Below are 57,671 nucleotides of genomic sequence, written 5' to 3'. Positions count from 1 at the left end.
AGGATTTCCACAAAAAGACTTTGCATATTGTAGAGTCTTTTACCATCATAAATTAAAACGCTGTTCTACTTTATTCCACACTGGAACTCTCTTGCAAAACGTCATTGTCTCTTTGCGCAAAGCCATCGAGCGCACGCCCTGGTATCCGAAACGGCGTTCTTACCGTACGTTGTTCTGGCGCGAAATAACGCCTCTCGCCGTCCCTATCTTCTTCGAAAATGCCTGCGTCCTGCTGATGGGCGTATTGAGCACTTTTCTGGTCAGCTGGCTGGGTAAGGAAGCGATGGCGGGCGTTGGCCTGGCCGACAGCTTTAACATGGTGGTGATTTCTTTCTTCGCGGCGGTCGATCTGGGGACTACTGTCGTCGTTGCCTTCAGTCTGGGTAAACTCGACCACGAACGTGCCCGCGCGGCTGCACGTCAGTCGCTGGCGATCATGACCGTTTTTGCAGTGCTTCTCGCCATACTTCTGCAATTTTCCGGGCATGTGATTATCGACATGATCGCCGGAAATGCAGAGCCGGAAGTCAAAGAGCTGGCGCTTTCTTATCTGCAAATGAGTAGCTGGAGTTATCCGGCAGCGGCCATCGCGCTGATAGGTTCCGGTGCGCTGCGGGGTGCGGGTAACACCAAAATCCCGATGTTGCTGAATGGCGGGATGAACATCCTCAATCTGGTGATCAGCAGCGTACTGATTTACGGCTGTTTCGGCTGGCACGGTCTGGGCTTTATCGGCGCTGGTCTGGGGCTGACTATCGCCCGTTATATCGGTGCAATTGCGGTCATTTTTGTGCTGATGGTGGGTTTCAATCCTTCGCTGAAAATCTCCCTGAAGAGCTATTTCCTGCCACTGAATACCAACATTTTGCGTGAAGTGCTGGGCATCGGTATTCCGGCCAGTATCGAATCGGTGCTGTTTAACGGCGGTAAATTACTGACGCAGGTTTTTGTCGCGGGTATGGGCACCAATGTCATTGCCGGTAACTTTATTGCCTTCTCGATTGCCGCACTGATCAACCTGCCGGGGAATGCGCTGGGATCAGCTTCAACCATCATTGTCGGTACGCGCCTGGGTAAAGGGCAAATTGCTCAATCCGAGCGCCAGCTGCGCCACATTTTCTGGTTATCCACGTTCGGCCTGTGCGTGCTGGCGTTCCTTTCCGTGCCGTTTGCCGGTTTGCTGGCGCGGTTTTACACCAATGAACAAGATGTTATCGACGTCGTAAAAATCCTCATCTGGCTGAACGCCGCCTTTATGCCTTTCTGGGCCGCTTCATGGGTATTACCTGCCGGCTTAAAAGGCGCTCGCGACGCGCGTTTCACGATGTACGTGTCAATGCTCGGCATGTGGGGTTGTCGTATTGTGGTCGGCTATTTCCTCGGTATTGTTCTTGGCTTTGGCGTGGTCGGCATCTGGCTGGGGATGTTCCTCGACTGGATCGTGCGCGGTATATTCTTTTACTGGCGCATGGCGAGCGGTCGCTGGCTGTGGAAATACCCGAAATCTAAAAGAACCGAATAGTTTTAGCTGCTATGCCCGCCGGTACATCCGGCGGGGATGGCCTATTTTTCCGTACAACATTTCGACTTTCAAATCTCCTTTCTGCACACAATGTTCGAGATAGCGCCGGGTGGTGGTTTTACTCAAACCGGTTTCACTGACCACTTCATCCACTGAATAGCAGCGCCCGGCATCCTGGATAAAGATGCCTTCCACCAGATTCAGCGTATTTTCCTCGATGCCTTTATTGCCCGCTTTCAGCGTAAAATCCTTCGCCTGTAGCTGGTAAAGGCTGTCTACGTTTTGCTGATCCACCACTTTCCAGGCACGCTGCGTCTGGCTGAACTGAATAAAACGCTCCAGGGATTGTTGCAGCCGGTTCCACGACACCGGCTTCAAAATATAATCAAAAGCCCCACAGCGGATCGCCTGACTGCACGTATTCATGTCGCTGGCCGCGGTAATAAAGATCACCGAACAGTTGGTCTTTTTGAGCAGATCATTTTCAATTAACGAAATTCCCTGACCGTCAGGTAAATAATTATCTAGCAGCAGGAGCTGCGGTCGTTTTGCTTCTATAAGCTCTTTGGCTTCACTTAACGTAGAGGCTACGCCCGCCAGCCTTAACCAGGGATGATTATCTATAAGCTCGGCATAAAGTTGTGCCAGCCGGTTTTCATCTTCCACAATCATTACGTCAATCATTTCCGCTTGCATCATCTACTCACTTTCGTTTTTTCCGGTTGAAGGTACGCTGCTGTATTACCTGGAACCCCGGTACCGTTGGGGATAAAAACAGAGAAAACAGCGCCGGTTGGCGAATTGTCAGAAACCTCAACATTGCCGCCAGCATGGCTGACATAGCTGGCGACCAGATGCAGACCCAGGCCGTGATCACCGTCCGGCTTTGAAGTCACACCCATTGAGAATATTTCTTCCCGCCGTTCCTGCGTAATACCCACTCCCTGATCTGCCACTTCAATCACCAGTTCATTTTTGCTGCAAACGATATACACCTCGACGGGTCCTGCCTCGCTACCGCGCAGCAGCGTAGCTTCAATGGCGTTATCCAGCAGATTTCCGATAACTGACATCAGCTCAGTTTCACTCAGTGCTGCCGGCAACAGGCTAATCTCACAGGCCGGATCAAACTCCAGCACGACACCTTTCTCACGCGCACGGGCATATTTTCCCAGCAGCAATCCGCACAGTCTGGGTGAGCAAAAACGCGCCGAGACAAAATCCAGTATTTCCTGGGCATTTTCTGATTGTGCCTCAATGTAGCGGATAGCCTCGTCATATCGTCCCATATGCAATAAACCCGCGAGCGTCGCCGTCCAGTTAAGCTGCTCATGGCGCATGATGCGCAGGTTATCGGCATAACGTTGCACCTGACTGAGCTGGATGCTGAGCCGGTCGATATCGCTGCAATCGCGAAAGGTAATCACCCACCCCTGCAGTTGTTCCTCAAGCATGATCCTTACCCGGCTGGCGATGACCGTCAGGTTATTGAACAGACAGATCTCATCGTGAATATCTTTTTCCAGCATCACCTGCGGGTTGAAAAAACTGACTGGCGCGATGACCTGCGAAAGCGGACGACCGCGCAATTCACGCGACGGCGTATTCAGATTGAGTAATTTTTTCGCTGCCTGGTTGATCACAGCCACGCGGAACTGGTCATCAATGGCGATCACGCCTTCGTAAATTGATTCCATCAGGGCTTTTTGCTGACGCACCAGCAGGCCGATTTCTCGCGGCTCCAGCGAGAACATCTGCTTTTTGATTGAGCGGGAGAAAAACCAGGAGAAGGTAAACAGCGCCAGCAGCAAAGTGGCTGCCCCCAGTAAAATGCTGATCACTTTCTCAAGCGTCAGGCTGTTAATGTGGCTGGTCAGATAGCCGACCGAGACGATGCCGATCACCTGATTTTCAGCATTACGGATGGGGGCTTTGCTGCGCAATGATAATCCGGCACCTCCCAGCCTGATGGTGGTGGTACTTTTACCGGTCAGCACCTCCTCGTTATCTCCACCCACCAGCGTTGTGCCAAGCCTGTCGGCATAGATAGAGTGAAACAGATGCATCGCTTTCCCGTCGCCGATCACCATATAACTGGCATCACTGTGCGCAGAGATATTCTTCATTAAACGGTTAATTGCTGAAATATCCTTATTTTCAACTGCGTTAATTAATGAGGGAATAAGTGCAATTTCGTCTGCCTGAACTTTGGCACGAATACCCATATCTTCATACAACTGCCTCTGAATATCCTGATAGTAATAAATACCCACTATCGAAAATAGCGCCATAAATAACACCACAAGATAAGTAAAAAGCTTTATCTGAAAGGAGGGTCTAAACCGCATCAGGTAACCTGTAAACAGACAGTGATATTAATAACAGTGCGGCGATATTATCACCGTGCGGTATTCCAGTCAGAATGGAGAATAAAAGTTGCGATGCATGCCGCATAACACAACCCGCCACAGCAAGCCACCGGTGGCGCAACACATGATTCACAACAGCCATCTCACCATTTATTAACAGTAATATTATAATTACAAATAACACCATAAAAACCACGAGCAAATAAAAAATCGCGAGGCATTAAATTAATTAAAACCATAAAAACCTTTCACTCCTTTAAAATACTGTTTCTAATTTGCGGCACCTCACATATTAGCGAGCAATATCTCTCTTACACTCCCTGCACAAATTGACACAGGGGATTCATCATGAGTACAACCGACGACACCTATTCTGTTCCCGCGGGTTCTTCACCTGCAAAACAGCTCTCATTAAAAGAAAAATGGTGGCACATTCTCGACACCTGGAAAATCGGCATTATTCCACTGCCTTTATTTGTCATGGCTGGCGTACTGATCGCCATTGATTGCCTTGATGGAAAACTGCCCAGCGATATTGTGGTGATGGTCGCCACTTTAGCGTTCTTTGGTTTCGCCTGCGGTGAGTTCGGCAAGCGCCTGCCTTTCATCGGCAAGATGGGCGCGGCGGCGATTTGCGCCACCTTTATTCCTTCCGCACTGGTCTATTACGGCCTGCTGCCAGATGTGGTAGTGGAATCCACCACCAAGTTCTATAAAAGCACCAACATTCTGTACCTCTATATCTGCTGCATTATCGTGGGCAGCATCATGAGTATGGATCGCAAAGTGCTGATCCAGGGTTTCATGCGCATCTTCTTCCCGATGCTGTGCGGTGAAATCATCGGCATGTTAACCGGCATGGGCGTCGGTCTGGCACTGGGCATGGAACCTTTCCAGATTTTCTTCTTCCTGATCCTGCCAATTATGGCTGGTGGCGTGGGTGAAGGTGCGATCCCGCTGTCCATCGGTTACGCCGCAATCCTGCATATGGATCAGGGTGTGGCGCTGGGTCGCATTCTGCCTATCGTCATGCTGGGTGGCCTGACGGCTATCGTTATTTCCGGTTCACTCAATCAGTTAGGTAAACGTTACCCGCATCTGACCGGCGAAGGCCAACTGATGCCGACGTCCAAAAATGCCACCGCTGACAGCAGCAAACTGAGCAGCACCGGCGGTAAAGTCGATGTCACCACCATTGCCGCAGGCGCGTTACTGGCCGTTCTGCTTTATATGGTGGGCATGCTGTTACACAAAGTGATTGGTCTTCCTGCACCTGTCGGCATGCTGTTTGCGGCGGTTGCGCTGAAACTGGCGCACGGCGTTTCACCACGCCTGCTGGAAGGTTCTCAGGTGGTTTACAAATTCTTCCAGACATCCGTCACCTATCCGATTCTGTTCGCCGTGGGTGTGGCAATCACACCGTGGAATGAACTGGTCGCCGCATTCACCCTTTCGAATCTTTTGGTCATTGTCAGCACCGTTGCGGCGCTGGTCGCTACCGGCTTCTTCGTCGGTAAGAAAATTGGTATGCACCCGATAGATGTTGCCATCGTCTCCTGCTGCCAGAGCGGTCAGGGCGGAACCGGTGATGTCGCGATCCTGACCGCCGGTAACCGCATGCAACTGATGCCATTTGCCCAAATCGCCACCCGCATCGGCGGCGCGATCAATGTCTCCGTATCCCTGCTGGTGCTCGGCAACTTCCTCGTCTGAGGCTATGTAAATCTCTTTAAATCAGGATCTAATATGAAACTGGCAAGCTATCTCTATCAGGGGCGTAAGTCCTACGGCATCGCCACCGACAACGGCATGATCGACCTTGGCCGTCATCTCGGTAAGCGTTATCCGGACCTCAAAGCCCTGCTGGCAGGCAATGCGCTGTCGCAGGCTCAGGAACTGGCCGCCCTGCCCGCGGATCTGAATTTCGCCGACATCACGTTTTTGCCGGTGATTCAGAATCCGGAGAAAATTCTCTGCGTAGGCATGAATTACGCCGAAAAGCGCAAAGAGTTTGATCAGCATAATCCGGCACCGACACTGTTTGTTCGGTTTGCCGACTCTCAAACCGGTCATGCCTCCCCCATCATCAAACCGAACCGTTCCGTTGAGTTTGACTATGAAGGTGAACTGGCGGTTGTCATCGGTTCTGCGGGCGAGAATATCGCACGCGAAGATGCCTTATCACATGTTGCCGGATACAGCTGTTACATGGACGGTTCCGCCCGTGACTGGCAGCACACGTGGTTTACCGCCGGTAAAAACTGGCGTCAGACCGGGGCATTTGGTCCGTGGATGACCACCGCCGATGAGATCCCTGATCCGCACACGCTGGCAATCCGTACCTGGCTCAATGGCAACATGGTGCAGGAGGACAACACCCGCAGCATGATCCACAAAGTGGCCGAACTGATTGAATACATCAGCACCTTTACCTCGCTTCATGCCGGTGACGTGATCATCACAGGTTCACCCGGCGGTGTCGGCAAAAAACGTGTGCCACCACTGTTTATGAAACCTGGTGATCGCATCGAAGTCGAGATCGAAAAGATTGGTCATCTGAGCAATATCATCGTTGCACAAGAGCGCCGGGAGATCCCCGCGCCGGCAGTGCACTGACCTGATAAACGACAACATTAAGCCGGGCATTTTGCCCGGCAGGTGACGCATCGTTTTTTACAACACCGACTATCAGGAAAGCATTATGTTCAGCCGTGACGAACCGGACTTTAACGTCATTTCTGTCAGAAACTCTGCGCCAGGTATGCTGGAAAATATCCGCACCTTGTTGCAGCAAAACAACTTAGGCATGGATGACGATATCGAGCAGTTCGTGGTGGCCTGTTCCGGCCGCAGGGTAATCGGCTGCGCAGGTCTGGTCAGCAACACCATTAAATGCGTCGCCGTCGCTTGCGACTGGCGCGGTGAAAATCTCAGCGCACGATTACTCGGCGAAGTTGAAAACCTGGCGGTCCAGCGCGGCAATTTCCATCTGTTTCTCTATACCCGCCCAGGCAATGCTGAACGTTTTCGCGGTTGTGGCTTCTATCCGATAGTGCAGTGGGATGATGTGGCCGTACTGATGGAAAACACGCCGGTGGGCATCAGTCATTACTGCCGTTCGTTGCAACGCCATCTTCACCCAGGTCGTCGTATCGGTGCGGTCGTGATGAATGCCAACCCGTTTACCCTCGGTCATCGTTATCTGACAGAACAGGCGGCCGCCACTTGCGACTGGCTGCATGTGTTTGTGGTAAGCGAAGACGTGTCGTATTTCCCGTTTCAGGAACGTCTGGAAATGGTGCGTAAAGGCGTCGCGGATTTGCCTAATGTGACCGTGCATGCTGGTTCTGAATACCTGATTTCCCGCGCAACCTTTCCCGGTTATTTCCTCAAGGAAGCCGGGCTGGTGAATCAGGCATGGAGCGTGATGGATTTGCTGATTTTTCGTCAGTACATCGCTCCGGCATTAGGCATTACCCACCGCTTTGTCGGCAGTGAACCTTTCTGTCCGGTCACCCATCAGTACAACTGCGACATGCATGACTGGCTGGAAACGCCCGCCCGCTCGGCCTCACCGCCACTCAGCGTTATCGAATTACCACGGAAACGCCATGCCAGTGGCAGAGCCATTTCCGCATCCGAAGTGCGCGCATTGCTCAAAACGCACCAGTTTGCACGAATACGCGACATCGTTCCGCCCGGCACTTATGCGCATCTCGAGCAGCATTATTGTGTCACTGCGCCGGCTGAAACGACGCACGACGACGCACTCACTATTTCACCCTTACTTTGTTAACTGCAGGAAAAACGAATGAAAATTGTGAAGGAGGCGCTGGCAGGCACGGTTGAATCCAGCGATTTGCTGGTAAAGATCGCCCCGGCCAGTGAGCTGACTGTGATCATCAACAGTGAAGTCATCAAACAGTTTGGCGACCAAATCCGAAGCGTAGTGAATGAAACACTCAGCGCGCTCTCGGTCACTGAAGGTTTACTGATTATCGAAGATAAGGGCGCGCTTGATTGCGTGATCCGCGCCCGCGTACAAAGCGCGGTAATGCGTGCTGCACAGGCCGAAGAGATTAACTGGGAGACATTACGATGAAGAAACTGCGCCGCAGCATGCTGTTCCTGCCCGGAGCCAGCGCCGCCATGCTCTCTACCGCGTTTATCTATCGCCCGGACTCCATCATGTTTGATCTCGAAGATGCTGTTTCCCTGCGCGAAAAAGATACCGCACGCATTCTGGTATTTCATGCCCTGCAACACCCGATGTATCGCGATATTGAAACCGTGGTGCGCATCAATCAGCTCAGCACACCCTTTGGCCTTAATGATTTAGAGGCCGTAGTGCGGGCGGGCGTGGATGTCGTACGTTTACCGAAAACCGACTCGCCGGAAGATATCTTTGAGCTGGAAGCACATATCGGGCGCATCGAAAAAGAGTGCGGTCGCGAGGTGGGTTCCACCAAAATTATGGCCGCCATTGAATCTGCCATTGGCGTGATTAACGCCGTGGCCATCGCCCGCTGTTCACCGCGCCTGATCGGCATCGCGCTGGCCGCTTTCGATTATGTGATGGATATGCAAACGGAGCGCGGCGACGGTACAGAGCTGTTTTATGCCCGTTGCGCCGTGCTGCACGCAGCCCGTGCGGCGGGTATTGATGCCTTCGATGTAGTGTATTCCGACATCAATGATGAAGCCGGTTTCCTGCGTGAAGTGGAACTGATCCGCAAAATGGGCTTCAACGGGAAATCCCTGATCAACCCTCGTCAGATTGAGTTGCTGCATAACGCTTACGCGCCGACCCGTGAAGATGTGGATTATGCCAAACGGGTGATTGCCGCCGCCGAAGAAGGTGAACGCAAAGGGCTGGGCGTGATCTCACTCAACGGCAAGATGATTGATGGGCCGATCATTAATCACGCGCAGGTAGTGCTGGAACGCGCCAGCGCGTCTGGCATCCGCCGCTAGCCCTCAAATTTGCACAGGAATATCAATATAATGAGTCATTTAACTGAAACTTTGCACAGCGAACATCCGCAGTTAAAGCACCTGGTTGCCTTTGACGGTGCGCACCGGACGACACCTTATCTTTCTGATCCCGATGCCCGTTTGCACCGTAAACTTTGCTCGTCGCTGGAACAGGCGATTGCCCGCTGCGGCCTGAAGGACGGGATGACCATTTCCTTCCACCACGCGTTTCGTGAAGGCGATCAGGTCATTAATAACGTTGTCGCGATGCTTTCAAAACTCGGCTTTAAAAATCTTACGCTGGCGTCCAGCTCGCTGATGTCCTGCAACGATGCGCTGATTGAACATATCCGCAGCGGCGTCATCAGCCGTATTTATACCTCAGGAATGCGCGGCAAACTGGCCGATGCCATTTCTCACGGGCTGATGGAAGAACCGGTGCAAATTCACTCCCACGGCGGGCGGGTAAAATTACTACAGGATGGCGAACTGAACATCGATGTCGCATTTCTCGGCGTGCCGTGCAGCGACGCATTCGGTAACGCCAACGGCACGCACGGAAAATCCTGTTGTGGTTCGCTGGGTTACGCGATGGTCGATGCGCATTTCGCGAAAACGGTCGTGCTGCTGACCGAAGAACTGGTGCCCTTCCCTAACATGCCAGCCAGCCTGATGCAGGATCAGGTGGATTACATCGTCAAAGTCGATCAGGTCGGTGATCCTGCCAAAATCAGCGTCGGGGCCGCCCGCGTGACCAGCAATCCGCGAGAGCTGATGATTGCCCGCACGGCCGCTGAAGTCATCGAATATTCCGGCTATTTCAAACCCGGATTTTCAATGCAAACCGGATCCGGTGCAGCGGCCACGGCCTGCACCCGTTTCATGGAAGAAAAAATGGAACGCAACCAGATAACAGCCCGTTTTGCCCTCGGCGGCATCACCGGCAGTCTGGTGGATTTACATGAAAAAGGCCTGATTGAAACGTTGCTCGATACGCAATGTTTTGACGGTCAGGCCGCGGCGTCTCTCAGCCGGAATCCGCAGCACATCGAAATTTCCACCAACGTCTATGCCAATCCGGGAGCCAAAGCGGCCAGTTGCGATCAGCTGGATATCGTTATTCTGAGCGCTCTGGAAATCGACACAGATTTCAATGTCAACGTGATCACCGGTTCCGACGGCGTGATGCGCGGTGCATCCGGCGGGCATTGCGATGTCGCCAGTGCCGCCAATCTGACCATTGTGGTCGCGCCTTTACTGCGCAGCCGCATTCCGACGGTGGTACGTCGGGTCACGACCCGTGTGACACCGGGGGAAAGCATTGATGTACTGGTGACCGATCACGGTATCGCAGTCAATCCTGCGCGTCCGGAGATCCGCCAGCGGCTGGAAGACGCCGGGATGAAAGTGATGGATATCGAAGCGTTATACCAGCGCGCCATTTCTCTCAGTGGTGAGCCGAAACCGATAGAATTCACCCACCGCATCGTCGGCGTGATCCGCTATCGCGACGGCAGCGTGATCGACGTCGTTCATCAGGTCAGAGAGGACGCATAATGACTATCGTGACGCCTGCACAAGCAGGCGTCAGTCTGGAGGATTTGCTGGCAGCAAAGGAACTGCGCGCCAGACGGCAAACCGACTGGCTGACTCAATTCTCACAACCGCTGATTTCACTCACGCTGGTGACACCGGGACCGGTGAAAGATTCTGTTGCCTGGCGCGGGGTAATGCGCGAGGCGCTGCAACAGGCCGAAGTCATGCTGCGTCAACATGGCTGGCCGGTGCTGAAACAGGAGGTTTTCTGGCTACCGACGGGTGCGGAAGCGTTCTGGGGTGTGAAGCATTCTGCCCCTGAAGTGAAAGCGGCTACAGTTGCGCTGGAGCAATCGCACGCCCTCGGGCGTTTATGGGATTTCGATGTTATCTGTCCGCAAGCGGGCGTGGTGGGCCGCCGTTCGCTGGATAACGCCAGCCGACGCTGTCTGGTTTGCGACGGCCCGGCCCATGCCTGCGCCCGCTCGCGTAAACATCCGCTACCTGAAGTGATGACAAAAGTGGAGGCGCTGATTGATAGCTGGCATCGCACACTCTGAGCCTCTTTCTGCGACCTGTATCGCCACGCTGGCGGCCGACGCGCTGCGAAGTGAAGTCTGGCTGACTCCGAAGCCAGGGCTGGTGGACAGCATCAATAACGGCTCGCACAGTGACATGGATTTACCGCTGTTTTTACGCAGCATCGACGCTATTACGCCGTGGCTGCATCAGTTTTACGCCCTCGGTCAGCAGGATTTTCTGCAACCCCGGCAGGCAATGCTGATGCGCATCCGCCCGACCGGGATTGCCTGCGAACAGGCTATGTTCTGCGCAACACAGGGTGTGAATACGCACAAAGGCGGTATTTTTTCGCTGGGACTGTTATGTACGGCGGCTGGCAGGATACACGCACGCCGCCAGCCACTGACCCGTCGCGGGATGTGTCACGAAGTGGCTGCCATGACGCAAGGCCTGATTGAGCGTGAACTGCAAAGCTGTCGCCAGCCGGTGACCGCGGGCGAAAGACTGTTTGTGACTTACGGTATGACAGGAGCCCGCGGCGAAGCACAGAGCGGATTCCTGACCCTGCGCCGTCATGTTTTGCCTTACTGGTATGACGAAAATAATACTGAGCGCCGCAGCCTGAATGCCCTGCTGCGTCTGATGGCGTATAACCCTGACACCAATCTGGTATCGCGCGGTGGCCTGAACGGGCTGTATTTCGTGCAGAATTATGCGCGCAGGTTGCTCAAGAAAGGCTGGCAGAAAGAGGATTTGCAGGAGATGGACAGGCAACTGATTGCCCGCCATCTCAGCCCCGGCGGCAGTGCTGATTTGCTGGCGATTGCCACCGTACTGATGGCCTTTCCTCCATGAGCCTGATGCCTGAAATAAACCTGATACTGGTACCGGGCTTGCGTGACAGCGAAGCCGGACACTGGCAAAGCCTGTGGCATCAGTTAAATCCGCACTGGTTACGCATCCGTCAGCGAAACTGGGAACAGGTTGATCTCGAGGCCTGGATCGACGCTATCAGCCGCGAGCAGAAAAAGGTAAATGCCCCGCTGTTGCTGGTGGGTCATAGTTTTGGCGCACTGGCCAGTGTGGTATGGGCGAACCGGCATCCGCAACTTACGGCTGGCGTGGTGCTGGTCGCGCCTGCGGAACCGATGCGTTTCGGGCTCGACGACGAGATATTACCGCGGCCGCTGGCGGTGCCGGGGCTGATGATTGCCAGTCACACCGATCCGCTGCTCTCATTTGCCCGTGCGCAGTTTTGGGCGCAGGCATGGGGCTGTGAACTGGCCGATATCGGCGAGGCCGGACATATCAATGTGGAATCGGGATTTGGTGACTGGCCCTGGGGGCGGGCAAAACTGGAGACGTTTGCCGCACAACTGGCGGCAAACAGTTCTCGTTGAGTGCGGATTAGCGCACTCAGGGTGGCGCTACTCAACAATGCGGGTTTGTGTTGCCGGCGCAGGCTGAGATTGTTGGCAACACAGGAAAACCATCACCAGCAGCGGGATCCAGCCCAACGCGATGCCCAGCGTGATTTTCATCCAGACATAGGTTTCCGGTGAGGCGTATTCCATCAGGATGGTATTCAGCAGACGCGAGACAATGCCTGCCAGATAAACACCGCCAAACCACCAGCCGGAACGGTTAATGTCATGCATGCGCCTGACTCCAACCGCCAGCAGCGGTAAAGCCGTCGCCAGCGCAAACAGGGTATAAGCGACGCCCGCGTAGAAAACGCTGTAGGGATTTCCCACCAGCGTGAACCCGAATGACACACCCATTGTCAGTAAAATAATTATCAGCAAATTGCCCAGCGCAAAGGTCCAGAACTCCTTGCGGCTTGCACGTCCCCGGAAATCTACATACTTTTTCCAGCCCTGCACATAACACTGCCATAACGTCATTGCTTCACTTCCTTTTGCTGTTCAGTCGTTTGCCTAAATAGTCCGGGGATTTAACCGGTTTATCACTGGCCGCGCAACTGCCTGGCCAGACTATCGAGCTGGTCGGCTATCTGATTAAGATCTTTATCCTGCACACCCGGCGCACTGGCGGAGTTTCTTACCACCAGTCTGGCAGGCAGCACTTTGGAAGGCATCGCATCATTGTCTTCAGCCAGCAGATGCTCAACCGCCTCTTTACTTTGCAAATCGAGATCCAGCGATACCGTGGTCAGCGCCGGATGGAAGAATGCACTGTCGTACGTATCGTCGTAACCTACGATAGAAACCTGCTGCGGAATAGCCACATTATGCTGATGTAACGCGCTGATCACACCCAGCGCCATCTGGTCGTTCCCGACAAGTATGGCGGTAAATTGCGGTGTTTCGCGCAGCATCTGTAATGCACTGTAGTAACCACTTTTTGCGCTCCAGTCACCGTGGATAACTGTCACCGGCGCAATGCCCTTTTCTGCCAGCGTTTCCTGCCAGCTTTGCAGCCGCAAACGTGAGGAAACCGAATCGACCGGCCCCGCCAGTAAGGCAAATTCCCGGTGCCCCAGATTCAGTAAATATTCTACGCTGGCACGTGAGCCGTCCGCCGGATTGAAGCAGACATTGAATACCGGACTGGTTGGGTCGACATCCAGAAACAGACAAAGAACGTCGCGGTTATTTTCATAAATTCGCTCCGCTTCGGCGCTTTCCAGCGGGATATTGATGATGACCTTTTCGACGCGCTGTGATTTCAGCTCATTAATAGAGTCCTGAATGCTCTGATTTACGTCTTCATCAATCATTGAAATCAGCACCTGATACCCCGCCTGATGGGCATATTTCTTCACCGAAGCGGCAATCTGTGACGGCGCGTGCAAGGCCAGTGATGTCGTCACCAGTCCGATGGTAAAGCTCTGTTTTCCCACCAGTTGCTGCGCCAGGCGGTTTGGCACATAGCGTAATACTTCAATGGCTTGTTCGACCTTAAGACGCGTGGCGTCTGAGACATTGGCCGACTTATTTAAAACCCGCGAAACCGTCTGATACGAAACACCGGCGTAGCGGGCAACATCCTCTAATGTCGAACTTTTTGATTTCATTCTTTCCCCAGACCGCAACCCGTGATTTTGCATAATTCTATGATAATCGAGCCAAAGTACGGGATCTCATTTAAAAGTTCAATCTGCACACCTGCAGACTGCATAAGTTATACGTTAACATTGCATATAATCGTGATTTACATCACTCACAGTTTATAATTAACGCATAAGTTGTAGACATATATCACATTTCACAATATGTAAAATTGATCATTATTGTTTCTGGGTATCTTATACATTTCGTAAATGTGAACGTCATACAATCATAAGGAAAAAAAATGAAACACAACTTACGCACTCTGGCTGTGGCGGTTTCGCTCGCCATCACAGCAGGTCCTGCAATGGCAAATGATATTGATTTTCATGGATATCTGCGTTCGGGGCTGGGTGTTTCTGGCGGTGGCGGTCTGGAGCAATTCCAGAAAAATAAAGTCGGGCGTCTTGGCAACGAAGACGACACCTACGGCGAAGTTGAGCTGGGCAGCGAAGTCTACAAAAAAGATGACGTGAGTTTTTATGTCGATTCGATGGTCAGCATGGTGTCTGACGGTTCGAATGATGATGAAAGCACCCTCAATGACGATGCGCAGTTTGGTCTTCGTCAGCTTAATCTGCAAATCAAAGGGCTGGTGCCGTGGGATAAAGATGCGGTGATCTGGGGCGGGAAACGTTATTACCAGCGCCACGATTTGCACATCATCGATACCAAATACTGGAATATTTCCGGTGCCGGTGCGGGTATTGAAAACCTGAAACTGGGCGAAGGTGCGCTTTCTCTGGCGTGGATCCGCGGCGATGCCAATGACGTGGATTACCGCGTGGATGGCAACAACGACGTGAACATCAACTACATCGACGTGCGTTATGCCGGCATCAAACCGTGGAGCGGCGCGTGGATGGAAGTCGGTGCCGACTACGCCATGCCAAACCTTTCCCACGATCAGAAAGAATATGGCGGCCTGTATGATGCGGACAACGGCGTGATGTTGACCGGCGAAATCAGTCAGGACATGTGGGGCGGCTACAACAAACTGGTTTTGCAGTACGCTAACAAAGGTCTGGCACAGAACATGATTTCACAAGGTGGCGGCTGGTACGATATGTGGAACTACACCAATGACGCCACCGGTTATCGCGGCATCATCACCGGCCTTATCCCCATCACCAGCAAGTTCAGCCTCAACCATGTGCTGACTTACGGCCACGCAGAAAACATCACCGATTACACCGACACCACGGAGCTGGTTTCTCTGGTGGGTCGTGCGCAATACCAGTGGACCGATTATGTGCGGACCATCGGCGAAGTCGGTACCTTCTACCAGAAAGATGATTACAAGAACGGTTCGAACTATAAGCAAGGCGGTCAGAAATATACGCTGGCAATGGGTCTGGCGGCAGGTCCTGAGTTTATGTCACGCCCTGAATTGCGCGTATTTGCATCCTATCTGAATGATTCAGAGCATGGCGATACGTTTGACGATCATACTAAAGCGGATACCTGGAACTTTGGTGTTCAGGTGGAAGCCTGGTGGTAAATTTCCTTCATTCTTGAAGCTGTTGCTGCGTTGGCTGCGTTTACTCACCCGAATCACTGACATGAGTCAGCTCATCGGGATTCGTTCACTTGCCGCCTGGCTACAACTCCAATAATTTTGGAAATGTGAAGTAATATTGTATAAATAAATATCCTCATTGTGATAAAGCGACAGATAAAAACTTAATTTCTCTTGTAGGGGATCGTTACGTTTTTTCTCCGCACAGCAGCATCATTATTCTTATTGATAAAAAGCAGAAATAATAAAGGCAGCCTTGTGTCGGGCTGCCTTTATTTACCCTTCGTATGCACTTCATTCTAAACATTATTTCATTCTTTATAAGATTTTCATGAAGATAATTTCATCATTCATCTGACCTGCACGCAGCCTCAGTATTCTTACTGCTGAGGCTGACAAAAAACAGCACCTGGAGAGGTGAAATTAAAAAATTGCCCCCCCTTTTTAATACGCTAATGACTCCTTACTAAATCCGCGCCATCCCTCTAAAGGATATCCAACATTACATAATAAGAATGACTTATTTTTAGCCATATTAGCAATTACAAACAGCCATTCTCTCAAGAGCGGAAGTATATTCTTACGGTGTTGAAGTCCGAAACGTTCCCGGATGAACAAAATAATATACTTTAACTTTATAAGGAAATAAATTATGTGGTCCAACGATCCTTCAGTCAATATCGAAATCACTGAAAATATATCAGGTTGGTTTGTGCAAAAATCTCTTCCCTCAAATGACGGCGGATTTTTCATTAGTTGGTTAGATAACGATAATGGATTTTCTCTGAGAATGCAGAAACTGGATGTACTAGGTAATCTTCAATGGCCAGTGGGCAACCCCAGTACGGAGGGTATTTTGGTTTACCAACGATATATTGAGGATTATACCGTCGATTACGGTCTGACTCTGGATAATTCAGGGAATGCGGTTGTCGGCATTGATTCAGGCTGGGATGAGCAAGGCGCTATTCGCCCTGGCGGGAAAGCCATTGCCTGTAAAGTCTCGCCATCAGGGGAATTGCTCCTGGGCGCAGAGGGTCTTGTTATATCTCCACAAAATGATCTCGTTAATATTGTCAGTTGTAAAGCGACTACAGATGGTGGCGTGGCCTTTGGCTGGACGTTTGATGCTAGCAGGATCCTTCGCGTTGTCAAAATGGATGAAACGGGTCAACTGGTTTGGGGAGATGGGCAGATTTATGCCGCCGAAAGCATTACTTTAAATCTGGGTTCCCTGGAGCCAACAGAAGATGGTGGGGTTATTTTCTCCCTGTCGTATAACACTCCTCAGGAGCCATTTACAAATAAAGTAGGCGTCCCTCAGACGCATGATATTGTTGCGGGCAAACTCAATGCAAGAGGCGAGTATGCATGGAATCAGCAGCCTAAGATTATTTATCTGCACAGCACGCAGGATTTAGGCATTTCCTATGATGATGGCAATTCATTCGTCACACAATCGGACGGAAAAGGAGGCGTAATCTATTCATATGGATTACAAGACAACGACAATCAATGGCAAGTAAAACTTCAACATATTGATTTTCAGGGTAATAACCTTTACGAAGATATCCGTGTTGGGGTCACAGACGATACGACGCGGGATCATCAGGAACCTTATCTCGGATATAACACAACGACCGGCAATGCTTATGTTATGTGGACATCCACAACTCAGGACATTGAGGCACTGACAGGTTTACACGCTCAGTGCATAGACATTTCCGGTACTAAAAAATGGGGTAATTTGGGTCTTGAGTTGTCCGGACAAATATCAAATTCTTTAAGTGCGCAATCAGTCGGCATGCTTCCATTTGAAAATAGTGTTCTGGCATCCTGGATCCCACCGATTGATCCGACGATATTCCAATATATACGAACAGCCATGATCAGCGATGACGGGGCTTACCTGTGGGCTGATAGAACCGTGGATGTTAAAACTGAGGCCACGGAGACTATCCGGGCATCTGGCTCAGTCAGTATAGAAAATTACGCGGCCTTCGTCTGGGAGGACAATGAAACAAAAGTAAAAGCTCAAAATATTAATCCTGACGGGACTTTGGGAGTTGAGGAAATTTAACCCCGGCTAAATAAGCGTCCTGACAAAGGCAGCCATTTTCAGGCTGCCTTTATTTTATGAGCCTATTTTCACTGGCTTTTCAAACCAAACTTCTCAGTCATTAATTTCTTCAGGCTGTCGGACTGCTTACCAAATATCGCATGCACTTCCTGGCCGATGATCACCACACCAATCGCACCGGTCTGCTGGATAGCGCCGGAATTTACGCGCTTGAGTTCTTTTACCGTCACGCGCAGACGGGTAATACAGGCATCAACATTAACAATATTATCGCGCCCGCCGAGTGCCTCAATCAATGTTGTTACGTCTGTGGAGGGCGGCACCTCATTTTCAGGGGTTTTATTCTTCGCAGAGAATACATGCATAAAGTCTTTAATATTTACCATAATCAACACTCTCTTTCAGGAATGGAAAAAACGTGCAACCGGATAATCCTGATTGCACGTCGGTATTAAAGAAGTGAATTAATAAATAACGGGAATACGACGCGTCAGGATTTGATAACCAAATGCAGGGAGCGTCAGTTTGCGCGGCAATGTGCCGCCGTGGATCATGTCGCTGTAGTCCCCCGTCAAAGTGATTGTCTGGCTCTGCGCCGCGTAGTTTTGCAGAAAGATAAATTCACTTTCACCGTCAGTGCGCCGCGCCGCCGTCATCCCTTCCGGCAATGTCGCCTCCAGCGCCCGTGGCAGCTTCATTTCTTTGGCCAGCGCGGTATAGAAATCGGCATGGAATTGCGGGTCATTTCGTGAAGCCAGGTAATATGCCTGCCCTTTGCCAAACAAATTCACCGTCACGGCTGGCGTTCCGGCATAGAAATCATCGCCGTAGGTCGCCAGCGCGGCCGCGCCTTCCAGGTGGATCACCTCGCATAATTCGCTGGCGCGGTACGGACCGTTCAACCCGAGCGCATTGCCTTCGACGCCGCTGACGCTGTTGTGCTGGTCGTCGGTCAGGCTGTCGATTTCTTCCGACCAGATACCGAGCACCGGACGCAATGGTCCCGGGAATCCGCTGAGGAAACACAAATCGCTTTCGTTAACGATGCCGCTCCAGTAGGTCGCGACGAAGCGGCCACCGGCCTGCACAAACGCGGTGATCCGCTCGCCGACGCCTGCACGCACCATATACAGCATTGGCGCAATCACCAGCTCGTAGCCGCTTAATTCGCAGTCGGCGTTGATCACATCTACCGCAATGCCCTGCGCCCACAACGCACGATAATGTCCGGCGACGGTGTTTTCATATTCCAGCCCCTGATTGCGCGGGCCGAGGGAATCGTCCATCGCCCAGCGGCTTTCCCAGTCAAAGATAATCGCCACTTTTGCTTCCACACGGCTGCCCGCTACCGGTGCCAGCGCGGATAAGATCCCGCCCAGTTCCGACACTTCGCGACCGACGCGGGTATCTATATGCCCGACGTGATCGACGACCGCGCCGTGGAATTTCTCTGAAGAACCGCGGCTTTTACGCCACTGGAAATACTGCACCGAATCCGAACCGTGAGCGACCGCCTGCAAAGAAGACAGAATATGCATGCCGGGCTTTTTCAGTTTGCTGACCGGCTGCCAGTTGGTGAAACTTGGCGTCGATTCCATCAGAACAAACGGCTGGCCCTGTTTCAGCGTACGCATCAGGTCGTGATACATCGCGGTATACGCCGCCAGACCGATATCATCTTTACGGGTGTGCCACATCGGGTAGCTGTCCCACGAGATGAAATCCAGTACGCTGGCAAGTTTCCAGTAATCGTAATCGTAGAAATATTCCATGAAATTGGTGGTTGCCGGTAACGCCGGATTCTCCGCTTTCAGCGGGCGGATTTCTTCACGGCAAAAACGCGTGACCTGATCGGTGTTAAAACGACGCCAGTCGAGATTCAGGCCGTGAACGCCGCTTTCGCCTTGCGGTGATGGCGATTCTATCTGCGCCCAGTCGCTATACGTGTGGCTCCAGAAGGTGCTCCACCAGGCTTTATTCAACGCATCAAGCGTCACGTAACGGGCTTTCAGCCAGTCGCGGAAACGGGTCTGACAGTGGTTGCAATGACACTCGCCGCCGTACTCGTTGGAAATATGCCAGCCGATCACCGCCGGATGATGAGCGTAACGCTTCGCCAGCGCGCTGTTCATCAGCTGTACTTTTTCGGCATACACCGGTGAACTCATGCAGTGATTGTGACGCCCGCCGTGCAGGGCTTTCACGCGGTCGCGCCCGACACGCAACACTTCAGGGTATTTTTGCGACATCCACGCAGGCCGCGCGCCGCTTGGCGTGGCGAGAAATACCGAGATGCCGTTTTCATGCAACCTGTCCAGCACCTGATCCATCCAGCCAAAGGTGAAATGGCCTTCTTCGGGTTCCAGCGCCGACCAGCTGAAAATCCCGACAGACATGACATTACAGCGAGCCTCTTTCATCATTTCGACATCGCGGATCAGGACATCAGGGCTTTCCAGCCACTGTTCTGGGTTGTAATCCGCGCCATGCAACAACCCGGAAATCTTACTGCTCAGAAGAGGAAATTTCGTCATGCTTGGGTCCTTAGGAACTTTAAGAAATATAAACTCCCCGGCCAATGAAGCCGGGGAAAAAGGCATTAATTGAAGACGTTGATGGAAGGAAGAACCTGACCGTCACAGCTGAACAACGCCTGATTTTCGCGGGCGTTGCCCTCTTTCCAGTGATCGTTGATGTAGGTCATGCCGGCAGGTGTCGCCCAGCCTGCGCCGTCAACGGCGATCCAGGTCGGTTCCCAGTAGAACAACCCTTTGCCACGATGATCCGGCACGGCGACGAGACTTTTTATCATGTCGCTGAGAAAGTCAGCCTGCCCCTGCACCGTGGCAGGATAGCCGCCGTCTTTGGCTTCTTTTTCAGTGAAGCTGTTTTCCGCGGCGTCACAGTTTTTGGTGGTGTAGCCATAAGCCACTTCGACCACGATGACGTCTTTGTTGTAGCGTTTGCTGATGTCATCCATATTGGCCTGCAGCGCAGAAATCGGGCCGTTCCAGTAGGTATAAAACGACAGGCCAATCACATCGTAAGGCACCTTGCGCTGAGTAATTTCATCGAACCACCAGCGGAAGGTATCGTTCTTGGTGCCTTCGGCCAGATGCAGCATGATTTTGATATCAGAAGGATTTTTTTCATCCGCACGGACACCGGCAATCGCGGCATTCAGCAGCCCGGCCAGGCGATCAAACTCGCCACCGCCCGCGCCCCAGCTTTTGCCCTCCGGCCATAAAATCCCGCCGTTCATTTCATTGCCGACCTGCACCATATCCGGCACGGTGCCCTGCTCGCGGAATCTGGCGATCACCTCGCGGCTGTAATCGTGAATGGCGGTTTTAAGCTGCGGATAATCCATTTTCTCCCAGCGTTTCGGTTTGAACTGTTTACCGGGATCGGTCCAGAAATCGCTGTAATGGAAATCAAGCAGGATTTTAAAGCCCTGCGCTTTGGCACGTTTCGCCAGCTCCAGTGTGGTGGCCAGATCGTTATTACCGCCGCCGTACGGATGCCCCTGCGCGTCTTTCGGATCCACCCACAAACGCAGGCGCACGTAGTTGAAACCGTTCTGTCTGAGGATGACCATCGCATCGGTCTGCTTGTGGTTCTGATCAAAGAACTTGCCGCCGTGCTTTTCCACATCAATCAGCGTTGAGATATCCGCGCCTTTGATGAAATCCGCCGGGACGTTGGCAACTTTTTTAATCACCACATCCTGCGCCACCGCGGAAAATGACATCGCCAGCAGCACGCAGGCCATTGCGCTTTTGTTGAAAATCTTCTCAGAAAAGAAAGTCATCGGATTATCCTTTTGTACTGCCAGCCGTCAGGCCGGAAACGAAGTATTTTTGTAAGGCGAGATAGAAAATGGCGACCGGCACGGCGATCAGCACCGCACCCGCGGCGTACATGGTGTAGTTCGCGCCCATTTTCTGCGCCACCAGGTTGTACAGGCCAATCGGCAAGGTGTACTTATCGGGCGTGCGCAAAATGGTGCTGGAGAGAATGAAATCGCCCAGCGGGCCGGTGAAGGAAAACAGCGCAATCACCGCCAGAATCGGCTTCGATAACGGCATGATGATTTCGATGAAAATGCGGAAATTACCCGCACCGTCCATCCGCGCCGATTCATCCAGATCTTTCGGAATCGCGTCGAGATAGCCTTTCATCAGATAGGTGTTCATCGGGATCATGCCGCCGACGTAAATCAGCACCAGCGCCAGATGGCTGTTAATCAGGCCGAGTAACTGCGCCAGCACAAAGATGGCGATCAGCGCCGAAAACTGCGGGATCATCTGCAATAACAGAAATAACATCAGCCCGTCTTTGCGGCCTTTAAAGCGAAAACGCGAGAACGAATAGGCGGTGAAACTGACACAAATCAGGGTCAGGATCATGGTCAGGAAACTGATTTTCATCGAGTTCCAGTACCAGCCCACGTAATTCACTTCACCGTTAAACAGGTCTTTGTAATGCTGGAACGAAACGTTCTCCGGAATAATCGACGTGCTGAGCAGGCTGTTACCGGCATTCAGCGACGCCCCCACCGTCCAGATCAACGGATAAATAATAATCACCGCCACAATCAGCAACAGGAAATAACTCAGCCCCAGGCGAATAAACCGGTTTCTTTTAATACTGCTGTTCTTACTCATATTCCTTCTCCCGGTTACGCCATATCATCTTGTTTAAAGGAATTGGTTGAACGGAATTGCCACAGCGCAATACCGACCACAAATATTGACAGCAAAATCGTTATGGTCGCGGCGATGGCATATTGCGAAGATGACATGGTGAGTTTATAAATCCACGACACCAGAATATCCGTTCCGCCCGCATTCGAGCCAGCCACCGCCGGCCCACCGTTATTAAACAGATAGATAATATTGAAGTTATTAAAATTGAAGGTGTATTGCGTAATAATAATCGGCGCAATGGAATATAAGACCAGCGGCAGCGTAATGGTTTTCAGTTTCTTCCAGGTGCTTGCCCCGTCCATTGTCGCGGCTTCATATAAATCGTGCGGAATGGCCTGCAATACGCCAGTGGTCATCGCAAACACAAACGGGAAACCCAGCCAGGTTTGCATCATAATCAGCGCGGTTTTGGTCCAGAACGGATCGGTCAGCCAGGCTTTAGGTTCAATGCCTAATGCGGCCAGAATGCCATTGTTAATCACGCCAAAGGAGTCATTGAACATGCCGGCAAACACCAGAATAGTGACGAATCCCGGCACCGCCCACGGCAAAATCAGCACGGTGCGGATCAGCGCCTTAAAGCGTACATCTTTCTGGTTCACCAGAATCGCGAGCATCACGCCTACCGTACATTGCAGCGTGGTCGCCAGCACCGTCCAGACCACCGTCCATTGCAATACGTCCAGCAACGTCGAGCGCCAGATATTGAGCGTGAAGATATTAATAAAGTTTTTGAACCCCACCCAGTCGACTAATTTAGCCGGTGGCGTGTGATATAAATTGTAATTGGTAAACGCAATCGAGAAACCGAATATAATCGGGAAGACCACCACAAACACCAGCAAAATAAAGCCCGGTGTAATCATTAAATAAGGGAAACCTTCACGCAGCAGTAAATGATATTGCTTGCGCACGCTGGGTAATTCCATGCCCTGATCGCGACGTTTGCCGTTTGCCCAGGCATCACGCAGGCTCCAGTAATAAAAGCCTGCACCGAACGCACCAATTAATACGCTGATAATGCCTTTGGCTAACAGGAATATCGAGTTATCACGCGGCACTTCTTCGCCCAGCGTATATAAGCCCCATAATCCCTGACGCAGGAAATCATAGAACACGCCGGCGAAACAAATAAGAATGATAAAAAACAGTATTCCCTTGGCCCATTGCCGGTTATAGAACTGCCCAAAACCGGGGATCAGCGCCACAGCCAGCGCCACCGGTGCATGGCGGCTGGCGGAAAGTGGTGCCTGGTTTTCCTCATGAAGACGCATAGACACAAAGATGTTCCTTTCACTGGTGAGGGCGTGAATTCACGCCCTCTTGTCAGACGTACAAAGTGTTTAACCGGATTAAGGTATTTAACGGATTACTCGTTGCTGGCTTTCGCCGCCTCGATTTGCATCTGGATATTTTTCACCGCATCGTTCAGCGCAGCATCAACCGGCTGTTTGCCGGTCACACCCAGCTGGATACCGTTATTCGCCGGGCCCCAGATTTCCTGCATTTCCGGTACACCCGGCATCGCCGTGGCGCGGGTTGACTGTTCGGCTACCGCGTTGGCTTTCTCATCGTTTTTAATCATCGGATCGTTAACCAGCGCCGTCAGTGCCGGGATTTCTTTGGTCACTTCGTAACGCACCTTGGCGTATTTCGGCTGATTGATGAAGGTAATGAATTTCTCTGCCAGCGGTTTTTGCTTGCTGTAGGTCGATACCGCATAGCCTTTCACGCCGAGGAATGAACTCATCGGCTTGCCGTTTGGCAACAGCGGCAGCGCTTTCACACCATAGTTAATGCCCGCGGCTTCATAGGGCTGGAACGCCCACGGGCCGGTGATCACTGCAGCGGCTTTCTTTTCGGTAAACAGCGAGTCGATGGCGTTCAGCCCGTTATCGCCCACAATCCCTGCCGGGAATAATCCGTCGGCATAGAATTTTTTCAGGTAAGTAATAGCTTCGACGCTGCCCGGTTTGTTCAGGCCGATATCTTCAACGTTGATTTCGCCCTTTGCATCCTTACCAAATATGTAGCCGCCCATTGAGGCCATCGCACCGTAGGCGTAATACACTTCGTCAAACTTGGCGAGCAGGCCGTATTTGCCTTTCGCCCTTTCGGCTTTCGAGAGGGAGTAATACTCGTCGAGGGTTGCCGGAGCCTGTGGCAGCAAATCTTTGTTGTAAATCAGCACCAGTGTTTCCACCGCTTTCGGCACGCCGTAGGTCTGGCCTTTCAGCTGAAATGCGTTAATCGCCGATGGCGTAAAGCTGTCGGTAAACGCTTTATCAAGGGTCAGCGGTGCCAGTAATCCCTGTACCACCGCCGTTCCCAACTGGTCATTGGGGATCACGACGACGTCGGGACCGATACCTGCCGGACCATCCAGACGTAATTTCTCCGTTTGTTGTGCATAAGGCGTTTCCTGCACAACGACTTTGACGTTGTTCTCTTTTTCAAAATCTTTCACCGCGTCGGAAATACCGGAAGATTTCTTAATATCTTCCCAGATAAGTAACTGTCCCTCTGCTGCCCGGACGGCCTGACTGCTGAGACTTAATGACATCAGTACCAGGGCAGTAAGGTGTGTAATTTTCATTGTTGCTCCTGAATGTGAAGGTATAACATTTTTGTAGGATAAGCAGCGACATAAAATCCATCATCAACATTAAAAACCCTTTATAACCTGATTTATTGATGGTTAATGCCGTCATAAAAACTATGTTATACGTTAAACTTACAGACCAAAAATCACTACAAAAAGATGCGCATTGTGTGATCTTCTCTCCAAAAATCGAACCCGCCCGTGCAAACGTTTACACAAGGTGGTTATAGTCCGAAACATCAGCGGTATGAATTCTTTATGAGGTCAAACATGTCCAGCATCAGACTTAAAAATGTGGTCAAGCGTTTCGATAAAACAGTGACGTTGCATGGCATCAATATTGATATTGAAGACGGCGAGTTCACCGTTTTCGTCGGGCCGTCCGGGTGTGGGAAATCCACCCTGCTGCGCATGATTGCCGGGCTGGAAGATATTACGGAAGGAGACGTTTACATTGGCGAGCAGCGGGTGAATGACGTAGATCCTTCGCGGCGTGGCGTGGCGATGGTGTTTCAGTCTTATGCGCTGTATCCGCACATGACCATTGCTGAAAACATGGGTTATGGCCTGAAAGTGAACGGCGTGCCGAAAGAAGAAATTCGTCATCAGGTCGAGATGGTCGCAAAAACCTTGCAGCTCTCTCATCTGCTGGACAGAAAACCGAAACAGCTTTCCGGCGGTCAGCGCCAGCGTACAGCAATCGGTCGTGCCATTGTGCGTAATCCTCAGGTGTTTATGTTCGATGAACCGCTGTCTAATCTCGATGCCGAACTGCGTGTGGATATGCGATTACACATTTCCAAACTGCATCAGGAACTGAAAACCACCATGGTCTACGTGACGCACGATCAGACCGAAGCCATGACGCTGGCCGACAAAATCGTGGTGATGAATTACGGCAAAGTTGAGCAGATGGGCGCACCGATGGATTTGTACTACAACCCGGTGAATCAGTTTGTGGCCGGATTTATCGGTTCGCCGAAGATGAACTTCCTGCCTGCCGAAGTCATCAGCTGGCAGCCGGAGCGGCTCGACGTGCGCCTGACGCCGGAAAAAACCCTGACGTTAGCGCTGAGCACCAGTGAACTGGCGGCGGGCGATAACGTGACGCTTGGTATCCGCCCTGAACATCTGCTGTCGCAGGAAACCGAAAACATGCTGGAATTTAACTGCGAAGTGGTCGAGCGGCTGGGCAACAGCACCTATCTGTTCGGTCAGTGTTACGGCACCGACGGTTTTAAAATGCTGCTGCCGGGCGACATGGCGTTTAATCCTTATCAGAGCCTGACCACCTGGTTTGACGCCAGCCGCTGTATGGTCTTCAGCGAAGACGGTCTGCGCATCAGCGCGCCAAGCCTTTCCCACCTGCATTAATTTATTCAGACCGCCCTTCACGGGCGGTTTTACCAGTATCTTTTAAACACCCCTTCAACCTTCAAACTCATTCACACCGCTTCCCCTGTGCAGGGCTTTTGCGCCGCAGGTGGCTTGATCCCCTTGCCTGATGCGCTGCCTTCCGTTGATCAGGATATTTGGCGCGCCGGTCAGAAAAACCGACCTCACTGCGCATAGCGGACATAAAAAACCGTGACCGGTCAGGACGGCACAATGACCATCAACTTTAAAATCATATTCTCCCTCTCTTAATGTACCGCCGTGCGTTGTGGTATCTCCGGTGACGATTAATGGTTGCTTCATTTTTAATTCCCTTTATTTATTAAGTCTTCCGGGCGCTATAATAGCACCGGTTTAAAAAAGGATATCCAGCACAAGGAAATAAAAACATGGCCGGTCATGTCATTTCACTCGCGAAAGAAATTTTTAATCCTGTTAATAGTCAAAACCGTTATTTACTTCACTTATTTAATTCTGACGTTATTGCTGATATTGAATCATTCACCGGATATGACGCCTTAAGCACGCCTTATTACTACGTTATCCGCTTCACGTCACATCAGAAGGATATTCCCGACGCAAGCCTGTTAAAACAATACGCTTCTTTCGAGATGCGCATACCGGATCCGGCCTGGTCTGCTTATTTACCCGGTTCAGCATACTGGAAAAAAAACCGGCAGGTCGAAGGAGTCATTACTGCATTTCAGCGGATCAGTACCTCCGCAGACGAATCCCTTTATGAAATAACTTTATCTCATCCTATGGCTCTGATGAATAATACGCGGCGCTCCGCGATTTATCAGGATATTTCTGTACCGGAATTAGTGAAACAAATACTCAAAGAGCATCATTTCGAAGGTTACGAAATTAATTTTGATGATCTGGCGTGGGTTTATCCCCGCCGTGAAATGATCACACAATGGGGGGAAACGGATTTACAGTTTATCCGCCGTTTGCTTTCTGAGGTGGGGATCTGGTTCCGCTTTGGGAAACACCCGCAGCATGACGACATTGTCATGATGGTTTTTGCAGACAGTCAAAGTCAGTACCTGTTTAATCACGCTATCCGCCTGTATAACGAGGCCGGAATGTCAGGCAATGATTATACGATCCGCGAACTGAAATCCCGTCATCACGTCGTCCCGGCCAGCGTGATGACAAAAAACTACTATTACCCGCTGCGCAACTATGACACCACCACAGAAACCATAGACGTAACCCGCACTGACGAAAAAACGCAGGGTACGCAGTACATTTATGCGGACATACATCAGATACCCGGAGACAAGTACTCGCACGGGCGCGGCCAGACCGCTGAGACCAGCGCTTTTTATGCCCGCATTCGCCATGAACTTTTACTTAATGAACAACACCAGCTGACAGGGATAACTGACAGCCCGCAGATCATGCCAGGCACTGAATTAGTGATTGATGGCAACCTTTCCGAAGCCTTTAAAAACAGCTTTGTCGTTACGGCCATGACGGCGACCGGTTCGCGCAAAAATGCGTACAGGTCAGAATTAAGCGGCATTCCTTACAGTGAAGATGTGTGCTTCCGGCCTGAACGTCTGCCGCGCCCCTGCATTTCCGGCACTATTCCCGCCCGTATTTCAGCGTTAAAAATCAATGACACGTTAGCGCACATTGACGCCTTTGGGCGTTACCGCGTGAAGTTTCATTTTGATCTACAGGATGGATGGAAAAAAGGCTACGAAAGCCTGCCGGTCAGGCTGGCCCGCCCTTATGCCGGTGATACTTACGGTTTCCATTTCCCGTTGCAGGATAATACCGAAGTCGCCATAGCCTTTGAGGGGGGCGATCCTGAACGGCCATATATAGCCCATGCCCTGCACGACGCAACAAACCCCGATCTGGTCACCAGCCGCAACAACTCGCGTAACGTGATCCGCACACAGCGAAATAATAAATTGAGGATGGAGGATAAGCGGGGTCAGGAACATATCAAGCTTGCCACGGAATATGGCAAATCGCAGGCGAATTTAGGCCATCTGGTTGACGCCTGTGGAAAACAGCGCGGGGAAGGTTTCGAAATCCGCACGGATAAACACGGCGCGTTACGTGCGGATCTGGGGCTGCATATCACGACAGAAGCACAGCCAAAAGCCAGCGGCCAGCAGCTGGACATGGCCGCGACGGTTGCACAGCTGCAGGCGGCTTTACAGTTAGCGCAATCCCTTGCGGCCAGCACCACGGCCAGTGATACCCCCGCCACCGACACCGGCAAACAACAGGCATTACGCCAGGCGGCTGACAAGCTGGCCGGACCGGTGATCGCACTCTATTCAGATGCAGGCATTGTCCAGACGACGCCAAAAACCGCACAAATCAGCGCCGGTGAAAACGTGATCACCACGTCGCATAAAGACACCTCGTTAAATGCCTTTGGCCGCTTTACGGTCGCGGCAGCGGAATTGTTTTCCGTCTTTGTGCGCAAGGCGGGGATTTTGCTTACCGCTGCGGGCGGACCGATCCACCTGAAAGCGCAAAAAGATGAAATCAAGTTAACGGCATTCGGGGACGTGATCACCACCAGCTCAAACGGGCGCATTTCTTTCAATGCTAAAAATGAGATCGTCCTGATGTCCGGCGGCGCGGGCATTCGTATAAAAAACGGAGTGGTTGAGGTGTTAGCCCCGCAGGGCATTCTTTATAAAACGATGGATGTCCGCTATCTGCCTGCGGCCAGCATTCAGGAGGCGTTACCGGTGTTTAAAGACGGCGAATTATCGCAGCAGTTTTTACTCTGCGCAGCAGGCGAACCGGATCACCCCCTTGCCAACCAGAAATTTATGCTGATTAAAAATGGCGTACAAACTCAGGGCATCACAGACGCTGACGGCCATTCACCCTTACTGAACCCGTCAGAACTGGAAAGTTGTTCGTTAAAACTCATTCACGACAAAAAAGAATAAGGAAATCATCATGACAGACAGCACAGAAAAAAAGACACCACCGCGCCCGCCGGTCTGGCTGGCGACCGGCTGCATCGGCGTGCCCACGGATGCGGGACCGTCAATGTACATAACTAAATGCGAAGTCCCGCGTCCCATGCCCTGCATTGTGATTTTGGTTCACGGCGTTAACGATGTGGGGGAAGCCTATCAGAATCAGGAAAAAGGCATTATCGCGGGCCTGAATCAGCGATTAGGCCGCAATGATCTGACGTGTCACGAATGGTCAGAGAAAGAATTCCAAATCAGGGACGCAGACGGAAAGCAGCAGACATGTACTGACACCGATAACAAACAGCGGGAAGTATTATCGGATGTGGCGTCCCCCGTTATTCCTTTTTACTGGGGTTACAAGCCGGTCGATCATGATACCTATGTGGCCGATCAGGAAGACTATATAAAGCAAATGCAAAAGACTTACCGCAGCCCCGAAACGCCGCTGCCGTATGACGCTTTTCAGGAATATGACAAATGGATAATTAAAAAACATGACAGGAAAAACATTGATAATTACGCCAACGTGTTAGACCCAAACTTTGCCAAAGGCGGCGGCACCTTTGCCAACGCCACAACAAATATCCCGGATATGTTCGGACCAGGCGCAAACGGGGCAATGATGGGTATACCCAAAGCCATGAGCCAGAACAACGCGCCGGACCGCACACACCCCATCTATGATAATCCGCACCGGATTTATCAGGCATTTGCCGCGCACCGGCTGGCCGACCTGATTATGCAAATCAGGCGAAACCCCACGACGGCAGAAGATGCGATCAATATCGTCGCCCACAGTCAGGGGACAATCATCACCATGTTAGCCAATATGATTGTTAAATCTAAGGATTTAAATCCCGCTGACTGCGTAATTTTCAATCATTCGCCCTATTCACTTGAAAACCGGATCATGGAAATGGGCTTGCCGGGTAATCAGCAAACCACCGCCGCCCGCGAAAAAACGTTTAAAAACTTCTGCGCACTCATGCGCACAAACGCAAGGTATCAGGACGGCGGCGACGGCCTGCACAGCGAAGCGGATACCCAAAAGCTTTACGATACGATTTGCATTAAAAAGGCCGGGCCGTGGTATCAGGATCCGCGCCACCGGCGTAATAATTACGGCAAGGTTTATAACTACTTTTGCCCGAATGATCAGACCGTATCCCTTGAACCGATACAGGGTTTCGGCTGGCGTGGCGTCCCTGACAAGATAGCCAACACCATCCCCAACCTGCGCCAGCGGGTATTCGCGCAGGATGAATTAGTGGGCGTGAAAGCGTCCGGCCCGTACCGGTTTGCGGGGCCAATAACGCAGGGTAAAGGCGTTTACACCGGCGCGGCGCACTGGTTTGCAAACGCTTCATACTCGTTTAATGATGTGACGGTGACGGGGGAAGAACTGCCGGAGCCATTTATTTTTGAATTGCAGGGGCAACGCCACCAGGGGGACGAAAAATACCGTTCAAAAATGAGCGGATCGGATATTGAGATCGCCAGTGCCAATCTTGCCAGTCAAACCACAATATCAGAACGGCGGGAGGTTCCCCCCTATGATCCTTTTGTTCAGATGCAGGCGGGACACTCTTTAACAATGAATGAATGCCGTATTCTGAGCGCCTATTTGTATCCGGCAGGGCAAGCCGTTGTAGAAAATGCGGCGATCATTGATGTTAACGGGGAAAAATATTTTTCATACCATCGGACAAAAACACCGGAAGAAATCAAAAAAGAAATCGACAAGGCACAATCCACGGTATTAAGTCAGCACTCATCGATTGTCATGAGTTATAAAGCGCCAGCCATGGCAATGGCTTACGATCTGGCTATCGGTCAGTGTAAATCTCACGTTATTGAGGATGGCCGTTTCTGGCGGGATTTATTACACCGTGCGGACTGGCGGCGGGAATATAACCCCAATGATGACACCGCAGAATATTACCTCAGCGGAAAGTTAAACAAAGATTTAATTAAAAAGTTTATGAACAATCCAGACGAGTATTTACCAAAAGGTATATTTGAGGTAGTTAATGATTACGGCCCCCGCACCCGTATTCATGCGGCCCGCTATCCTGCAATCCATAACCAGGAAATCCCTGTTTACCAGTGGCCGATGCCGCCCACGCTGACCGAAAAGGAATTAAAAAGAACATGAAAATGATTTCACGCATTGCCACCAGTCTGGCGGCTTTATTGATGATTGCCAGCGTCAGCGCCAGCGCCCCCCCTGCGCAGATTATTTACCGTTTTGACGATCATCGCTATCTGGAATTAGTGGGTTATTATTGCCAGGGGGCTTTAAATTATGTCGATACAAAACGCGGAATAAAATCAGAACTTTATAGCCAATTTTATCAGGCTTTTGGTAGTAAATTTATTCACCCATCTGATAAATATATCGCGATCCCATCTTGGGAGGTGGGAGGTTTTACAGTATCAAAAGACTATGGGCAAACATGGCAGGTTGCACCAATAAGTGATGGCAGACCAAACCGAAAAGATGTGATTTCATTCACTGTCGTTAATAATCGTGGATATATGCTGGTAAAAGACGGGCGTTTATACGTGAGTTCAGCGCCGTTTGATGATTTGCGCGTCAGAAAAGGAGGGGCGGGAATTGATTATATTATAGACGGGGAAACAAAACATCTTAACCCGCTTTCCGCCGGACCTAGTTGGGGCTTGGATTTTTTCAAAGAAAAGGATATGCCTAATTTAATTTATCAATATCTTTCAAACTGGCAGGATTTCCCGCAAAAAGTCCCCGAGGTAAAAAATTATCAGGGATGGGATCATATGAAATGTAATCCAGGTTTGGGGCTGGAGGATAAATGAAAATAAGTCCACGTTTTTCCGCCGGTCTGGCGGCGCTTTTACTGGTTGCCGGATGTTATAGCCGCACCAGCGAAAAACCGGCGCAAATTATTTACCGTTTTGACGATCACCGCTATCTGGAATTAGTGGGATTTTATTGTCAGGGAGCTTTAAATTATGTCGATACAAAACGCGGAATAAAATCAGAAGTGCAAAGCCAATTTTATCAGGCTTTCGGGGAAAAACTCATCCATCCCTCTGAGCGTTATTTAGTGATACCGCATTGGGATGCACGTGCATTGGCAGTATCAAAAGACTATGGGCAAACATGGCAAACAGCATCAATTTCAGGAAACTACTTCCCAAGCAGTAAAGAGGCCGAATCAATTACCGTTGTTAATGATCGTGGTTATTTGCTGACAAAAGACGGGCGGTTATATGTGAGTTCAGCGCCGTTTGATGATTTGCGCGTCAGAAAAGGAGGGTCGGGAATTGATTATATTATAGACGGGGAAACAAAACATCTTAACCCGCTTTCCGCCGGGCCTAGTTGGGGCTTGGATTTTGTCAAAGAAAAGGATATGCCTAATTTAATATATCAATATCTTTCAAACTGGCAGGATTTCCCGCAAAAAGTCCCCGAGGTAAAAAATTATCAGGGATGGGATCATATGAAATGTAATCCAGGTTTGGGGCTGGAGGACAAATGAAGAAACTCCCACGCATTGTCCTGGATTAGCCCTTCCGATCTTACCTGCCGCCCCAGCCGGGCGGTTTTACCCTCCTCGGCTTCATTCCCCTCTTCAAATGTAAACCGCATTGATAATCGTTATCGTTTCTTTTATTGTTAGCGCCTCTTCAGGGAAACGTAAAGGAATCGGAAGAAGATGAATTTTCAGCATAATATTTTCACCAGGCTCTGCGGCAAACGGCTCGCGGGCGGATTAGCCGGGCTCACGCTCGGTGTGATAAGCGTTACCGCACAGGCTGTCACCGTGACAGATATTGCCGGGCGCACGGTGACTGTGCCGGATGATATTCAGCGCGTGGTGCTCGGTGAAGGCCGGTTGTTCTTCGCCCTCTCCCTGCTCGAAGGCCAGAAACCTTTCGACCGCATTGTCGGCTGGCAGGGAGATTTCCGTAAGCTTGATCCGCAAACCTACGCGACCTATCAGGCGAAATTCCCGCAAATCGACAAGATCCCGCTGATTGGCAATACCAGCGCCGACAGTATCAGTCCGGAAAAAGTGCTGACGCTGAACCCGCAGCTGGCGATCTTTGGTTTGTCAGGCCACGGTCCGGGCAAAGGGAGTGAGCTGGTGAACCAGCTACAGAAAGCCGGCGTTCCGGTGGTGTTTGTGGATTTCCGCACCTCGCCGCTGAAAAACACCCTGCCGAGTATGGAGCTGCTGGGCAAAGTACTGAACCGCGAGAAGCAGGCGCAGGACTATATCCGCTTCTATCAGGACAACATCAAACGCGTCACCGATGTGACCAAAGACATTCCTGAGCAGGACAAACCGAAAGTCTTTATCGAACTGCGCGCCTCAACGGCCGATGAATGCTGCCGCTCCGCCGGTAACGGCAATATGGGAGATTTTATCGATCAGGCGGGCGGCGTGAATATCGCCAAACCTCTGCTGCCGGGCCCTCTCGGTCAGGTGAATCTGGAAAAAGTGATTGCCGCACAACCTGATGTGTATCTGGTCAGCGGTGGCGGTAAACCCGCAAAAGCCGGCGATCCGCCGCCTGCCGGCTTAGTGCTGGGCGCGCAAACGACGCCTGAACAGGCGAGCGCCAGTCTGAAACCTCTGCTGGCGCGTAAGGGCATCAGCACCCTGAAAGCTGTTGAAGATGGCCGCAGTTTTGGCATCTGGCACAATTATTACAATTCCCCTTATAACGTGCTGGCTGTGCAGGTCTTCGCCAAAGCGTTTTATCCGCAGAAGTTTGCCGAACTCGATCCGCAGCAAACACAAAAACAACTTTATAAACAGTTCCTCGCCGTCGAACCGACCGGCACTTACTGGACAGAGTAAAAGGGACGCTGCCCCGGGCTGCCGGGGCTTTTTATCTCACGGAGAGAAGAAATGGTTAAGGTTAAATTTACACCGGCGGTTAAAGCCGGGCTGCTCGCACAACTGATTGCTGCCGCGATGCCGGTAATGGCGGAAGACGCCAGCGAAGTGAAAGAAAAAGAAGATCAGATGGTGGTGACTGCCTCCTCCATCGAACAAAATCTTAAAGATGCCCCCGCCAGTATCAGCGTGATCACCCGCGAAGATCTGCAAAAGAAACCGGTACAGAACCTCAAAGACGTGCTGAAAGATGTACCCGGCGTGCAAATCACCAACGAAAGCGATAACCGCCAGGGCGTCAGCATCCGCGGGCTGGGCAGCGGCTACACCCTGATTCTGGTGGATGGCAAACGCGTGAACTCCCGTAACGCGGTATTCCGCCATAACGATTTCGATCTGAGCTGGATCCCCGCTGAGTCTATCGAACGCATCGAAGTGGTGCGCGGGCCGATGTCATCCTTATATGGCTCCGACGCGCTCGGCGGCGTGGTCAACATTATTACCCGCAAAGTCGGCACAAAGTGGCACGGTACGCTCAGCGCTGACACCACCGTTCAGGAACATCGCGATCGCGGCGACAGCGGCAACGGTAACTTCTTCGCCAGCGGCCCGCTGGTGGATGATTTACTGGGCGTGAAAGTTTACGGCGCACTGGGTAAACGCGAGAAAGATCAGGCCAGTTCCGCCAGCGGCAGCACCGGTCAGCCGCGTATCGAGGGCTATACTTCGCGCAACGCCAATGTCGAATTCTCACTGACGCCGGATGAAGATCAGGACATCACCTTCGGTTACGGTATGGACCGTCAGGATCGTGATTCCGATACGCTGGATAAAAATCGCATCGAACGCGAAAACTACTCACTCGGCCACAATGGCCGCTGGGGCTTAGCGAATACCGAATTGCGTTTCTACGGTGAAAACATCGAGAACAAAAACGCTGAAACCATCACCTCGAAAAACAACTCTCTCGACGGCAAAGTCGTGGTCCCGCTGGGCGATTACAACCAGTTCCTGACGTTCGGTGGCGAATACCGCAACGACAAACTGGAAGACGGCGTGAACATGAAAAACGGCGGCAGCACGCAGGCTAATCAGTACGCGCTGTTCCTGGAAGATGAGTGGCGTATGTTCGAAAATCTGGCGCTGACCGGCGGCGTGCGCATGGATGACCACGAAAACTACGGCGTCAACTGGAGCCCGCGTGCCTATCTGGTATACAACGCCACCGACACCGTGACGATGAAAGGCGGCTGGGCGTCAGCCTTCAAAGCGCCTTCTCTGTTGCAACTCAGCCCGGACTGGCAAAGTGCCTCCTGCCGCGGAAGTTGTAACGTCGTAGGCAGTAAGGATCTGAAAGCAGAAACCAGTGAAAGCGTGGAATTCGGCCTGTATTACGCCGGTCAGGAAGGCTTGCTGGAAGACGTGACCGCCAGCGCGACGGTGTTCCAGAACGACATCGACGACATGATCACGGTTATCCGCACCGCCAACCGCAGTCTGGCACCGACCTATCAGAACTTTGTCGGTTTCGACGCCAGCGGCAACCCGATATTCCAGTATTACAACGTCAATAAGGCGCGGATCCGCGGACTTGAAACCGAGCTTGGTTTACCGCTTACCGACCAGCTGAACCTCAGGCTGAATTACACCTACAACGACGCCCGCGATCTGAGTAACGGCGGTAACAAACCGTTGTCCGAACTGCCGTTCCACACCAGTAACGCGACGCTCGACTGGAAACCGCTCGATGCCTGGAGCTTCTATCTTTCCGCCAACTATAAAGGCAAAAGCCGCACCGTCACTGACGGCAACGCCACGCCGGGCGGATACACCATCTGGAACACCGGCGGTTCGTATGCGGTGAATAAAGCGGTGAAAATACGCGCCGGGGTGCTGAATCTGACCGATAAAGATCTCAACCGCGACGACTATAGCTATAACGAAGACGGCCGCAGATATTTCGCAGCGATCGATTACAGCTTCTGACAATAACCTCCGGCCGGGACACTTCACGTCCCGGCTGTTTCAGTGCTATATCTCTTTATCATTATTTCCAGATAAGGGATTTCCATGCCACTGCAATGCCTCATTCTTGATGATTACCAGAACGTTTCCCTTTCACTGGCTGACTGGCACTCACTGACGCCGCAGGTGGAATGCCGTGCGCTGACAGAACATATTGCTGACGAAAATACCCTCGCCGAAAGCCTGAAAGACGCAGAGATTGTGGTGATTATGCGTGAACGGACACCGTTCACCGCCGCGTTGTTTGCCCGTCTGCCCAAACTGAAACTCCTGATTACATCAGGTATGCGCAATGCGTCGATAGATCTCGCTGCGGCAAAGAAGCATGGCGTGACCGTTTGCGGTACCGGCAGCGGACAGGCCGCACCGGTTGAGCTGACCTGGGCGCTAATCCTCGGACTCGCGCGGCATCTGGTGACCGAAAATAATGCGCTGCGCCAGAACGGCCCGTGGCAAACTACGGTCGGTTTTGACCTGAACGGCAAACGGCTTGGCCTGCTGGGTCTGGGGAAAATTGGTCAGAAAGTGGCGCAGATAGCGAAAGCGTTTGGTATGGATGTGTGTGCCTGGAGCCAGAATCTGACCGCAGAACGCGCTGCCGGACATGGCGTGACGTTATGCGCATCCAAAGAAGAATTGCTGCAAACCAGCGACGTGGTATCCATTCATCTGGTGCTCGGCGACCGCACGCGCAACTTGCTGGGTGCGCAGGAACTGGCACAGATGAAACCGTCTGCCTTGCTGATTAATACATCGCGCGCGGCGATTGTCGATCAGCCCGCCCTGCTCGACGCATTGCAAAACGGTGTAATAGCCGGAGCCGGTCTGGATGTGTTTGATACCGAGCCACTGCCGGCAAATCATCCGTTTCGAACGCAACCCAACGTACTGGCGACGCCACATCTGGGCTACGTTTCTGACGGTAACTATCGGGTCTACTTCACCGAAGCGGTCGAAGATATTCAGGCCTTTCTGGCTGGAAAACCGGTGCGCGCTTTGGATTAAGGCTTAATCCTGAACGTAAATCACAGGCGTAAAAAAACCGGGCATCAACCCGGTTTTTGTATTGAGCAGCGCCGAAATTACTTGGTTTCGTGGGCTTTGATTTCGCCCATCGCTTTCAGCTTTTTGGACATTTCACGACGTTCTTTCGACAGGTCTGCATTGCGGATGATGTAATCATCAACGCGATCTTCATAGTCGCCGCGCATGCTGGCAATGATCGCCTGAATTTCGTCGATGCTCATTCCTGGCTTGATGTAATCGCTCAGGTTGTCGAGCAGCAAAACACGTTTCTGGTTGTCACGGATTTTCTTCTCGTTGTCAGCAATTTCGCGTTGTAATTTGTTTTTACGACGGAAAATGCGCACAAACTCCAGAACGTCCTGGAAACTCGGCTTATTGATATTGTCCATTTTAACACCTTCGATTAAGTTACACAGATTCAGTGACTGACTTGTCGCATCCCGTTTTGCCACCTGAAAGAATAGCGTAGCAAACAATGGCCTGCGAGCTCAGATAATCGTCCAATGGCTTCATCTTACCCGTTTTACGCCACAGACAAAAATCCCTTCATGCTTTCGTTGTTTTAACGCTGTTTATTTGAGCTTCTTCTTTCTGCATTGTCATGGTGATGAGGTCGCCCATAGACTTCAGTTGTTCCGCCACCTGCGCGCTCAGCCATACATAACCGTAGACCTGCGCTTCCAGATGATTTGCCGCGTTCATTTCTGCCATCAACGCTTTCAGTTCTTCAGCAGATTCATTGAGCTGATGATTGATGGTCAGTTCATCACCTTTCGTACCGTTCATCAGCATCAAACTGAGTTTTTCCAGCGTGCTGAGCATCAGCAACTGCGCACTTCGCAAGGTGCGGGCGTTGAGCATCAGGAAGTGGCTTTCGCGTGAACTCCAGTAAGCGTCGGCCAGCAGTTCCAGCGTACACAGCAGATTGCGACTCAGCGTCTGGATCGCATCAAACACTTCACGCGGAATATGTGATTCTTTACTGGCAGGCGCGAACAGTGAACGCATCTTGATCATCTGGCTCATAGACGTTTTCATTTTACCGTGCAGATGCGGACGCTCGAGCATGTTCGGCGACAACCACGCGCTGTAGAGTTTATTCAGCGACATCAGGTAATCGGCCATCTGTATACGCCAGTGAATAAACGCACGCTGCGGATAAATACTGGCGAAAAGCAGCGCCAGCAGGGAACCGAAAATCACATCGCCGGAACGCCACAGCGCGGTATTCATATCACCCGGCCCTGCGCCACAGACCACCGCCAGCGTAATACCAATCAGCAGCGCCATATAAGGGCGTTTACCGAGGGTCAGATAGCCGCTGACAAACATCACCACTGCGCACCACACCATCATCAGCGGAAAGGAATACAGTTCGAGCCATAAAGCAATCAGCCCTGAAGCCGAGCCTAGAACGGTTCCGCTGATACGCTCAAGCACGCGCTGAACGACGTTTCCCCAAAACGAAATCGGCCCCATCACCACGACCATGGTGATCAGCGGCCAGGTGCCCTCGGGGATTTCAGTCAGACGCACGATCACAAAAGTCAGCAAAAACGCCACGGCGATACGCAGCCCGTGAGTAATGCGGTAATTACGGTAAATGACGTTATCCAGCGGAGAAATTTTCTTGTCGAGACGCACGTTATGCCTGCCGTAAGGCTAGAATTCAAATTAGGCAGTAGTTTAGCCGAGTTGCCACAGGCATTCACCCCGGTTATGTCAGGGTTTTGGTGGATTGTTTGTGTAGAGCACGCCATTTTGACGATGCGTTCCATGTATGCGCTATTGCATATTTTTATGCTCCCCGCTGAACAAAGGTATCTCTCAATCATCTCTGCCGCATTCGCACTATAAATTCGTCAATCATCAAAGCCCTGCTTTGAAGCGAAAATCAGTCAGGTAATAGCAATCCTGCACAGACAACGGATTACTCTTAGTATTTATTTAATTGATTTTTATCAACAAAAACATTGAAGAACCTACCTCATTTCAATAAATGATATATAAAACTCCCTTTAGTTGAGACTTAACCCATAATCCATACTAATCCATTTAACTAAAATTAAATAAAAAGCACACAAAAACCTACACAAACAATACACAATTAACAATTTATTCACTATCATGCATAACATGCTATCGAATCAATTAACCTTGCTAGTTACAAGGTTGTTTAGAGTATCTGTCCGAACACTTTGATTATCAGTCGTTATCAGTGATAGGCCTTTTTATATAGAGTCTCATAAAATGAATAATATCGTGTTGAAACGCCTTCCAGGCTTGGATGGTTTACGTGGCTTGCTAGCGATCGGAGTCGCCCTATCTCACTCTTATAGCCATTTTACTGGATGGCATACTGGGTATGACATTTTCCATAACCCAGACTATGCAGTAGATATTTTCTTCATTTTGTCTGGAATCGTGCTTTATCATTCTTATTGTGAAAAAATAAAAAATAAATCTATTACTCCGGGTGGATTTATCCTTACCCGTTTCTTCAGATTATATCCACTCCATATAATCGCTGTAATACTCATACCAATATCACTGTACATTTCTAATGGTGTTTTTTTTCCAGAATGGGTAGGGCAAATTACTCCTACGAATGTAATTGGTGACCTTACTCTCACGAATTCTCTGGGCATAGGGTTTATACCTAAAACAAATATCCCCAGTTGGTCTATTTCTGTAGAGATGTTCGCAGGTACAACTGTGCTTCTTCTTAGCTGTACAAAAAGGTATATCCCATGGCTTCTTTTAATAGCCGGTGCAGTGTTGAGCTTATATCTACAGATGGATGTTAAAGGTGCGTCACAAGCAAAAATTCCACTTCTTAGTGATGGTGTGCTACGCTGTATTTACTGCATGTCTGCAGGAATTTGCGCTTATATTACCGTAATGAAATTCAGAGGTTTCATAAAAAAATATGAATCTTTTTTCATTTGGTTTGTCTCTGTTTCGCTAATGTTCATGATGATCGTCTTATTCGGACTCAATCTGACACCAAGCATTTATCTACCATTGACATTCATCGTTGCATTCGCTATTGCGACCCTACCACTTCTTAACTTTGACATAACGAAATTTTTAGAATCGAAAACATTAGTTTACCTGGGTAATACATCATTTTCTGTTTATATCATGCATACTCCTGTCATTTATCTTATGTTAGGTTTTAAAAGTCAGAATTTATACGAGAATGTCTTTTTCGCTACACTGGCTGTAGGGATAACTGTTTACATTTCAAAATTAACGCTCAAGTACATTGAATTGCCACTTTATAATTACGGAAAATCTCTTATTAATCGAAAAGTAGCAAAAACATGTCCTGATAACGACAAAAGCCCTGCATAGGGCTTTCATCTCAATCATTATCCAGGATGAATGCACCCTCCTCCCTTACTCTTCTCCCTTCCTGTCGTTTTGCAATGAAATTCGCTAACCCTTCAGCGTAGAAGTATACAAATACTCTTGCGCACAACCAAAAGGCTAAAGAGAACTTGTTTTTTTCAATTTTTCCATTAAATCAGGCGCTTGAACATTCTTACAGTGTGTACCTGTATAGCAAGCCAGACCACAAGAACATGTAAAAAAGGAGCAAAACCCTTCGAAAGATCCGTAAGGTTGACTTCATAACTACATGCTGGATAACATATAGTAATATGTCTCATTAAAAACAATTATGTAGCATGATGGCAACGTTCCTTTTAGGAAATTTTAAATAATGACATTGCAGAAGCTCAGGAAGTTAAACAGGAAAAAGAATATTTTCCTGAAAAAAGTCAAACTCGACGCCCAATTACTATTCCTGGATAAAATAAAACGTCGGGAACCGGCACAATTCTCAGAGAAGATGAATATCGTCATGCTCTGCAATGCGTTTGGGATTGGCGACGCGATTGTCATGAGCGGCCTGGTCAATGCCCTGCATCAGCAGGGGCATAACATCACCATGCTGTGTGAAAAAAGAACGGCGTTTATTTTCGAGCATTCACCGCTTGTCGACAGTGTGATTATTTTTGAAAAAATCAGTGATCTGAAAAAGGTACCGGTTAAATCCTATGACCTGCTGATTGATATCAATGATAAAAACCATTTAAGCCCCCTCAGATTTAAAATAATAAAATCACTGAACCCGAAAACTGCCCTGACGCTGAACCAGAAGCAATACAAGATTTACGATATATCAATTGATTACCATCAGCCGCATAAGCATACCAGCTGGCGTCACAGAGCCGTTCTTAATACGCTGGGCTACACGGATGCAGTCTGGAAATATGCGCTGACGATCCCGGCTGACATTGAAGCCTCAACAGCACAATTTTTAAGCACGCTGAGTCCGGGAAAACTCGTGGTAATTAATCCTTATTCCACTGAGCAAGCCCGCGATATGTCACCGGCTCAGCTGGCTGAAATAACAGATTATCTGGCTAAAGACGCTAAAAATACGGTGGTGTATATCGGCACGCCGGCCCAGCTGGCAAAAATAGATACTGCTTCAGGAATTAAATTTTCATCCCCTTCTTTCCTGCATGCTGCTGCACTGATTAAAGCCGCCGATCTGGTTATTTCCCCCGACACTTCCGTGGTGCATTTGTGTAAGGTTTATAATAAAAATCTTATCTGCTTATACAACAACAAAGTTTATGGTCAGGGATATCAGAACAATATTGTGTGGGGGCCGGATTATGACAAAGCCATTCAGATTTTGTCACCGGGCAAGCGCGTTGATCAGATAACCACCGAAACCCTTATCGCCGCGCTGGAAAAGTCAGGCTACTGAGGTTCCTGGACCGCACGTTTCCCTGCCAACATTCAGTATCTTCCTCAGCCATGGTATTCTCTGTGGCAGTGATTTCCCCTTTGCTTTGCACGCGTGATTCGCAGAAGTATCACGCTGGCGTAAAGTGCCTTCGACTGAATAAGGCCTGCTTAAACAATGTCAGATAAACCGCAAAAAACCTTCTACTTTCATGACTATGAAACTTTCGGCAAGAATCCGGCGCTGGACAGACCGGCGCAGTTTGCCGGTGTCAGAACCGACGAAGATTTCAATATCATTGAAGAACCGCTGGTCATTTATTGCCGCCCTTCTGATGATTATTTGCCGGAACCGGAAGCGGTAATGATCACGGGTATTACCCCGCAAATCGCGCTGGAACGCGGCGTGATCGAAGCTGAGTTCACAGCGCAGATCCATAAAGCCTTCAGCGTACCGGGCACCTGCATTGTCGGATATAACAATATCCGTTTCGACGATGAAGTCAGCCGTAATATCCTTTATCGTAACTTTTACGACCCTTATGCCTACAGCTGGCAAAACGGCAATTCCCGCTGGGATTTGCTGGACGTGATGCGTGCCTGTTATGCACTGCGCCCCGAAGGCATCAACTGGCCGGAAAATGATGACGGTTTTCCGAGTTTCCGCCTCGAACATTTGACCAAAGCCAACGGCATCGAACACGAGAATGCTCACGACGCGATGGCCGACGTGTACGCCACGATTGCGATGGCGAAGCTGGTCAAACAGGCACAGCCACGATTGTTCAGCTTTTTGCTCGAACACCGCAGCAAGCATAAGCTGAATACGCTGATCGACATTCCGGCTATGGCACCGCTGGTGCATGTTTCCGGTATGTTTGGTGCCGCGCGCGGCAATACCGCGTGGGTCGCGCCGCTGGCCTGGCATCCTGAGAACAAGAACGCGGTGATCATGTGTGATCTGGCCGGTGATATGTCGACGCTGTTGGATCTTAATTCTGATGAAATGCGCGAACGTTTGTACAGCCGTCGCGATGCATTGCAGACCGGGCAATCTCCGCTGCCGATTAAGCTGGTCCATATCAATAAGTGTCCGGTGCTGGCCCCGGCAAAAACGCTGTTGCCGGAAAACGCCGAACGTCTGGGCATTGATCGTCAACGCTGTCTTGAGAATTTGCAGTTGCTACGCCAGAACCCGCAGGTACGCGAAAAAGTGGTCACGATGTTTGCTGAAGCCGAGCCATTTACGCCATCCGATGACGTAGATGCGCGTTTGTACGACGGTTTCTTCAGCGACGCCGATCGCGCTGCCATGCGTATCATTCTGGAAACCCGCCCGGAGAATCTCCCCGCGCTGGATCTGACCTTTAACGATTCCCGCATCGAGCCGTTGTTGTTCCGTTTTCGTGCGCGCAACTACCCTGCCACGCTGACGGATGCCGAGCAAAAGAGATGGATGGCGCACCGGCAGACGAAGCTCACTGACGAACGTTTTCAGAATTATGCGTTAGAGCTTGAGGCGCTCTATAACTTGCATGAGGGGGATGTTGAGAAGATGGCGCTTCTCAAGGCGCTGTTTGAATATGGGAAGAAACTGGTGGGTTAATTTTTGGGGATTCCCCAAAGGCCCCTTTTTGATTTGCTGAAAATTTCGGTTTTTCAAAAGCAGTGAGTACCCATCGTTAAAAGCTGACCGAGTAAATTTCGGTTTCTCACGTGCAGTGATCACTTAATTCGTTGCGCCGAAACCGCCCAAAGGAGGGAAGTGCTTTCCCTCCTTTGGATTCCTCCCCGCTTTTTTACTGCGCGCTATCGCTGGCACGACGGACATATCCTGTGGCAATAGTGAATGGCGCAAAATGTCATCGCTATGCGATTCCCGAACTTCAGGATTCGAGCCTCTGGTCTCGAACCGTTCATTCGGTGCCATTTTTGATCGCGCCAATCAACATTTCTAAAAGATAAAAACCGTTTGCCTATGAATTTAAGATCGTGCGGGCGGTTCAGAAATCTTGCTGAACGGAGCGGCTTCGAGACCTTTGGCTCGAAGACCGAGAGAAGGTACCGCGCAGCGGCAAGATTTCCAGCCTGTCGCAATAGCACCTGAAACATTGTAACAAGCGAAGCGCGCAGTGAAAAAAGCGAGGAGAGTCGAGAGAGGAAAAGCACTTTCCTCTCTCGTCGGTTTCGGCGCGAAAAGCTGTATGACAACCGTTGTTGAAAAACCGAAACTTTCACTAAGCTACTTTAAAAGCCTCTTTTATAGAGGCTTGCTGCAAAGTAGAGCCGCCATTGCAGCGGCCATCTGCAAAGAAAGTTTCCTGCCCTTTTCAAAGGGCAAAAATCAGGCTTCCGGCGCAATCTCCCCGCTCATCTGCGGCGGTTGCTTGCGAAACGCATTGGTGATGAACGCCAGATACCCAAGGCCAATCGCGGCCCAGACCAGGCCCAGTGTCATCGAGCTTGCTTCCAGATTCAGCCACAGCGCACCGACTGTCAGCGCACCAATCACCGGCAGGATCAGGTAGTTGATGTGGTCTTTCAGCGTACGGTTACGTTTTTCACGGATGTAGAACTGTGAAATCACTGACAGGTTCACGAAGGTGAACGCCACCAGCGCACCGAAGTTAATCAGCGCAGTCGCCGTCACCAGATCAAAGGTCACCGCAGACATCGCCACAACGCCGACCAGCAGTACGTTGAACGTCGGAGTACGCCATTTCGGATGCACATAACCAAACAGTTTTTCCGGGAACACACCATCGCGGCCCATCACGTACAGCAGACGGGAAACGCCTGCGTGCGCAGCCATGCCAGAGGCCAGAACGGTCACGCAGCTAAAGCACAGAATGACGGACTGGAAGAACTTACCTGCCACGTACAGCATGATTTCAGGCTGTGATGCGTCCGGATCTTTAAAGCGCGAAATGTCCGGGAAGTACAGTTGCAGGAAGTAAGACACCACGACGAAGATGATGCCGCCAATCAGCGCGGTCAGGAAAATCGCTTTCGGGATGACTTTACCCGCGTTCGGTGTTTCTTCAGACAACGAGCTGATACCGTCGAAGCCCAGGAACGAGAAGCACAAAATGGTCGCGCCGGTAATCATCGGCACCACATGCGCATTCTCACTGAAGAACGGTTTGGTCGTCGCCAGTGTACCCATGCCCTCGCCCATGTAAACGCCACGAACTAACAGACCCAGGAACACCACCATGATGGCCACCTGCACGACAACAATGATGCTGTTCAGGTTAGCAACGACCTTGATCCCTCGCAGGTTGAACGCAGTCATCATGCCGACCAGCGCCACCACGAATATCCACGACGGCACGCCCGGGAAGATGGCTTCCAGGTAAATTTTCGCCAGCAGGATGTTGATCATCGGCATGAACAGGTAGTCCAGCAGTGATGACCAGCCGACCATAAAACCGACATGCGGGCTGATGGCTTTTTGCGCGTAAGTATAAGCAGAACCGGCAGACGGGAAACGCTGCACCAGTTTGCCGTAGCTCACGGCGGTAAACAGCACGGCGATCAGCGCGAAGATGTACGCGGTCGCGACGTGACCATCGGTCAGGCCGGAAACGATGCCGAACGTATCAAAAATGGTCATCGGTTGCAGATAGGCAAGACCCATCATCACAACCTGAACCAGTGTCAGGGTTTTACGCAGTTGTACACGCTGAGTGGCCGGAGCGGCAGATGCATTAGCAGACATGGTTCAGCCCTCCCTGGATTGCAGACACCGGGCGCTTAAACGCCTCTGAAAGCAACGTACAGGGAAAACTTCGTGAGTTATTACCAGTAAACGGGGGATAGATCTTCACGTCGCTGAACGCGGAGGTGAAGGCTGTGCGAATGTGGCCGCAGCTGAAAGTAGCACCGGCGGGCACCGGTACAGGTTTGAAGTATTGCCCCATATTACATTTCCTCATAGTGGCGACCGTTTTTAATTTGGGATCGCACACGAACCTTGTTATCTATCCGGATCTGGGTCCGGCCTCTGTTGAATTAGTTTGGGTACTGCATATATAAAAAAAATAACCGGCGCCTTTAAGCGTCGGTTATCTGCAGTGCGGCGTATTTTGCACAAATCACGCATAAATGACAACATTCAGAGGCGTTGAGTTACAAATTCTTTTCCAGCGATGAACATGATGCGCGTATTCGTTAACCGTCTTAAGCGTTACGTAACATCCAGTCTATCTCCGTTTCCGTCACCCTGCGCTCAAACTGCAACAATTCGTCTGATTTACAGGTGTGATAAACATGTGAAAAACGCTCACCGAGGATTTTTTTCAGCGCGGGCTGATCGTCAAAATCAGTTAACGCATCACTCTGGCGGATAGGCAGCGGAATACCTTCCTGTTCCAGACCGTTACCCGTCACCGGTTCAGGTAACGGCAGATCGTTATCCAGACCGTGCAACATGCCCGCCAGTACAGTGGCGACCACTAAATATGGGTTAGCATCAGCACCCGCCACGCGGTATTCCACACGGTGATCGGCTGTTCCGCCGCATGGCACACGCAATGCAACAGTACGGTTATTATGACCCCAGGACGCCTGCGTCGGGACATACATGCCCGGCTGGAAGCGACGGAAGGCATTAACATTCGGGGCCAATACCGCCATCGAGGCAGGCATTAAAGCAATCATTCCGGCGAGAGAGCGTTTCATCAGCTCAGAATCTTCGCCGCCGGCACCGGCAAACAGGTTTTTGCCGTTGTCATCGAGCACGCTGAGATGGATGTGCATCCCGCTGCCCGCATATTCATCGTAGGGTTTCGCCATAAAGGTGGCGTCCATATCGTGATTTTCTGCCACCAGCCGCACCAGACGTTTGAGCATCAGGGCGTAATCACAGGCGCGCAGAATGTTTTCGCTGTGGTGCAGATTGATTTCGAACTGGCCGGGAGAAGATTCCGCTACCGCGCCATCCGCAGGTAAGCCCTGAATATGAGCCAGGCGATCAATGTCACTGAGCACATCGGCAAAGTGATCCAGATTATCGACGGAATAAACCTGAGTATGCATGCTGCGTTCCTGCGTCCCCGGCGTACACGGCGGCTGAATGTAACCTTCCGCATCGCGCTGCCTGTCGAGCAGATAGAACTCCAGCTCTACCGCTACCACCGGGAACAAGCCCCGCTGGCGCAATGTTTGCCAGATATGGTTCAGCACATTGCGTGGTTCAACGTTAAAGGGAGTGCCATCTTCGTCAAGCATGGTCAGAAGCAGCTGGCCAATATGTTCAGGATCGGAAGCCGATGGCGTTAAGGTGCCGGGAACCGGAATACAGGTGCGGTCGGGTTCGCCCAGCTCCTGGCCTAAACCGGCTTCTTCCACGACATTACCGAGAATGTCCATGGCGAAAACCGATGCCGGGAAATAACAGCCTTTTTCGAGTTTACGGAGCGCTGAGACGGGAATGCGTTTGCCGCGGAAGGAGCCATTGAGATCGGTGAGCAGGACGTCGACGTGAAGGGTTTGCGGGTGACGCTCCAGGTACTGAGTTACTTCATCCTGGAACGCGCTACTTCGCTCTTCAGCGTGCTTAGCGAGGGGTTCGCTAATCTCTTTCTTGATTTCGTTCATCAGTTCAGTCGCTTGCATAGGTTTTCCGCCATTTGCTGGTTTCCGGCATATCAGGCACCACCATGATGCCAGCCGGTTATCTTTACCGGGTCATTACCCTGTTCAACGCAGTGCTCTCATGTCTTTTAGTTCCTCATGGACTTGCTCAAACTTTTTATGCTCAAACCGTTTATTGCTCAAAATAACGGCCATATGATTAACCCTAGCCTTAACATTAATTATTTGCAACACCTACATTTTCGCAACATATCCGTTTGAAAAGCACCCTGAGCGCTGCTAAATTGGTCAATAACAGGTCAATATTCTGAGCAGTAACGTGCGGGGAGGTGCGTGCTGTCAGCAAATTCATCTACTCAACGAGGCGGTATTATGGGCAATATATTTTCCACGCCATCCACGGGAAAAGAGACGCGCTACAGACCGGTCATTGGGGTAGTAATGTGTGAAAACACTGTTGATGAAAACCCGGCCCTGACTGTCCATGAAAAATATCTGGACGCCATCTTTAATGCAGACGCCCTTCCGGTCTGTCTGCCGCATGAACTGGCAGCACGCGAAGGCGCGATAGACCAGATTCTGCGCGGTCTGGACGGCATCTTCCTCACCGGCAGCCCCAGCAATATTGAGCCCCATTTGTACGGTGAAGAAGGTGTCGAGGAGCTGGCCGATCCCGGCCGCGACCGCCTGAGTTTGCAGTTAATCCGTGCCACGCTGGACAAGAAAATTCCGCTTTTCGCCGCCTGTCGCGGAATGCAGGAACTGGTGGTCGCCACCGGCGGCAGTTTGCACCGTAAAGTGCAGGAGGTGCCGGGCTACAATGATCACCGCGAAGACACCACCTTACCGCACGACGAGCAATACGCTCTGGTTCATCCGGTGCATATCGAACCCGGCGGCCTGCTTTCAGAATTGTTACCCGATTATCAGCAGTTTCAGGTGAACTCCCTTCACGGTCAGGGAGCCAACCGTCTGGGCGAAGTCCTGACCGTGGAAGCACGCGCACCGGACAATCTGGTGGAAGCCGTGAGTGTCCGCAATCATCCGTTTGCCCTTGGTGTGCAGTGGCATCCGGAATGGCACAGCATGACAGATCCCGTATCCCGCCAGCTGTTTGACGCTTTTATCGCTGCCTGTCGCAAAGGCCATCAGGCCCGGAGCGCACGAGAGGAATAAACGGATGAGCGAAGTCAGTCTGGCGCCTGGTCGCCGGCTTTCTGAAATTCGCCAGCAACTCGGAATGTCCCAACGCAAAGCCGCCGAGTTGTCTGGCCTGACACACAGCGCCATCAGCACCATTGAACAGGACAAAGTCAGCCCCGCCGTCAGTACATTGCAAAAGCTATTGCGCGTTTACGGGCTGTCACTTTCAGAATTTTTCGCCGAGGAACATAAAAGTAACGAGCCGCGGATCGTGATTAATGCGGCAGATTTAATCGAAATCGGCAGCCGCGGCGTGTCCATGCGCATGGTCCACAACGGCACGCCGAACCCTACCGTCGCCATGCTGCTGGAAACCTATCAACCCGGCAGCACAACGGGTGACAAAATCAAACACCAGGGCGAGGAAGTCGGCACCCTGTTAGAAGGAGAAATCATCTTAACCGTCAACGGTCAGAGTTACCCGCTGCGTGCGGGGCAAAGTTACGCCATTAACACCGCGAACCCTCACAGTTTCAGTAATATTTCGACGCGGATTTGCAGGATTGTTAGCGCACATACCCCTAATACCTTCTAGTTGTCATCGATTCCGGGCGAGGCAACGGGAACCCAAAGAAGGATGTCACCATGAGTGCTCAAACAGGAAGTCCCCGCGCTGTCGGTGTGCCGCACACCGACAGCTATTACGCCAGCTCCGTCAACGACCACGCACCGTGGCCGGAACTGACTGACAATATTGAGTGCGATGTCTGTATTGTCGGTGCCGGTTATACCGGTATTTCTTCTGCTTTATACCTGTGCGAAGCCGGTTACGACGTGGTGGTGCTCGAAGCCGCCCGCGTCGGCTGGGGCGCCAGCGGACGAAACGGCGGCCAGGTCGTCAACTCTTACAGCCGCGATATAGATGTCATTGAGGAACGCTACGGACGTCAGACCGCCGATATGCTCGGCAGCATGATGTTTGAAGGCGCGAATATTATCCGTCAGCGCATCGACCAGTACGCCATCGACTGCGACTACCGTCCCGGCTGCATATTTGCCGCACTCAGTGCGCGCCAGCTGGCAAAACTGCGCGACCAGCAAAAGTTGTGGAACCGCTATGGTCATACTGAACTGCGTCTGCTGGATGAAACTGCTGTGCGCCGGGAAATCGCCACCGACCGTTACGTTGGCGGGCTGCTGGATAAAAATGGCGGTCATTTACACCCGCTCAATCTGGTGCTGGGTGAAGCCGAAGCAGTGCGCCGTCACGGCGGGCGTATTTTTGAAGGCTCGGCGGTCACACGCATCGACCACGGCGAACCGGCGTTAGTGCATACCGCGAAGGGTCAGGTAAAAGCCAGATATGTGATTCTGGCGGGCAACGCCTATCTGAGTCAGCAGCTTGCACCGCGTCTCACGCGCCTCAGCATGCCTTGCGGCTCGCAGATTGTGGCCACCGAACCGCTGTCCGATGACATGGCCCTTTCGCTGTTGCCAAACAATTACTGCGTGGAAGACTGCAATTATCTGCTCGATTATTTCCGCCTCACCGCTGACAACCGGATGTTGTACGGTGGCGGCGTGACCTACGGCGGTAAAAATCCACCCAATATCGATTCGGTGATCCTGCCAAAACTCAACCGCACCTTCCCGCAACTCAAAGGTGTGAAGATTGATTACCGCTGGGGCGGCAATTTCCTGCTGACGCTATCGCGCCTGCCGCAGTTTGGGCGGCTGGAAAATAACATTTATTACATGCAGGGCGACAGCGGGCATGGCGTGACGCTGACGCATCTCGCCGGGAAGCTGATTACCGAAATGCTGCGCGGTGACGCCGAACGTTTCGATGCGTTCGCCCGTTTACCGCACATGCCTTTCTTCGGTGGCCGCAACTTCCAGGTACCCTTTACCATGCTCGGCGCGGCCTATTATTCCCTGCGCGATCGTTTAGGCGTGTAGAACCTCAATCCCCGCAGAACTTCTGCGGGGAGAATAACTGCAACAAACGAATTTTCAGCCTTTGCCCGCGACCGGGAATTCGCTGTCAGTGCTCACTTCGGGCAACTCATTCAGATCTGGCTCGATCCCCTGCGAAATATAATCTTTTGCCGCAATCGACTGCTCATTGCCAGCCGCATCGCGGATCAGCACATGTTTGATCGCCCCGTCTTTCATCACCTCACGGTGTACACCGGTATATTCACTCATTATGGTTTCCTTTTTTAAAAACTGCGCATGGACATCGCTCATCTTTAAGCATAGTTTTTTATTCTGAAGTGCAACTAATAAAAATCCTAAATGAGCCCAGCAACGCGCTCATTTTCCTGATAAATTAGAGTGCTTGTCACTGATGACGAAACCGTACGCCCCCGCACCACTCATGCCTTACAAGGAGAACGCTCTTGGACGCCAGCACGATTAATACTCTTTTCTTTATTGGCGCCCTGTTAGTCGCAGCGAGCATTTTGCTCAGTTCGTTCTCTTCTAAGCTTGGCATCCCTATTTTGGTCATTTTCCTCGCCATCGGCATGCTCGCAGGCGTCGACGGAATTGGCGGTATTGCCTTCGATAATTACCCCGCGGCTTATCTGGTCAGTAACCTGGCGCTGGCAGTTATTTTGCTCGACGGCGGGATGCGCACCCGCGCCTCTTCCTTTCGCGTGGCACTATGGCCCGCGCTGTCGCTGGCGACTGTCGGTGTACTGATAACCGCCGGTCTGACCGGCCTGGCTGCCGCGTGGCTGTTCAATATCAATCTGATGCAGGGTTTGCTGATTGGCGCGATTATCGGCTCGACCGATGCGGCGGCGGTGTTCTCACTTATCGGCGGTAAAGGCCTGAACGAACGAGTCAGCGCTACACTGGAAATTGAATCCGGCAGCAACGACCCGATGGCGGTATTCCTGACCATTACCCTGATCGACATGATTTCCAAAGGCGAACATGGCTTGAGCCTGATGTTTGTGGTGGATGTCGTGCGCCAGTTTGGTCTGGGCATTGTTTTCGGGGTTGGCGGCGGCTGGCTGCTGCACAAGCTGATCAACAAAATTACGCTGGCAGCCGGACTGTATCCGTTACTGGCGTTCAGCGGCGGTTTGCTGGTTTACGCCGCCACCATGGCCCTGGAAGGCAGCGGCATTCTGGCGGTGTATCTGTGCGGCCTGATGCTCGGCAATATGCCGATCCGCAACCGTCACGGCATTTTGCAGACTTTCGACGGGCTGGCGTGGCTCAGCCAGATTGGTATGTTCCTGGTGCTCGGTCTGCTGCTGACGCCGAGCGATCTGCTGCCGATTGCTATCGCAGCGCTGGCGCTCTCGTTGTGGATGATCCTGCTGGCGCGTCCGCTGTCGGTGTTTGTCAGCCTTATCCCGTTCAAAAACTTTACCCTGCGCGAACGCTTCTTTATTTCGTGGGTCGGCCTGCGTGGCGCGGTACCCATCATTCTGGCGGTGTTCCCGATGATGGCCGGGCTGCCTAACGCCACGCTGTATTTCAATGTCGCGTTCTTTATCGTGCTGGTCTCTCTGCTGCTTCAGGGCACCTCTCTGGGTTTCGCGGCGAAAAAAGCCAAAGTGCTGGTACCGCCACAGCCCACGCCGATTTCCCGCGTCGGACTGGATATCGACGTGTATAACGACTGGGAACAATTTATCTATCAGCTGGGCTCGGACAAATGGTGCGTCGGCGCGGCGTTACGTGACCTGCAAATGCCGCAGGCAACACGAATTGCGGCATTATTCCGCGGCAAAGAAATGCTGCATCCGACGGGCAGTACGCGACTAAAAGAAGGCGATATTCTGTGTGTAATCGGACAGGAAAAGGATCTGCCGGAGCTGGGTAAACTGTTCAGCGACAGCAATAAAGTGGTGCTGGATGACCGCTTCTTCGGTGACTTTATCCTGCAGGCAGACGCGCCGCTGGATGCGATTTCACAGCTTTATGGTCTGAATCTGGAAGAGGGTGTCGATCAGTCGCAAACCCTGGGACATTTCGTGATCAGACTGCTCGGTGGCGAACCGGTGATCGGTGACCATATCGAATGGGACGGGCTGACGTGGACGATCGCGGAAATGGACGGTAATCAGGTGAGTAAAGTGGGCGTGAGAATTGTGACGCAAAAGGCTTAAATTCCGTACCCCTTCCCCTCTCACGAGGGGAAGGCGCTAAATCAATACAGCGTTACTGAGCAGCCTGCGGGTCTTTATCGTAGTCTGAACAGCTCTGGTAACCTTTGTTCATGACATGACCGGTGTCGTTATAGCTAACAAAGTAGGTCTGAGCTTTACCATCACGCGGAGCAACCGCATAAGTCTGGCAAGTCCCTTTAGCATGGATAAGCGTGGCTTCAGTCGATGGCGGCCCTGCAATCGCACGAACCTGAGATTTGGTCATACCGACTTTAACATCGCTGACGACCGGCTCTTTGACGTAGCTTGCTGCGCGATCGTAAGTCTGACACCCTGCTAATACAGAAACAGCTGTAGCAACCACAAGTAACATTTTCTTATTCATAAACTTCTCCTCCTGAGTACTTTTTGTATTGTTAAGCATAGAGGACATAAAGGATTTCGCCAGCCAATATGACTTTTATATGTTGATTGCTACAGATTTTAAGTTTTTTCTGATAACCACCGCCCTTGCCTGCTCCCGTCTTTATCAATTCTTTCTCAACTCTTTTTATGTTTCCAAAAACAGGATTTTCAGGTTTTTTTGTTCTATACATGAAAGAGGTAAGCCATTGATTGCGCGATAAGGAGCCATGCCTGATGCTGTTGGACCGACGCCGGTTTGTTACTTTGCTGGGCGTGCTCGCCCTGATGCCGATGCCACATATGGCCTTCGCGACTGCCAGAGAGGTTGCTATGGATACATTGCTGATTAATAAACCCGACGGCGGTGTGCCGAATAACGCATTGCCGGTGCTGATTTATCACCGTGTCATTCCCCCCGATACCGCCGATAATGCCGAATACCTCGAACATCTTTTCCGCACCAACGGCTGGCCGCCGCAGTGGCGTTATCCGGTGTATACCTTTACGCATTTTCACTCCAACACTCATGAAGTGCTGGGTGTTTATGCCGGTAGCGCAAAGCTGCAACTGGGTGGCGAGCACGGCAAGATCATCGAAGTGAAAGTCGGGGATGTACTGTTGCTTCCGGCCGGGATCGGCCATAAACAGATTTCCGCTGATGAAGATTTCATGCTGGTCGGCGCGTATCCGCCGCAAGTGAAAGCTGACCTTTGTCATGATGAACTGCCGCAACTGGCAGCACGCACAAAAGCGGTAAATGCCGTACCGCTGCCTGCAACAGATCCGGTAACCGGACACAGTGAAGGCAGCATGCTGGTGTGGCATCAGAAATAACCGGCCGCCTGAGAGATAAAATGGCTTTCAGAGTGGCAGTTTCATCACCGTCACCTGCTCGCCGGCCTGCTCGCGCTGTTCGGCTTCCTGCCAGCCCAGCCGGGCGTACAACGCCTGCTGATCCGGTGTATAGAGCCACAAAGCGTCAATGCCCGCCGCTTTCGCTTTCTGAATGCAGGCTTTGACCAGCGCACTGCCGATGCCCTTTCCGCGCATACCGGCACAGGTAAACACTTCGCCCAGCCAGTATTCCCGCCCCGGGTGGTCATCCAGCTCATAACGGATCACACTGGCCGTTCCGGCAATCGTCTGTTTATCCGCGAACGCCACCAGCGTGAATTCCCGGGTGTCGTTGCTTATCCGCGTCCGCAACCGCTCACCGATCCGCGCCGGTTCCGCCCAGTGAGCGAACGACGACCATTCTTCGTTGAGCAGTTGTGAAATCGCGGGAATATGCTCCGTATTTTCTGCCAGCGAACAAATCTCCAGCCCGTTGATGACCATTCAAAATCTTCCAGGTGACTGATGTAATGTCACAATTTGTCTGGCGGCAGCGTGTCTGTCAAGCCTCAGGCCGCCGTCAGGGCAAAGCGCGCGACGGCCTTTTCCAGCCGCTGCGACTGATCCAGCAACTGCTGGGAAGATGCCGCCGCATGATCGGCCAGTTTGCCGTTTTGCAAAGTCACCTGATTCAGCGCGGTGATGCGTTCGGAGACATCGTGAACACTTTGTCCCTGATACAATGTCGCCTCTGAAATCTCACTCACCAGCGCACTCAGTCCGCTGAAGATGTGGATAATCTCCTCCAGGCTCTGACTCAGCACCGACACAGACGCCGATCCGCGACCAATCTGTTGCACGGAATCATCAATCAGCTGATGAATACCGCGCGTTGAATGACTGCTCTTTTGCGCCAGCAGGCCGATTTCTTTTGCCACCACGGCAAAACCGCGTCCGTGCTGACCGGCGTGCGCCGCTTCAATCGCGGCGTTGAGCGCCAGAATATTGGTCTGGAACGCCACACCGTCAATCATTGAGACAATACTGCTCATTTCTGACGACTGGCTGACGATCTCTTTCATCGCCATATCCACCTGTCCCATCACTTCGCCGCCACGGGTCGCCACGCCTTTCGCCTGCTCAGCCTGTCGGGTGGCCTGCTGCGCATGGGCCGCGTTCTCTTTCACGCGTTCGTTGAGATGGGTGATGTGTTCGGTGGCGGCGCGCAGTTCTTCGCTCTGAATCGCCGCCTGCGCCGACAATTCTTCGTTGCCTTTTGCCATCTGGTCAATGTTCAGCATGATATGCGCCGAGGCGTCACGCACTTCGCTGACCAGTTTTTGCAGACCGCGCTGCATATTACGCAGGCTGATGCCCAGCTCACGGACTTCAATCACCCGCGCGTTGTCGTCTTCAACGTCCTGTGATAAATCCCCGGCGGCCAGTACGCTGATGTGACCAATCATGCGTTGCAGCGGTCGGATAATCCACGCCGCCACCCCGCGCCAGACCAGCACCGCGATCACCGCCAGTATTATCAGCGCGCCCATGAACAGGGTTTTTGCCTGTGACAAAGCATTCAGCAACCGGTCGCTGAGCGACACCGCCGTATGTTCATTCACTGCCAGATAAGCATAATATTTCTGACTGAAGTCATCCTGAAACGCCTGAACCGGCACTTCAAAGAAGGAGTCGATATTGTTATTTTTTTGCAGGCCATCGGCCTGTTCACGCAGCCCGTCAAAAAACATCTGGTAGCTGGCTTTAAGTTCCGTCGCGGCCTGGCTGCTGTTTTTGGTCATCTCCTGAAACCGGGTAAACGCCTTCTGAGACGCCGTCAGCGAACCGAGCGATTCTTCCATCAGGCTGTTCCAGCTGCCGACCGAGCCGGTTTCTTTATCCTGCATGTAATAAATACCGGCGCGGTTGAGTTTGTCACTGGCCATCAGCAATTCCATACGGGCTTTATCCATCACGGCTTGTTGCTGACGCAAACTTTCGGTAGCGATCACGTTGTTTCGCGCATCCTGAAGTATTTTGGTGAGCACGACGGTGGAGAAAATCTGTAAAGCAGAAAACAGGGCGATAACGCAAATTACCCCAAAAAGTATGCCCCGTGGACGTTTGATGAAACCAGATCGAAACAATCTATTGAATGGCATCTTACCCGTAAGTGAACGAGAGGTTAATATCATGATTATTCTGCATTATTTAAACAGGAAGCAGAATTTTACGCGCGGGAAATGACAGAAATATTTCAATAAACTGTCTGACTTCCGGTAATACCCTAAATAATTGAAGCTGCAGGAAGGCGGCAAGCGATGGGATCCCGATGAGCTTACATAAGTAAGTGATTCGGGTCCCTGAGCGCAGCCAACGCACCTGCAGCTTTAAGTATGACGGGTATTATTTGGGAAAGATCCACACATGCTGTTCAGGTAATTTCAGATGACAATGCTGCGGATCGCGCACATCGGTGCCGTACGCGCGAATGACAAAATCATCGCCCGCCGTGCGGAACAGATATTCCCAGCGGTCACCAAGATACATGCTGGTCAGCAGGGGTAATTCCAGCTGATTCTCGCCCGGCCCTTCAGCCAGCACCACGCGTTCGACGCGGATCACTGCCGTGCCTTCCTGCCCGGCCTGCACGCCCTCTCCCGCCTGTCCCCACAGCACCCAGCCACTGCCTTCGATGCGCGCTTTGCCGTCGCGCACTTCGGTGACTTTGCCATGCAGACGGTTATTGCTGCCCATAAACTCTGCGGTAAACAGCGTTTTCGGCGAGCCGTACATTTCCTGCGGCGTGCCCTGCTGTTCGATCTTGCCATTGTTGAGCAGCAAAATGCGGTCGGAAATCGCCATCGCTTCATTCTGGTCGTGCGTCACCATCAGCGCCGACAGCCCCAGTTTGATGATCAGTTCGCGCAGGAACACCCGGGCTTCCTCACGCAGTTTGGCATCGAGGTTCGACAGCGGCTCGTCGAGCAAAATCACGGGCGGGTTGTAGACCAGCGCTCGGCCAATCGCCACGCGCTGCTGCTGACCACCGGAAAGCTGATGCGGATGGCGTTTGCCCAGATGCCCGAGCCCCAGCTGATTCAGAACATCCTGCACGCGCTGAGTGATTTCACCGGCTGAGACTTTGCGTAACTTCAGGGGATACGCCACGTTCTCAAATACCGTTTTGTGCGGCCACAAGGCGTAGGACTGAAACACCAACCCGAGATTTCGCTCTTCGGCCGGAATTTCGCTGCGCGGTGTGCCGTCGTAGACCTTATTTTTGCCGATGACGATGGTGCCTTTGACTGGCTTTTCCAGTCCGGCAACCGCACGCAGTAAGGTGGTTTTTCCGCTGCCCGAAGGACCGAGCAGTGATACCACTTCGCCACGTTTCAGATCCATCGAAACACCTTTTAACACCGGGTTATCGCCGTAGGTTAAGTGCAGATTGTCGACCGATAATTCAATCATGTAATTTGACTCCAAAACGAAGGGCAATACCCAGACCTAACACCACCAGCAGGATGTTAATAAAGGAGAGCGCGGCCACGATATCAATAGCGCCAGCAGCCCACAGGGAAACCAG

At 51.5% G+C, this 57,671-nt stretch carries 49 protein-coding genes (1 of these 49 only partly in view); 28 read left to right on the top strand and 21 right to left on the bottom strand.

What is annotated here, in order from left to right; genetic code table 11:
• Positions 1–91 precede the first annotated feature (91 nt).
• On the top strand, positions 92–1,522 hold the full coding sequence (locus J1778_RS23180) for an EmmdR/YeeO family multidrug/toxin efflux MATE transporter (protein WP_217175151.1): 1,431 nt from the start codon (positions 92–94) through the stop codon (positions 1,520–1,522).
• A gap of 9 nt (positions 1,523–1,531) precedes the next feature.
• On the opposite strand, the gene J1778_RS23175 is transcribed toward J1778_RS23180, so the two are convergent.
• Both J1778_RS23175 and J1778_RS23170 read right to left on the bottom strand, forming a co-directional pair.
• Entirely contained in the window at positions 1,532–2,218 is a 687-nt protein-coding gene (locus tag J1778_RS23175; RefSeq protein WP_217175369.1) for a response regulator, read from the bottom strand.
• Entirely contained in the window at positions 2,218–3,870 is a 1,653-nt protein-coding gene (locus tag J1778_RS23170; protein ID WP_217175150.1) for an ATP-binding protein, read from the bottom strand. Before J1778_RS23170 ends, J1778_RS23175 begins: the two co-directional genes overlap by 1 nt.
• A gap of 369 nt (positions 3,871–4,239) precedes the next feature.
• On the opposite strand from J1778_RS23170, the gene J1778_RS23165 reads away from it, so the two are divergent.
• The 9 genes from J1778_RS23165 to J1778_RS23125 all read left to right on the top strand — a co-directional run bounded on the left by J1778_RS23165 (position 4,240) and on the right by J1778_RS23125 (position 12,323).
• Positions 4,240–5,604, top strand: a complete 1,365-nt coding sequence (locus J1778_RS23165; protein WP_217175149.1) for a 2-hydroxycarboxylate transporter family protein — start codon at positions 4,240–4,242, stop codon at positions 5,602–5,604.
• A gap of 33 nt (positions 5,605–5,637) precedes the next feature.
• Entirely contained in the window at positions 5,638–6,507 is an 870-nt protein-coding gene (locus tag J1778_RS23160) for a fumarylacetoacetate hydrolase family protein (protein WP_217175148.1), read from the top strand.
• 85 nt (positions 6,508–6,592) lie between these two features.
• Positions 6,593–7,687, top strand: coding sequence for a [citrate (pro-3S)-lyase] ligase (gene citC, locus J1778_RS23155; RefSeq protein ID WP_217175147.1), 1,095 nt, complete (start codon positions 6,593–6,595; stop codon positions 7,685–7,687).
• A 15-nt stretch (positions 7,688–7,702) separates the two neighbouring features.
• Positions 7,703–7,993, top strand: a complete 291-nt coding sequence (citD, locus tag J1778_RS23150) for a citrate lyase acyl carrier protein (protein WP_217175146.1) — start codon at positions 7,703–7,705, stop codon at positions 7,991–7,993.
• A complete protein-coding gene (gene citE / locus J1778_RS23145) occupies positions 7,990–8,865 on the top strand; it encodes a citrate (pro-3S)-lyase subunit beta (RefSeq protein ID WP_217175145.1) in 876 nt (291 codons plus the stop codon). The genes citD and citE overlap by 4 nt, the downstream gene beginning before the upstream one ends.
• 30 nt (positions 8,866–8,895) lie before the next feature.
• On the top strand, positions 8,896–10,422 hold the full coding sequence (citF, locus tag J1778_RS23140; protein WP_217175144.1) for a citrate lyase subunit alpha: 1,527 nt from the start codon (positions 8,896–8,898) through the stop codon (positions 10,420–10,422).
• Positions 10,422–10,961, top strand: a complete 540-nt coding sequence (gene citX, locus J1778_RS23135; protein ID WP_217175143.1) for a citrate lyase holo-[acyl-carrier protein] synthase — start codon at positions 10,422–10,424, stop codon at positions 10,959–10,961. The genes citF and citX overlap by 1 nt, the downstream gene beginning before the upstream one ends.
• Positions 10,939–11,778 carry a triphosphoribosyl-dephospho-CoA synthase CitG gene (gene citG, locus J1778_RS23130; protein ID WP_217175368.1) on the top strand — a complete coding sequence of 280 codons (840 nt, stop codon included), beginning with the start codon at positions 10,939–10,941 and terminating at the stop codon, positions 11,776–11,778. Before citX ends, citG begins: the two co-directional genes overlap by 23 nt.
• Positions 11,779–11,783: 5 nt before the next feature.
• Positions 11,784–12,323, top strand: coding sequence for an RBBP9/YdeN family alpha/beta hydrolase (locus tag J1778_RS23125; protein ID WP_238484860.1), 540 nt, complete (start codon positions 11,784–11,786; stop codon positions 12,321–12,323).
• A gap of 27 nt (positions 12,324–12,350) precedes the next feature.
• Here J1778_RS23125 and J1778_RS23120 read toward each other — a convergent pair whose 3' ends face one another.
• Both J1778_RS23120 and J1778_RS23115 read right to left on the bottom strand, forming a co-directional pair.
• Positions 12,351–12,827 carry a DUF805 domain-containing protein gene (locus J1778_RS23120; RefSeq protein WP_217175141.1) on the bottom strand — a complete coding sequence of 159 codons (477 nt, stop codon included), beginning with the start codon at positions 12,825–12,827 and terminating at the stop codon, positions 12,351–12,353.
• Between the two features lie 62 nt (positions 12,828–12,889).
• Positions 12,890–13,960 carry a LacI family DNA-binding transcriptional regulator gene (locus tag J1778_RS23115; RefSeq protein ID WP_217175140.1) on the bottom strand — a complete coding sequence of 357 codons (1,071 nt, stop codon included), beginning with the start codon at positions 13,958–13,960 and terminating at the stop codon, positions 12,890–12,892.
• Positions 13,961–14,238: 278 nt separating this feature from the next.
• On the opposite strand from J1778_RS23115, the gene J1778_RS23110 reads away from it, so the two are divergent.
• Both J1778_RS23110 and J1778_RS23105 read left to right on the top strand, forming a co-directional pair.
• Positions 14,239–15,495, top strand: a complete 1,257-nt coding sequence (locus J1778_RS23110; RefSeq protein ID WP_217175139.1) for a maltoporin — start codon at positions 14,239–14,241, stop codon at positions 15,493–15,495.
• Positions 15,496–16,165: 670 nt separating this feature from the next.
• Entirely contained in the window at positions 16,166–17,593 is a 1,428-nt protein-coding gene (locus tag J1778_RS23105; protein WP_217175138.1) for a hypothetical protein, read from the top strand.
• A 68-nt stretch (positions 17,594–17,661) separates the two neighbouring features.
• Here J1778_RS23105 and J1778_RS23100 read toward each other — a convergent pair whose 3' ends face one another.
• The 6 genes from J1778_RS23100 to J1778_RS23075 all read right to left on the bottom strand — a co-directional run bounded on the left by J1778_RS23100 (position 17,662) and on the right by J1778_RS23075 (position 24,898).
• On the bottom strand, positions 17,662–17,979 hold the full coding sequence (locus J1778_RS23100; protein WP_217175137.1) for a PTS sugar transporter subunit IIB: 318 nt from the start codon (positions 17,977–17,979) through the stop codon (positions 17,662–17,664).
• A 78-nt stretch (positions 17,980–18,057) separates the two neighbouring features.
• Positions 18,058–20,127 (bottom strand): beta-galactosidase, encoded by a 2,070-nt coding sequence (locus tag J1778_RS23095; protein ID WP_217175136.1) that lies wholly within the window; start codon positions 20,125–20,127, stop codon positions 18,058–18,060.
• Between the two features lie 65 nt (positions 20,128–20,192).
• A complete protein-coding gene (locus J1778_RS23090; RefSeq protein WP_238484879.1) occupies positions 20,193–21,344 on the bottom strand; it encodes a glycoside hydrolase family 53 protein in 1,152 nt (383 codons plus the stop codon).
• Between the two features lie 64 nt (positions 21,345–21,408).
• Positions 21,409–22,260, bottom strand: a complete 852-nt coding sequence (locus tag J1778_RS23085; protein ID WP_013574912.1) for a sugar ABC transporter permease — start codon at positions 22,258–22,260, stop codon at positions 21,409–21,411.
• A 14-nt stretch (positions 22,261–22,274) separates the two neighbouring features.
• Positions 22,275–23,576: a carbohydrate ABC transporter permease gene (locus J1778_RS23080; protein WP_217175367.1), complete on the bottom strand. Its 1,302-nt coding sequence runs from the start codon at positions 23,574–23,576 to the stop codon at positions 22,275–22,277.
• Positions 23,577–23,671: 95 nt separating this feature from the next.
• Positions 23,672–24,898, bottom strand: coding sequence for an extracellular solute-binding protein (locus J1778_RS23075; RefSeq protein ID WP_217175134.1), 1,227 nt, complete (start codon positions 24,896–24,898; stop codon positions 23,672–23,674).
• A gap of 276 nt (positions 24,899–25,174) precedes the next feature.
• Between J1778_RS23075 and J1778_RS23070 the strand changes: the two genes are divergently transcribed.
• On the top strand, positions 25,175–26,278 hold the full coding sequence (locus J1778_RS23070) for an ABC transporter ATP-binding protein (RefSeq protein WP_217175133.1): 1,104 nt from the start codon (positions 25,175–25,177) through the stop codon (positions 26,276–26,278).
• 54 nt (positions 26,279–26,332) lie between these two features.
• On the opposite strand, the gene J1778_RS23065 is transcribed toward J1778_RS23070, so the two are convergent.
• Entirely contained in the window at positions 26,333–26,602 is a 270-nt protein-coding gene (locus J1778_RS23065; RefSeq protein ID WP_112289855.1) for a PAAR domain-containing protein, read from the bottom strand.
• Positions 26,603–26,688: 86 nt separating this feature from the next.
• Here J1778_RS23065 and J1778_RS23060 point away from each other — a divergent pair, with 86 nt between their 5' ends.
• The 7 genes from J1778_RS23060 (at position 26,689) to J1778_RS23030 (ending at position 37,187) form a co-directional block, all read left to right on the top strand.
• A complete protein-coding gene (locus tag J1778_RS23060; protein WP_217175132.1) occupies positions 26,689–29,232 on the top strand; it encodes a type VI secretion system Vgr family protein in 2,544 nt (847 codons plus the stop codon).
• A 10-nt stretch (positions 29,233–29,242) separates the two neighbouring features.
• On the top strand, positions 29,243–31,420 hold the full coding sequence (locus J1778_RS23055) for a T6SS effector phospholipase Tle3 domain-containing protein (protein ID WP_217175131.1): 2,178 nt from the start codon (positions 29,243–29,245) through the stop codon (positions 31,418–31,420).
• The gene (locus J1778_RS23050; protein ID WP_238484859.1) at positions 31,417–32,100 is read left to right on the top strand and encodes a T6SS immunity protein Tli3 family protein; all 684 of its coding nucleotides are present in this window, start codon (positions 31,417–31,419) and stop codon (positions 32,098–32,100) included. The genes J1778_RS23055 and J1778_RS23050 overlap by 4 nt, the downstream gene beginning before the upstream one ends.
• Entirely contained in the window at positions 32,097–32,789 is a 693-nt protein-coding gene (locus J1778_RS23045; RefSeq protein ID WP_217175130.1) for a T6SS immunity protein Tli3 family protein, read from the top strand. The genes J1778_RS23050 and J1778_RS23045 overlap by 4 nt, the downstream gene beginning before the upstream one ends.
• A 177-nt stretch (positions 32,790–32,966) precedes the next feature.
• Positions 32,967–34,118, top strand: a complete 1,152-nt coding sequence (locus J1778_RS23040) for an ABC transporter substrate-binding protein (protein ID WP_217175129.1) — start codon at positions 32,967–32,969, stop codon at positions 34,116–34,118.
• Between the two features lie 51 nt (positions 34,119–34,169).
• Positions 34,170–36,143 (top strand): catecholate siderophore receptor CirA, encoded by a 1,974-nt coding sequence (gene cirA / locus J1778_RS23035; RefSeq protein ID WP_217175128.1) that lies wholly within the window; start codon positions 34,170–34,172, stop codon positions 36,141–36,143.
• Positions 36,144–36,227: 84 nt separating this feature from the next.
• Complete coding sequence (locus J1778_RS23030) at positions 36,228–37,187, top strand: D-2-hydroxyacid dehydrogenase family protein (protein ID WP_217175127.1); 960 nt, start codon at positions 36,228–36,230, stop codon at positions 37,185–37,187.
• 77 nt (positions 37,188–37,264) lie between these two features.
• Here J1778_RS23030 and J1778_RS23025 read toward each other — a convergent pair whose 3' ends face one another.
• Together J1778_RS23025 and J1778_RS23020 are read right to left on the bottom strand one after the other, a co-directional pair.
• Positions 37,265–37,597, bottom strand: a complete 333-nt coding sequence (locus tag J1778_RS23025) for a DUF496 family protein (RefSeq protein ID WP_217175126.1) — start codon at positions 37,595–37,597, stop codon at positions 37,265–37,267.
• A 157-nt stretch (positions 37,598–37,754) separates the two neighbouring features.
• Entirely contained in the window at positions 37,755–38,852 is a 1,098-nt protein-coding gene (locus J1778_RS23020) for an FUSC family protein (protein ID WP_112291615.1), read from the bottom strand.
• A gap of 606 nt (positions 38,853–39,458) precedes the next feature.
• Between J1778_RS23020 and J1778_RS23015 the strand changes: the two genes are divergently transcribed.
• From J1778_RS23015 to sbcB, 3 genes are all read left to right on the top strand, one after another.
• Positions 39,459–40,565, top strand: a complete 1,107-nt coding sequence (locus tag J1778_RS23015; protein WP_217175125.1) for an acyltransferase family protein — start codon at positions 39,459–39,461, stop codon at positions 40,563–40,565.
• Between the two features lie 370 nt (positions 40,566–40,935).
• The gene (locus tag J1778_RS23010) at positions 40,936–41,994 is read left to right on the top strand and encodes a glycosyltransferase family 9 protein (protein WP_217175124.1); all 1,059 of its coding nucleotides are present in this window, start codon (positions 40,936–40,938) and stop codon (positions 41,992–41,994) included.
• A 156-nt stretch (positions 41,995–42,150) separates the two neighbouring features.
• A complete protein-coding gene (gene sbcB, locus J1778_RS23005) occupies positions 42,151–43,578 on the top strand; it encodes an exodeoxyribonuclease I (RefSeq protein WP_217175123.1) in 1,428 nt (475 codons plus the stop codon).
• A gap of 738 nt (positions 43,579–44,316) precedes the next feature.
• On the opposite strand, the gene J1778_RS23000 is transcribed toward sbcB, so the two are convergent.
• Entirely contained in the window at positions 44,317–45,693 is a 1,377-nt protein-coding gene (locus tag J1778_RS23000; protein ID WP_217175122.1) for an APC family permease, read from the bottom strand.
• 461 nt (positions 45,694–46,154) lie between these two features.
• The gene (locus J1778_RS22995; RefSeq protein ID WP_217175365.1) at positions 46,155–47,573 is read right to left on the bottom strand and encodes a glutamine synthetase family protein; all 1,419 of its coding nucleotides are present in this window, start codon (positions 47,571–47,573) and stop codon (positions 46,155–46,157) included.
• A gap of 369 nt (positions 47,574–47,942) precedes the next feature.
• Here J1778_RS22995 and puuD point away from each other — a divergent pair, with 369 nt between their 5' ends.
• Genes puuD through J1778_RS22980 form a run of 3 tightly spaced genes read left to right on the top strand, consistent with a single transcriptional unit; the run spans position 47,943 to position 50,672 of the window.
• The gene (gene puuD, locus J1778_RS22990) at positions 47,943–48,746 is read left to right on the top strand and encodes a gamma-glutamyl-gamma-aminobutyrate hydrolase (protein WP_217175121.1); all 804 of its coding nucleotides are present in this window, start codon (positions 47,943–47,945) and stop codon (positions 48,744–48,746) included.
• Positions 48,747–48,750: 4 nt separating this feature from the next.
• Complete coding sequence (gene puuR, locus J1778_RS22985) at positions 48,751–49,308, top strand: HTH-type transcriptional regulator PuuR (protein ID WP_217175120.1); 558 nt, start codon at positions 48,751–48,753, stop codon at positions 49,306–49,308.
• A 50-nt stretch (positions 49,309–49,358) separates the two neighbouring features.
• The gene (locus J1778_RS22980; RefSeq protein ID WP_217175119.1) at positions 49,359–50,672 is read left to right on the top strand and encodes an NAD(P)/FAD-dependent oxidoreductase; all 1,314 of its coding nucleotides are present in this window, start codon (positions 49,359–49,361) and stop codon (positions 50,670–50,672) included.
• A 54-nt stretch (positions 50,673–50,726) separates the two neighbouring features.
• Here J1778_RS22980 and J1778_RS22975 read toward each other — a convergent pair whose 3' ends face one another.
• A complete protein-coding gene (locus J1778_RS22975; protein WP_217175118.1) occupies positions 50,727–50,921 on the bottom strand; it encodes a hypothetical protein in 195 nt (64 codons plus the stop codon).
• Positions 50,922–51,115: 194 nt separating this feature from the next.
• On the opposite strand from J1778_RS22975, the gene J1778_RS22970 reads away from it, so the two are divergent.
• Positions 51,116–52,843 carry a potassium/proton antiporter gene (locus tag J1778_RS22970; protein WP_217175117.1) on the top strand — a complete coding sequence of 576 codons (1,728 nt, stop codon included), beginning with the start codon at positions 51,116–51,118 and terminating at the stop codon, positions 52,841–52,843.
• Positions 52,844–52,895: 52 nt separating this feature from the next.
• On the opposite strand, the gene osmE is transcribed toward J1778_RS22970, so the two are convergent.
• Complete coding sequence (gene osmE, locus J1778_RS22965; RefSeq protein WP_112164491.1) at positions 52,896–53,228, bottom strand: osmotically-inducible lipoprotein OsmE; 333 nt, start codon at positions 53,226–53,228, stop codon at positions 52,896–52,898.
• A gap of 254 nt (positions 53,229–53,482) precedes the next feature.
• Between osmE and J1778_RS22960 the strand changes: the two genes are divergently transcribed.
• Complete coding sequence (locus tag J1778_RS22960) at positions 53,483–54,082, top strand: cupin (protein ID WP_217175116.1); 600 nt, start codon at positions 53,483–53,485, stop codon at positions 54,080–54,082.
• A 27-nt stretch (positions 54,083–54,109) separates the two neighbouring features.
• On the opposite strand, the gene J1778_RS22955 is transcribed toward J1778_RS22960, so the two are convergent.
• From J1778_RS22955 to J1778_RS22940, 4 genes are all read right to left on the bottom strand, one after another.
• Positions 54,110–54,586: a GNAT family N-acetyltransferase gene (locus J1778_RS22955; protein WP_238484858.1), complete on the bottom strand. Its 477-nt coding sequence runs from the start codon at positions 54,584–54,586 to the stop codon at positions 54,110–54,112.
• 65 nt (positions 54,587–54,651) lie between these two features.
• On the bottom strand, positions 54,652–56,277 hold the full coding sequence (locus J1778_RS22950) for a methyl-accepting chemotaxis protein (RefSeq protein WP_420804097.1): 1,626 nt from the start codon (positions 56,275–56,277) through the stop codon (positions 54,652–54,654).
• A gap of 211 nt (positions 56,278–56,488) precedes the next feature.
• A complete protein-coding gene (locus tag J1778_RS22945) occupies positions 56,489–57,556 on the bottom strand; it encodes an ABC transporter ATP-binding protein (protein WP_217175114.1) in 1,068 nt (355 codons plus the stop codon).
• Positions 57,549–57,671: the 3' portion of an ABC transporter permease gene (locus tag J1778_RS22940; protein ID WP_217175113.1), read on the bottom strand. The gene runs 1,647 nt beyond the window's last position; the window shows 123 of its 1,770 coding nt (coding positions 1,648–1,770); its start codon lies off the right edge, out of view; the stop codon is at positions 57,549–57,551. Before J1778_RS22940 ends, J1778_RS22945 begins: the two co-directional genes overlap by 8 nt.

This window comes from Rahnella bonaserana (assembly GCF_019049675.1).
GTDB classification, from domain to species: domain Bacteria; phylum Pseudomonadota; class Gammaproteobacteria; order Enterobacterales; family Enterobacteriaceae; genus Rahnella; species Rahnella bonaserana.
This window is presented reverse-complemented; position numbering and strand designations above follow the sequence as displayed.

Excerpts from the sequence above, each read along its gene's own strand:
- J1778_RS23175 (WP_217175369.1), bottom strand. The coding sequence starts at position 2,218 with ATGCAAGCGGAAATGATTGACGTAATGATTGTGGAAGATGAAAACCGG.
- J1778_RS23170 (WP_217175150.1), bottom strand. The coding sequence starts at position 3,870 with ATGCGGTTTAGACCCTCCTTTCAGATAAAGCTTTTTACTTATCTTGTG.
- J1778_RS23165 (WP_217175149.1), top strand. The coding sequence starts at position 4,240 with ATGAGTACAACCGACGACACCTATTCTGTTCCCGCGGGTTCTTCACCT.
- J1778_RS23160 (WP_217175148.1), top strand. The coding sequence starts at position 5,638 with ATGAAACTGGCAAGCTATCTCTATCAGGGGCGTAAGTCCTACGGCATC.
- citC (WP_217175147.1), top strand. The coding sequence starts at position 6,593 with ATGTTCAGCCGTGACGAACCGGACTTTAACGTCATTTCTGTCAGAAAC.
- citD (WP_217175146.1), top strand. The coding sequence starts at position 7,703 with ATGAAAATTGTGAAGGAGGCGCTGGCAGGCACGGTTGAATCCAGCGAT.
- citE (WP_217175145.1), top strand. The coding sequence starts at position 7,990 with ATGAAGAAACTGCGCCGCAGCATGCTGTTCCTGCCCGGAGCCAGCGCC.
- citF (WP_217175144.1), top strand. The coding sequence starts at position 8,896 with ATGAGTCATTTAACTGAAACTTTGCACAGCGAACATCCGCAGTTAAAG.
- citX (WP_217175143.1), top strand. The coding sequence starts at position 10,422 with ATGACTATCGTGACGCCTGCACAAGCAGGCGTCAGTCTGGAGGATTTG.
- J1778_RS23125 (WP_238484860.1), top strand. The coding sequence starts at position 11,784 with ATGCCTGAAATAAACCTGATACTGGTACCGGGCTTGCGTGACAGCGAA.
- J1778_RS23120 (WP_217175141.1), bottom strand. The coding sequence starts at position 12,827 with ATGACGTTATGGCAGTGTTATGTGCAGGGCTGGAAAAAGTATGTAGAT.
- J1778_RS23115 (WP_217175140.1), bottom strand. The coding sequence starts at position 13,960 with ATGAAATCAAAAAGTTCGACATTAGAGGATGTTGCCCGCTACGCCGGT.
- J1778_RS23110 (WP_217175139.1), top strand. The coding sequence starts at position 14,239 with ATGAAACACAACTTACGCACTCTGGCTGTGGCGGTTTCGCTCGCCATC.
- J1778_RS23105 (WP_217175138.1), top strand. The coding sequence starts at position 16,166 with ATGTGGTCCAACGATCCTTCAGTCAATATCGAAATCACTGAAAATATA.
- J1778_RS23100 (WP_217175137.1), bottom strand. The coding sequence starts at position 17,979 with ATGGTAAATATTAAAGACTTTATGCATGTATTCTCTGCGAAGAATAAA.
- J1778_RS23095 (WP_217175136.1), bottom strand. The coding sequence starts at position 20,127 with ATGACGAAATTTCCTCTTCTGAGCAGTAAGATTTCCGGGTTGTTGCAT.
- J1778_RS23090 (WP_238484879.1), bottom strand. The coding sequence starts at position 21,344 with ATGTCATTTTCCGCGGTGGCGCAGGATGTGGTGATTAAAAAAGTTGCC.
- J1778_RS23085 (WP_013574912.1), bottom strand. The coding sequence starts at position 22,260 with ATGAGTAAGAACAGCAGTATTAAAAGAAACCGGTTTATTCGCCTGGGG.
- J1778_RS23080 (WP_217175367.1), bottom strand. The coding sequence starts at position 23,576 with ATGCGTCTTCATGAGGAAAACCAGGCACCACTTTCCGCCAGCCGCCAT.
- J1778_RS23075 (WP_217175134.1), bottom strand. The coding sequence starts at position 24,898 with ATGAAAATTACACACCTTACTGCCCTGGTACTGATGTCATTAAGTCTC.
- J1778_RS23070 (WP_217175133.1), top strand. The coding sequence starts at position 25,175 with ATGTCCAGCATCAGACTTAAAAATGTGGTCAAGCGTTTCGATAAAACA.
- J1778_RS23065 (WP_112289855.1), bottom strand. The coding sequence starts at position 26,602 with ATGAAGCAACCATTAATCGTCACCGGAGATACCACAACGCACGGCGGT.
- J1778_RS23060 (WP_217175132.1), top strand. The coding sequence starts at position 26,689 with ATGGCCGGTCATGTCATTTCACTCGCGAAAGAAATTTTTAATCCTGTT.
- J1778_RS23055 (WP_217175131.1), top strand. The coding sequence starts at position 29,243 with ATGACAGACAGCACAGAAAAAAAGACACCACCGCGCCCGCCGGTCTGG.
- J1778_RS23050 (WP_238484859.1), top strand. The coding sequence starts at position 31,417 with ATGAAAATGATTTCACGCATTGCCACCAGTCTGGCGGCTTTATTGATG.
- J1778_RS23045 (WP_217175130.1), top strand. The coding sequence starts at position 32,097 with ATGAAAATAAGTCCACGTTTTTCCGCCGGTCTGGCGGCGCTTTTACTG.
- J1778_RS23040 (WP_217175129.1), top strand. The coding sequence starts at position 32,967 with ATGAATTTTCAGCATAATATTTTCACCAGGCTCTGCGGCAAACGGCTC.
- cirA (WP_217175128.1), top strand. The coding sequence starts at position 34,170 with ATGGTTAAGGTTAAATTTACACCGGCGGTTAAAGCCGGGCTGCTCGCA.
- J1778_RS23030 (WP_217175127.1), top strand. The coding sequence starts at position 36,228 with ATGCCACTGCAATGCCTCATTCTTGATGATTACCAGAACGTTTCCCTT.
- J1778_RS23025 (WP_217175126.1), bottom strand. The coding sequence starts at position 37,597 with ATGGACAATATCAATAAGCCGAGTTTCCAGGACGTTCTGGAGTTTGTG.
- J1778_RS23015 (WP_217175125.1), top strand. The coding sequence starts at position 39,459 with ATGAATAATATCGTGTTGAAACGCCTTCCAGGCTTGGATGGTTTACGT.
- J1778_RS23010 (WP_217175124.1), top strand. The coding sequence starts at position 40,936 with ATGACATTGCAGAAGCTCAGGAAGTTAAACAGGAAAAAGAATATTTTC.
- sbcB (WP_217175123.1), top strand. The coding sequence starts at position 42,151 with ATGTCAGATAAACCGCAAAAAACCTTCTACTTTCATGACTATGAAACT.
- J1778_RS23000 (WP_217175122.1), bottom strand. The coding sequence starts at position 45,693 with ATGTCTGCTAATGCATCTGCCGCTCCGGCCACTCAGCGTGTACAACTG.
- J1778_RS22995 (WP_217175365.1), bottom strand. The coding sequence starts at position 47,573 with ATGAACGAAATCAAGAAAGAGATTAGCGAACCCCTCGCTAAGCACGCT.
- puuD (WP_217175121.1), top strand. The coding sequence starts at position 47,943 with ATGGGCAATATATTTTCCACGCCATCCACGGGAAAAGAGACGCGCTAC.
- puuR (WP_217175120.1), top strand. The coding sequence starts at position 48,751 with ATGAGCGAAGTCAGTCTGGCGCCTGGTCGCCGGCTTTCTGAAATTCGC.
- J1778_RS22980 (WP_217175119.1), top strand. The coding sequence starts at position 49,359 with ATGAGTGCTCAAACAGGAAGTCCCCGCGCTGTCGGTGTGCCGCACACC.
- J1778_RS22975 (WP_217175118.1), bottom strand. The coding sequence starts at position 50,921 with ATGAGTGAATATACCGGTGTACACCGTGAGGTGATGAAAGACGGGGCG.
- osmE (WP_112164491.1), bottom strand. The coding sequence starts at position 53,228 with ATGAATAAGAAAATGTTACTTGTGGTTGCTACAGCTGTTTCTGTATTA.
- J1778_RS22960 (WP_217175116.1), top strand. The coding sequence starts at position 53,483 with ATGCTGTTGGACCGACGCCGGTTTGTTACTTTGCTGGGCGTGCTCGCC.
- J1778_RS22955 (WP_238484858.1), bottom strand. The coding sequence starts at position 54,586 with ATGGTCATCAACGGGCTGGAGATTTGTTCGCTGGCAGAAAATACGGAG.
- J1778_RS22950 (WP_420804097.1), bottom strand. The coding sequence starts at position 56,277 with ATGATATTAACCTCTCGTTCACTTACGGGTAAGATGCCATTCAATAGA.
- J1778_RS22945 (WP_217175114.1), bottom strand. The coding sequence starts at position 57,556 with ATGATTGAATTATCGGTCGACAATCTGCACTTAACCTACGGCGATAAC.